The sequence below is a fragment of the uncultured Anaerovibrio sp. genome (assembly GCF_947302755.1).
GTDB lineage: Bacteria > Bacillota > Negativicutes > Selenomonadales > Selenomonadaceae > Anaerovibrio.
In genome coordinates this window covers 1-46,262 of sequence record NZ_CAMYWM010000006.1, presented here as the reverse complement: position 1 = coordinate 46,262, position 46,262 = coordinate 1, and the positions used below count along the sequence as shown (strand labels likewise).

Annotated in this window: 35 protein-coding genes and 6 tRNA genes; 35 read left to right on the top strand and 6 right to left on the bottom strand. The window is 47.0% G+C overall.

The annotated features are described in order from the left end of the window. Nucleotides 1-193 precede the first annotated feature (193 nt). Both Q0Y54_RS01550 and Q0Y54_RS01545 read left to right on the top strand, forming a co-directional pair. On the top strand, nucleotides 194-451 hold the full coding sequence (locus Q0Y54_RS01550; RefSeq protein WP_276840162.1) for a type II toxin-antitoxin system Phd/YefM family antitoxin: 258 nt from the start codon (nucleotides 194-196) through the stop codon (nucleotides 449-451). Then, complete coding sequence (locus tag Q0Y54_RS01545) at nucleotides 441-770, top strand: type II toxin-antitoxin system RelE/ParE family toxin (protein ID WP_297963589.1); 330 nt, start codon at nucleotides 441-443, stop codon at nucleotides 768-770. The genes Q0Y54_RS01550 and Q0Y54_RS01545 overlap by 11 nt, the downstream gene beginning before the upstream one ends. A 193-nt stretch (nucleotides 771-963) precedes the next feature. Here Q0Y54_RS01545 and Q0Y54_RS01540 read toward each other — a convergent pair whose 3' ends face one another. Next, a complete protein-coding gene (locus Q0Y54_RS01540) occupies nucleotides 964-1,527 on the bottom strand; it encodes a hypothetical protein (protein ID WP_297963587.1) in 564 nt (187 codons plus the stop codon). 156 nt (nucleotides 1,528-1,683) lie between these two features. Between Q0Y54_RS01540 and Q0Y54_RS01535 the strand changes: the two genes are divergently transcribed. The 6 genes from Q0Y54_RS01535 to Q0Y54_RS01510 all read left to right on the top strand — a co-directional run bounded on the left by Q0Y54_RS01535 (nucleotide 1,684) and on the right by Q0Y54_RS01510 (nucleotide 7,469). Then, the gene (locus Q0Y54_RS01535; protein WP_297963585.1) at nucleotides 1,684-2,556 is read left to right on the top strand and encodes a hypothetical protein; all 873 of its coding nucleotides are present in this window, start codon (nucleotides 1,684-1,686) and stop codon (nucleotides 2,554-2,556) included. 32 nt (nucleotides 2,557-2,588) lie between these two features. Beyond that, the gene (gene metA, locus Q0Y54_RS01530) at nucleotides 2,589-3,530 is read left to right on the top strand and encodes a homoserine O-succinyltransferase (RefSeq protein ID WP_297963583.1); all 942 of its coding nucleotides are present in this window, start codon (nucleotides 2,589-2,591) and stop codon (nucleotides 3,528-3,530) included. An 80-nt stretch (nucleotides 3,531-3,610) separates the two neighbouring features. Next, nucleotides 3,611-4,318, top strand: coding sequence for a hypothetical protein (locus tag Q0Y54_RS01525; protein ID WP_297963581.1), 708 nt, complete (start codon nucleotides 3,611-3,613; stop codon nucleotides 4,316-4,318). A 39-nt stretch (nucleotides 4,319-4,357) separates the two neighbouring features. After that, nucleotides 4,358-5,077, top strand: a complete 720-nt coding sequence (locus Q0Y54_RS01520) for a DUF2225 domain-containing protein (protein ID WP_297963579.1) — start codon at nucleotides 4,358-4,360, stop codon at nucleotides 5,075-5,077. Nucleotides 5,078-5,092: 15 nt separating this feature from the next. Further along, on the top strand, nucleotides 5,093-5,764 hold the full coding sequence (locus Q0Y54_RS01515; RefSeq protein WP_297963577.1) for a hypothetical protein: 672 nt from the start codon (nucleotides 5,093-5,095) through the stop codon (nucleotides 5,762-5,764). A gap of 28 nt (nucleotides 5,765-5,792) precedes the next feature. Further along, entirely contained in the window at nucleotides 5,793-7,469 is a 1,677-nt protein-coding gene (locus tag Q0Y54_RS01510) for a DUF4127 family protein (RefSeq protein ID WP_297963575.1), read from the top strand. A 77-nt stretch (nucleotides 7,470-7,546) separates the two neighbouring features. Here the strand turns inward: Q0Y54_RS01510 and serC are convergent, their stop codons facing one another. After that, nucleotides 7,547-8,638: a 3-phosphoserine/phosphohydroxythreonine transaminase gene (serC, locus tag Q0Y54_RS01505; protein WP_297963573.1), complete on the bottom strand. Its 1,092-nt coding sequence runs from the start codon at nucleotides 8,636-8,638 to the stop codon at nucleotides 7,547-7,549. Between the two features lie 204 nt (nucleotides 8,639-8,842). On the opposite strand from serC, the gene serA reads away from it, so the two are divergent. The 10 genes from serA to Q0Y54_RS01455 all read left to right on the top strand — a co-directional run bounded on the left by serA (nucleotide 8,843) and on the right by Q0Y54_RS01455 (nucleotide 20,560). Next, on the top strand, nucleotides 8,843-10,423 hold the full coding sequence (gene serA, locus Q0Y54_RS01500; protein WP_297963571.1) for a phosphoglycerate dehydrogenase: 1,581 nt from the start codon (nucleotides 8,843-8,845) through the stop codon (nucleotides 10,421-10,423). A gap of 183 nt (nucleotides 10,424-10,606) precedes the next feature. Beyond that, complete coding sequence (locus tag Q0Y54_RS01495; protein WP_297963591.1) at nucleotides 10,607-11,020, top strand: YaaR family protein; 414 nt, start codon at nucleotides 10,607-10,609, stop codon at nucleotides 11,018-11,020. Beyond that, nucleotides 11,020-12,039, top strand: coding sequence for a DNA polymerase III subunit delta' (gene holB / locus Q0Y54_RS01490; protein ID WP_297963569.1), 1,020 nt, complete (start codon nucleotides 11,020-11,022; stop codon nucleotides 12,037-12,039). The genes Q0Y54_RS01495 and holB overlap by 1 nt, the downstream gene beginning before the upstream one ends. A 1-nt stretch (nucleotide 12,040) precedes the next feature. After that, complete coding sequence (locus Q0Y54_RS01485) at nucleotides 12,041-12,868, top strand: stage 0 sporulation family protein (protein ID WP_297963567.1); 828 nt, start codon at nucleotides 12,041-12,043, stop codon at nucleotides 12,866-12,868. A 20-nt stretch (nucleotides 12,869-12,888) separates the two neighbouring features. Beyond that, complete coding sequence (locus Q0Y54_RS01480) at nucleotides 12,889-13,632, top strand: tRNA1(Val) (adenine(37)-N6)-methyltransferase (protein WP_297963565.1); 744 nt, start codon at nucleotides 12,889-12,891, stop codon at nucleotides 13,630-13,632. An 8-nt stretch (nucleotides 13,633-13,640) separates the two neighbouring features. Beyond that, entirely contained in the window at nucleotides 13,641-14,501 is an 861-nt protein-coding gene (gene rsmI / locus Q0Y54_RS01475) for a 16S rRNA (cytidine(1402)-2'-O)-methyltransferase (RefSeq protein WP_297963563.1), read from the top strand. A 90-nt stretch (nucleotides 14,502-14,591) separates the two neighbouring features. After that, nucleotides 14,592-16,535 (top strand): methionine--tRNA ligase, encoded by a 1,944-nt coding sequence (metG, locus tag Q0Y54_RS01470; protein WP_297963561.1) that lies wholly within the window; start codon nucleotides 14,592-14,594, stop codon nucleotides 16,533-16,535. 327 nt (nucleotides 16,536-16,862) lie between these two features. Next, on the top strand, nucleotides 16,863-17,648 hold the full coding sequence (locus Q0Y54_RS01465) for a TatD family hydrolase (protein WP_297963559.1): 786 nt from the start codon (nucleotides 16,863-16,865) through the stop codon (nucleotides 17,646-17,648). Nucleotides 17,649-17,835: 187 nt separating this feature from the next. Beyond that, on the top strand, nucleotides 17,836-18,603 hold the full coding sequence (locus tag Q0Y54_RS01460) for a G5 and 3D domain-containing protein (RefSeq protein WP_297963557.1): 768 nt from the start codon (nucleotides 17,836-17,838) through the stop codon (nucleotides 18,601-18,603). Between the two features lie 265 nt (nucleotides 18,604-18,868). Next, entirely contained in the window at nucleotides 18,869-20,560 is a 1,692-nt protein-coding gene (locus Q0Y54_RS01455) for a bifunctional diguanylate cyclase/phosphodiesterase (protein ID WP_297963555.1), read from the top strand. 48 nt (nucleotides 20,561-20,608) lie between these two features. Here the strand turns inward: Q0Y54_RS01455 and Q0Y54_RS01450 are convergent, their stop codons facing one another. Then, entirely contained in the window at nucleotides 20,609-20,986 is a 378-nt protein-coding gene (locus Q0Y54_RS01450) for a hypothetical protein (RefSeq protein ID WP_297963553.1), read from the bottom strand. A 266-nt stretch (nucleotides 20,987-21,252) separates the two neighbouring features. Here Q0Y54_RS01450 and Q0Y54_RS01445 point away from each other — a divergent pair, with 266 nt between their 5' ends. The 12 genes from Q0Y54_RS01445 to Q0Y54_RS01390 all read left to right on the top strand — a co-directional run bounded on the left by Q0Y54_RS01445 (nucleotide 21,253) and on the right by Q0Y54_RS01390 (nucleotide 39,060). After that, on the top strand, nucleotides 21,253-22,503 hold the full coding sequence (locus Q0Y54_RS01445) for an amino acid permease (RefSeq protein ID WP_297963551.1): 1,251 nt from the start codon (nucleotides 21,253-21,255) through the stop codon (nucleotides 22,501-22,503). Between the two features lie 28 nt (nucleotides 22,504-22,531). Further along, entirely contained in the window at nucleotides 22,532-24,004 is a 1,473-nt protein-coding gene (locus tag Q0Y54_RS01440) for a hypothetical protein (RefSeq protein WP_297963549.1), read from the top strand. Nucleotides 24,005-24,052: 48 nt separating this feature from the next. After that, nucleotides 24,053-24,128, top strand: a tRNA-Thr gene (locus Q0Y54_RS01435). 508 nt (nucleotides 24,129-24,636) lie between these two features. Beyond that, entirely contained in the window at nucleotides 24,637-26,454 is a 1,818-nt protein-coding gene (locus Q0Y54_RS01430) for a translation initiation factor IF-2 (protein WP_297963547.1), read from the top strand. Nucleotides 26,455-26,533: 79 nt separating this feature from the next. Beyond that, complete coding sequence (locus tag Q0Y54_RS01425) at nucleotides 26,534-27,487, top strand: polysaccharide deacetylase family protein (protein ID WP_297963545.1); 954 nt, start codon at nucleotides 26,534-26,536, stop codon at nucleotides 27,485-27,487. Then, on the top strand, nucleotides 27,488-29,353 hold the full coding sequence (locus Q0Y54_RS01420) for a glycosyltransferase (protein WP_297963543.1): 1,866 nt from the start codon (nucleotides 27,488-27,490) through the stop codon (nucleotides 29,351-29,353). Continuing rightward, a complete protein-coding gene (locus Q0Y54_RS01415) occupies nucleotides 29,340-30,902 on the top strand; it encodes a hypothetical protein (RefSeq protein ID WP_297963541.1) in 1,563 nt (520 codons plus the stop codon). The genes Q0Y54_RS01420 and Q0Y54_RS01415 overlap by 14 nt, the downstream gene beginning before the upstream one ends. Further along, on the top strand, nucleotides 30,809-31,210 hold the full coding sequence (locus Q0Y54_RS01410) for a hypothetical protein (protein ID WP_297963539.1): 402 nt from the start codon (nucleotides 30,809-30,811) through the stop codon (nucleotides 31,208-31,210). The genes Q0Y54_RS01415 and Q0Y54_RS01410 overlap by 94 nt, the downstream gene beginning before the upstream one ends. Before the next feature lie 14 nt (nucleotides 31,211-31,224). Then, nucleotides 31,225-32,265, top strand: a complete 1,041-nt coding sequence (locus Q0Y54_RS01405; protein ID WP_297963537.1) for a hypothetical protein — start codon at nucleotides 31,225-31,227, stop codon at nucleotides 32,263-32,265. 29 nt (nucleotides 32,266-32,294) lie between these two features. Next, nucleotides 32,295-34,037: a polysaccharide deacetylase family protein gene (locus Q0Y54_RS01400; protein WP_297963535.1), complete on the top strand. Its 1,743-nt coding sequence runs from the start codon at nucleotides 32,295-32,297 to the stop codon at nucleotides 34,035-34,037. Nucleotides 34,038-34,204: 167 nt separating this feature from the next. After that, nucleotides 34,205-37,186 (top strand): ATP-binding protein, encoded by a 2,982-nt coding sequence (locus Q0Y54_RS01395; protein ID WP_297963533.1) that lies wholly within the window; start codon nucleotides 34,205-34,207, stop codon nucleotides 37,184-37,186. Nucleotides 37,187-37,332: 146 nt separating this feature from the next. Further along, nucleotides 37,333-39,060: a methyl-accepting chemotaxis protein gene (locus Q0Y54_RS01390; RefSeq protein ID WP_297963531.1), complete on the top strand. Its 1,728-nt coding sequence runs from the start codon at nucleotides 37,333-37,335 to the stop codon at nucleotides 39,058-39,060. A 135-nt stretch (nucleotides 39,061-39,195) separates the two neighbouring features. Here the strand turns inward: Q0Y54_RS01390 and Q0Y54_RS01385 are convergent, their stop codons facing one another. The 3 genes from Q0Y54_RS01385 to Q0Y54_RS01375 are packed head-to-tail and all read right to left on the bottom strand — an operon-like array spanning nucleotide 39,196 to nucleotide 45,182. Continuing rightward, a complete protein-coding gene (locus Q0Y54_RS01385; protein WP_297963529.1) occupies nucleotides 39,196-41,640 on the bottom strand; it encodes an amino acid permease in 2,445 nt (814 codons plus the stop codon). Beyond that, nucleotides 41,637-44,069, bottom strand: coding sequence for an amino acid permease (locus Q0Y54_RS01380; RefSeq protein WP_297963527.1), 2,433 nt, complete (start codon nucleotides 44,067-44,069; stop codon nucleotides 41,637-41,639). The genes Q0Y54_RS01385 and Q0Y54_RS01380 overlap by 4 nt, the downstream gene beginning before the upstream one ends. 12 nt (nucleotides 44,070-44,081) lie before the next feature. Beyond that, nucleotides 44,082-45,182 (bottom strand): chemotaxis protein CheB, encoded by a 1,101-nt coding sequence (locus Q0Y54_RS01375; RefSeq protein WP_297963525.1) that lies wholly within the window; start codon nucleotides 45,180-45,182, stop codon nucleotides 44,082-44,084. A gap of 247 nt (nucleotides 45,183-45,429) precedes the next feature. Here Q0Y54_RS01375 and Q0Y54_RS01370 point away from each other — a divergent pair. The 5 genes from Q0Y54_RS01370 to Q0Y54_RS01350 all read left to right on the top strand — a co-directional run bounded on the left by Q0Y54_RS01370 (nucleotide 45,430) and on the right by Q0Y54_RS01350 (nucleotide 45,926). Next, nucleotides 45,430-45,505 (top strand) — tRNA-Gly (locus tag Q0Y54_RS01370). A 6-nt stretch (nucleotides 45,506-45,511) separates the two neighbouring features. Next, nucleotides 45,512-45,587: transfer RNA gene (locus Q0Y54_RS01365), tRNA-Gly, on the top strand. A gap of 61 nt (nucleotides 45,588-45,648) precedes the next feature. Then, nucleotides 45,649-45,725 (top strand) — tRNA-Ile (locus tag Q0Y54_RS01360). Between the two features lie 30 nt (nucleotides 45,726-45,755). After that, nucleotides 45,756-45,833 (top strand) — tRNA-Arg (locus tag Q0Y54_RS01355). A gap of 8 nt (nucleotides 45,834-45,841) precedes the next feature. Then, nucleotides 45,842-45,926, top strand: a tRNA-Tyr gene (locus Q0Y54_RS01350). Nucleotides 45,927-46,262: the final 336 nt, after the last annotated feature.

Here is a 46,262-nt window from a genome sequence, read left to right as displayed (position 1 = left end):
AGTCGAAGCTGAGTAGCTGACACTGACCGCCTCGTTGCGACGCGAAGCTAGTCCTTTAGGGAAACGCTAATTGGAAGATTTTTCTTCTAAAGAAGAAAAATTTGAACAATGGCGTTATAAATCATTGTGGTGTGGCTAAATTTTGGATATAATTTATATATAAATATGGCTATATTGCGTTGGGGGTGAAATTATGCAGATAGTTCCAATGAGAGATTTAAAAAACACTGTAGAGATAGAGCGAAGATGTGCCGAGTCAAATGAGCCTGTGTTTGTTACTAAGAATGGTTATGGTCGGTTGGTAGTAATGGATATTGAGTATTATGAGCGTTTAGTTGGCAAAATAGATGAGGCACGTATGATAAATGAGGGTATAGCTGATTATGAAGCAGGGCGTGTCGTAGATGGTAAAAAATCTCTTAAAAAGATGAGGGATAAATATGGCATCTGAAAAGTATGATTATGTATTGACTGGCACTGCCGAATCAGACATTGATAACGTACTTTTTTATATTTCAATTAACTTGGGAAATGTTGTTGCGGCTAAAGCTTTAGCAGATGAGTTTATCGATCAGATTGACAAATTTTGTCTGGAACCTAGAGCTGGGAAGGTTGTAGAAAATGAGTTTCTGAAACGTGATGATGTGCGTTATTTTTTGGTAAAAAACTACATTGCTTATTACATCGTTGATGATGTTTATAAGAAAATAGTTGTATTGAGATTTGTTTATGGAAAAAGTAATCAGGATAGTATTTTAGGCGGCATGTAGAATAAATAAGTAGAAGACAACATATAACATAAAAATGGGTCAATAAACAGGACCTTTGGATTAAAACATTACTTCGCTACTAAAATTAAAAGCTGTTGCACCTGGATAGCATATGGCTTCCTTGTGCAGCAGCTTTTTGTGTTTTGTTTAAGCGTTTTGGGCCTAAATTCATATTTTTGCTTAAATCCAATATTTAGTTCAAAACTGGCGGGGCGGGGATATTTAGCTCCACAGTCTGCTTTATAAGCGCCTTGTGGCTCATATCCTTGGAGCTGTATTTTTTCCATACCCGCTGGAGGGCGGCAACAAAGGCACCTGGAGAAATAGAGCTTTCCAGCTGCTCCTGCACCTTTTTCCGGAGTATTTCATGGAAGGGCTGGTCCAGGGTTATGGTACGCTGGGCCAGGAGAATTTGCAGGCTGGTATCCACCAGATAAAGGTGCATAACCGACTCATCCAAATCGGCGATGCACGGCTTCATGCCCGGTGGCAGCAGATGAATGCCCAGAGGGGAATCCCCCCAGCCCTCTTTAAAGATGCCGTCAATTTTGTAGAGGAAGAATACAATGCCCTCATCTTCAAAAAGTCCCAGCTCCATGGCCCCGGTGCGGAAGGCCTCGGTGGCAATCACATCCGTATGGCTTAGCTGCAGGATGAACATGGCACCGTTGGCATCAATTTGAAACAGGCCCCCGTCCCCCTGATTATGGATAGGCAGCGGAAATTTTTCTCCCACCTGAAAATTTGTATAATTCATGGCTATACCCCCTATATTACTGAAAAGAAGTTTATCATATCCGGGAATATCCCACAAGGTCAACAGGCTTTTCTGTAAAAAAAGAGTATTTTATGGTAAAATGTAAATTGCTGGATTGTATGTTTTTCTGTATAAGAGCTTAAAGGAGTGATATATGTGATACGTCGACTGACAGTAACTGTTGTGTTTGTGTGCAGCCTTGTAATAATGCTTGGTGTTTCTTATGCAGCCAATAATAGTGCTGAGTGGTACTGGATTTCCTCCGATGCAAAATATAGTAAATTTTTCGCGCCGGAGAAGGTGCAGGTCCTTCGGTCCTTTGATAATGTTGCTGTACAGATAAGTGCCTGGACCAAGACCACCTATAGTCCGGCCGGAGCCCAGGAGACTCTGGATAATTACGGCATTACTGATATTAAGGCTGGTCAGTTGGCCTACAGCCTGGCTGAGGTGGAGATTAATCCGCAAAATCGTACCCTGGCATATATTCGGGAGTCATTCTACAATAAGGATGACCATAAGCTGTGGGAAAAGGTATCCAGCCCGATACGCCCCAAGGAAATGAATTCCCAGGAATTTGATGAGGATTTTTACGGCTTTATTGTGGACAGCGTTTTCAATCAGGGGGAAACTGCCCGGATACGGGCGGAAGACCGCTGGCTTGCCCTGTGGCAGGAAAATGCCGGTGATGGGGGACTAATTTCCTCCATGGCGGATACCTCCACCATGCGGTTAAAGAGCCAGAACTTGATTTTCTGGGAATGGCAGGAAAAGAAAAATGCCGCTGGTGAGGTAGGAAATATTTTTTTTCAGAAGAAGGCGTTAAATATATCGATGTATACGGAAAAGGTTGTACGGATTATGCAGTGGACGCCGGGTAATGGCTGGAAGGATATTACCAATACCACTGATGGTATGTATCATGCCATTGAAAAGGGCACCAACAGCGAGAAAGCACTGAAGGTCCTTGCAGGGTATGAGGGCAGCCATGAAAGGTGGCTGAAGCGCTACAGTCTGGACAATGAATAACCGGTTCTTATATATGTTTTTGAGGTGATTTTGTGCCAATAAAGATACCTAATAACCTTCCGGCCACCAAAATACTGGAGGGCGAGAATATATTTGTGATGGATTCTGATCGGGCCTATAGCCAGGATATCCGTCCCCTTAAGCTGTTGATTTTAAATCTGATGCCCATAAAGCAGGTGACGGAAACCCAGCTGCTGCGCCTGTTGGGTAACACCCCCCTTCAGGTGGAGGTGGATTTTATATATACAGAATCCTATGTGCCCACCCATACCGCGGCAGATTATTTGACGGAGTTCTACGGTACCTTTGCTGAGGTTCGTCATAAAAAATATGATGGCTTCATTATTACCGGGGCCCCGGTGGAGCAGATGCCCTTTGAGGAGGTAGCCTATTGGGAGGAGGTGGAGGAAATCATGGAGTGGAGCAAATCCCACGCCTATTCCACCTTCCACATATGCTGGGGGGCCCAGGCCGGCTTGTACTATCATTATGGAATTAATAAGCATGATGTGACGCCAAAGATTTTCGGCGTGTATAAGCATCACCTATGCGTGGAGAACGAGCGGCTGTTCCGCGGCTTTGATGATGAGTTTTATGTACCCCATTCCCGTCATACGGAGGTGCGCAAGGCAGATATTGAAAAAATTCCGGAATTGACCATTATGGCCGAATCCGACGGGGAGGCCGGAGTTTATGCCATAGCCAATCTTGATAAGCGTCAGTTTTTTATTACTGGTCATGCGGAATATGACCCCTTATCCCTAAAAGCCGAATATGACCGGGATATGGCGGCCGGTATACCCAATGTTAATGTTCCGATAAATTATTATCCCAATGATGATCCTACCAGGACACCAATCGTAAGATGGCGCTCTGTGGCCAATTTGCTTTTTGCCAACTGGCTGAACTATTATGTATATCAGGAAACGCCCTATGAATTGGATACCCTTACTCCATCTGATGATCGGGTATGACAGGTGATTTTCATAAGTTTTTCATTTTTATAGATTAGAGTAAAGCTTTGAAGATGGATATTATGGAGGCGTTTTGTTATATGAGAAAATATGTTATTTGTTTACTTACCATGCTGTGTACTGTGTGGACAACGATGGCTGGTGCTGCCCCACAGGTTGATGAGACAATATTTAAATGGGTTCAGTCATCATCCCGGTGCGATTATTTCTTTAATGTGCAGCAAATCAGCTATGGCAAAAATGACGAGGACCAATTTGATTATGATATGGTTATTGTACCTGTATTAAAGGTTTATGATGACCTGATGATTCACGATGTATTCACCAAGCGTCGTTGGAATGGCAATTCTGTGGAGGGATTTGACAATTTGGTCGGTGCTGCTGAATACTATGTAATAAACACCAAGGATAAAACAGTTTATTTCCAGGAACAGGATTATCTTGATTCCACCTGGAGCACCTTGGCAGTTAATAAGCCTGATCAAAGCATTGAAATAGCAAATCTATCAGAGAAGTCCTTTGATTACAAATTCTATAGCCGAATCATTGATTACGCACTGCGCAACCGGGTAAAGCTGGCTCTCAGAAGCAATGGGACCATTAGTGATGAGCTTCTGGCCCAAATGCAGCTGGAGCAGGATGAATACCGGCTTCAAAACAAGGAATATGATTCGCGTGACAATGAGGAACTGAGTGAAGCTGATGCAGCCAGGGTTAAGGCTGCCCTGGAGGCCCAGGAAAAGGCAAAGAAGGATAAGAAAAGGGCAAAAGAAGATGATGATGACTGAGTCTTCATTTTACAACTGACCAAATGAGGGATGATGAATATGTCAAATGAATTTACCTTTGTGGTGGAGAAAAAATGTCCAGTTTGCGGCAAAAATACCAGGGTTGTCAAGGTTAAGTCACGGCTGATGATTTCCCGTACCGATGATGATTATTGCACTCATTACCGGGATTTTAATCCGTACTTTTACACCATATGGGCCTGTGAGCATTGTGGCTATGCCGCAGACGAAAAGCATTTTTTAAGTCCGCTGTCTGGCCGGGAGCAGGAAATTATGGCCAAGTTTCTCCATGACAGGCGGGCGCGTTTCCTGTTTACCCCGGAACGGGGGCTGCCTGAGGCAATAGCGTCATTTCAGCTGGCTATATATTGTGCAGAGGCGATTAGTGCCCCGCCTTCGAGATTGGCCAGCCTGTCGCTGCATATGGCCTGGGTCTTCCGGACAGTGGGTCTGGCGGAGCAGGAGAGGGAATGGACCAAAAAGGCAGTGGCTCTTTTCGATCGGTCCCTTATGACAGAGCGATATCCGGTGGATAATTTGTCTGACAACGCGGTTACCTATCTCATTGCTACCCTGTATAACCGCCTTGGGGAACGGGAGCGTTGCACCCAGTATTTGGGCATGCTTATCAATGATAAGAAATTGAAGATGAATAACGAGAAGCTGTACAACGATGCCCGAAGGCTGTGGCAGACTATACGGTCTGATGAGGCTGAAGCCACCAAGGCTGCCGAACAGGCTGTGAAACGGAAAAAGTAAAAGGGATGACCGATAATGGATATGCCGGCAGCTATTATAGAGGCTGTGTCAAATATTGATTGGATGCAGGTATCGGAGGTAATTGAGGATTATGGTCCCGTAATACGGGTTATTCAGCATACCTGGAGCCATCAATCACTGATGGAAATTATGAATGGAAGTATCTCTGTGCCGGATTCGGTCATTAATGATGCATTAGCCCACCGCATAGAGCAGGGGGATTATAACATCAGGAGTGCCCGGATTACTTCCCATGAAACCGGCAAGGTGGATATAGAGGCTGATACCAAAAGTGTAGGCCGTATTGAGCTTTCCGGCACTATTGAGGAAATGATACATAGCAGGGAGGACTCCCATATAACCTTTAAGGTGAAGGAACGGGCCCTCAAGGATCACGGCCTGGCCTCCTGGTTTTTTTCCAGAATGTCCCTGTCCATGGTCCAAAATATTTTTGGACGGATTGAGGTGGAGGATATTCCCACCACCATCCATGGCAATCGGGTGAGGGTGGATTTAAAGCCGGTGCTGGAAACCACCGAGCTTGCCACCACCGAGCTTAAGGGGCACCGCCTGCTGGATTTGTTCGATGTGGAATCCGCCACTCCCCATGAGGGGTATATTACCGTGAATACACGGGTGGAGGTACCTGAGGAAATAAAGGAAATGGCGTTGAATGTGTTACGTTGATTGTAGTTGGGTTGGTTAAAGAGAGAATATGAAAAAGCTATTTGTGTTGATTGCGTGCCTTATGTGCCTGTTCGTGGCAACGGACACTATGGCCGCCAAGAAAAAGATAAATGATAATCCGTCAAAGGGGAAAATCGTCTTTATTCCCCACGACAATCGTCCGGTATCTGATGAGATGTCGGCAGAAACCATCAGGAAGCTGGGCTACGAGGTGATAGTTCCCCCTGATGAGCTGCTGGGAACCAAGGACAATATGGGAAAACCGGAGCAGCTTTGGATGTGGCTGGAAAAAAATACGACCATAAAGAGGGAGCCCAGCAAGCTGGAAAAAAAGCGGTTTAATACTGGCGGCAAGGTCTGGGGCCTGGACCCGGATATAAAGGCCATAGTTATCTCTGCCGACAGTATGATATACGGCAGCCTGGTGAGCTCCCGGAAGCATACCCTCACGGAGCGGCAGCTTCGGGAACGGGTGGCCAATTTCAACGATTATAAATATCGTCATGATGATGCCAAGCTGTATGTGTTTTCCTCTATCATGCGTACCCCGACCTCCGGGGAAAATTCCGGCAGCCAGGAGCCGGACTATTATAAGGCCTATGGCTATGATATTTTCCGCTATACGGCCCTTAATGACAAGAAGGATGCCAAGGGCCTTACCCCACGGGAGGAAAAGGAGCTGGATTTCCTGACGGAGCTGGTTCCTGCCGCCTATATCCGGGACTGGAATACCCGACGGGGAAAAAATTATCGGGTAAATGAGGGCCTGGTTGATTTGGCCGCCAAGGATAAATTTGAGTGCCTGGTTCTGGGCCGGGACGATAATGCGGCCTGGTCCCAGACCCATATGGAGGCCCGTCATCTCAGGGATTATTCCCAAAAGAAGCAGGCTGACCGGGTTCAGAATATTGCCGGCATTGATGAAATGGGGCTGTTGCTGTTGACCAGAGCTGTTAATGAAATCGAGCACCGGCAGCCGGTGGTGACAGCCGATTACAATTGGGGCAGCGGCAGATATTTGATACCGGCCTATTCCGATGAATCGGTGGACGCCACGGTGCGGTCCCATGTGAAGCTTCTGGGAGGGCAGTATGTGGATAAGACCACCAATGTGGATTTGCTGCTGATGATTAATACCAATCCTACAGGAGCCAACCTGGGGGCCAACTGGTACAGTAATGACAAAAAAATCAGACCTGATGTCAAGACCTTTGTGACATATATGGAGCGGGCCATTAATCGGGGCGAGCCGGTGGGGGTAGCGGATATTTCCTTTGTTAACGGCTCGGACAATTCCCTGATGGAGGAGCTCAGAAACCGAGATATGCTGTATAAGCTGCAATCCTATTCCGGCTGGAATACCCCAACCAACAGCATAGGCTTTGCTTTGGCCCAGGGGGTACTGGCCAAGGAGATGAAGAAGCAGGACAGGGAGGAGCTCATTACCATCCGCTACATGGATGATTGGCTGTATCAGGCCAATATCCGCCAGATGGTTACCCGTCAGCTGTCCTGGTTCAAGGAGGCCGGTGTATATTCGGAGCTGGGCAAGGATAAGACTGATGTGGAACGACGGGCCACCTCCCTGATGCATACCTTCGCCAATGACAATCTGCCGGCGGGGAAAAGGGATTTTATCGAGAAAATGAAGGTAACCTGTCCGTGGAACAGATTGTTTGAAGTAAAAATCAGCCCGGCAAAATAAATAATGTATTAAGGCAAAAAATAAGAGCTATACTAAAACGATTATTCGTTTCAGCACAGCTCTTTTAGTTTATATATTTATTTATTTGCCTTGTGGAATTTTTCCATGAAGTCGGCCAGCTTTTCACAGCCCTCATATGGCATGGCGTTGTAGATGGAGGTCCGCATACCGCCTACGCTGCGGTGTCCCTTTACGCCGCTGAGGCCGTTTTCCAATGCCTCGGCCACGAACTTCTTTTCCAGCTCCTCGTTAGGCAGGCGGAAGGTCACATTCATAAAGGAACGGCTGTCCTTGTCTGCATGGCCCTTGTAGAAGCCGTCGCTGTTATCGATTACCCCATATACCAGGTCCGCCTTCTTTTTGTTCACCTTGGCCAGAGCCTCCAGACCGCCCTGGGCCTTGATCCATTTGGCCGTCTTGCCCACCATGTAAATGCAGAAGGCCGGTGGAGTATTGTACAGGGAATTCTTGTTGTAGAAGGTGTCGTATCTCAGCATGGTAGGCAGGGCCTCTGGGCTCTTTTCCAGCATGGATTTCTTTGCTACCACCAGTACAACTCCGGCAGGGCCCAGATTTTTCTGAACACCGGCGTAGATGAAGCTGAATTTCTTAAAATCCAGTGGGCGGGACAGAATATCCGAGGACATGTCGGCAATCAATGGTACATCCCCGGTTTCAGGAATGTAATGGTATTCAGTGCCGTAGATGGTGTTGTTGTAGCACAAATGGAGATATGCAGCGTCGTCGCTCAGCTTGATTTCCTCCTGGGTTGGGATGTGCTTGTAGTCCACGTCCTTGCTGGAGGCTGCCGAATAGCCTACACCTAAAATCTGGGCTTCCTTAAAGGCCTTGGAGGCAAAGCTGCCGGACTGAACATAGTTACCACGCTTTTCCTTGGTGGCGAAGTTCATGGGAATCATGGCGAACTGCAGGCTGGCTCCACCCTGGATGAACAATGCTTCATAGTCATCACCTAAGCCCATCAGCTCCAGGATGTCCGCCTTGGCCTGATTGTGTACCTCGTCATAGGCCTTGGCCCGGTGGCTGATTTCCAATATGGACATGCCGGTATTCTGAAAATTTAAAAATTCTGCCTGGGCTTCCTTTAAAACCTCCAGTGGCAACATTGAAGGGCCAGGATTAAAGTTATATATGCGATTTGCTTCCATGGGACAACCTCCTAAAAAAGTGATATTAATAACTCGATAGGATTAATTTTACATCAGAATTTGGAAAAGGGTCAAGATGGTTTAGCATTTTGTTACAAAAAGTTTTACCCCATAATACACTTGATTTTTTGGAGCAAATAAAATATTATGTAAGCTGTAGTGTATCACAAGTAAAACTATTCCCAAAATAATAGGAGGCTTACCATGAAAGTATTAATTGCCGATGGCGTTTCACAGATGGCGGTGGATATTCTTAAGGATGATTTTGAATGTGTCATTAAGGATAAGCTGCCGGCTGATGAGCTTTTACAAATTATTCCTGAATTTGATGCCCTTATTGTCCGTTCAGCCTCCAAGGTGACGGCGGAGGTTATCAATGCCGCCACTAATCTTAAAATTATTGGACGGGCCGGTGTGGGCGTGGATAATATTGATGTGGCCGCAGCTACAGCCCGTGGTATTATCGTTATCAATTCCCCGGGCGGAAACACCAATGCAGCCACTGAGCATACCTGTGCCATGATGCTGTCCATGGCCCGGAATATTCCGATAGCCAACGAAACACTGCAAAAGGGCGAGTGGAATCGTAAGCAGTACACAGGTGTGGAGCTGAAGGATAAGACCCTGGGGGTTATTGGTATGGGCCGTATCGGCAGCGGTGTGGCCAAACGGGCCCTGGCCTTTGAAATGAAGGTTATCGGCTATGACCCTTATATCAACGAGGAACGGGCCAAGGATATGGGTGTCGAGGTTGGCACCTTTGAAGAGGTTATTGCCAAGTCTGATTTCATTACAGTTCATATGCCTCTTACCGATTCCACCAGGGGGATGATTAATAAGGAAGTAATGTACAAGATGAAGAAGGGGGTCCGCCTCATAAATTGTGCCCGTGGCGGTATAATTGTGGAGGAGGATCTGCGGGAGGCTGTGCTGGATGGTCAGGTGGCCGGTGCGGCAGTGGACGTATTTACCAGTGAGCCTATTCCGGCGGATCACCCTCTTCTTGGGGTGAAGAATATTTTTGTGACCCCTCATTTAGGTGCATCCACAGTGGAGGCCCAGGTAGGGGTGGCTGTGGACGTGGCCCAGGGCATCAAGGCGGCCCTCCATGGTGAGCCGGTTATGACGGCAGTTAATATGGCACCGGTTTCCAAGTCCGTTATGCAGGTTATTGCTCCATATTTCGATTTGGCAGAGCGGCTTGGCTGTGCAGCCCGTGCCCTGGTGGACGGCGGCATCAAGAAGCTGGATGTTACCTACAACGGCGAGATTGCCGATGTAAGCACCCGAATGATAACCACGGCAGTTTTGAAGGGCATACTGAGTGCTGAGCTGGACGATGTGGTAAACTTTGTTAATGCACCGGGTCTGGCCAAGGAACGGAATATTAAGGTCAGTGAGGTCAAGAATAAAAATACGGAGAGGTATGCCAATACGGTTACCGTTACGGTAATGACCAGCAAAAATCAGACTGTAAGCATTCAGGGTACCCTCTTTGGTGAAAAGCCGCGTATTGTTCAGATTAACGAGAACAGACTGGATGTGGCTCCACGCAATTGTCTGCTGCTTTGCCCGCATAATAATCGCCCTGGTGTTATTGGCCAGGTGGGTTCCATTATGGGAGCAGCCGGCGTCAACATTTCCGGTATGCAGGTATCCACCACTGACAAGGAGGATGTAAATCTGATGATTTTGACCCTGGACAGCGAGGTGCCGGCCAATGTTTTGAAGCTGATTACCTCCATGGAGGAAATCTTCGATGCCAAGATGATTATGTTCAAGTAATGGCGTAATTTACCAATACAATATCACTCATGAAAAAGGAAACCAGAGGGATGGTTTCCTTTTTTTATTGCCATAAGGCATTAAACTACGTTATACTTATATCGGGTATGTTTATTTGTAAATATTGTTTTGGGACAACAGGTGATAGATATGAAAATAGACGGCTTAGGTACCAGAGAAGCAATGCCTGCTATGGGGAGCAGCTCCAACCGAAAGACCAATGCCATGGAGTCAGATTTTTCATCGGAATTTGAGGACCAGCGCAGCAGCGCCTCCCATGAGCAATTGCAGCGTCTTTTGGAGCAGATTGATGAGCAGGGATCCAGGCTGACCAAGACCCCTACCTATGATGAGCTAATGGAATATCGCAGTCTCATCAAGAATTTTGTCAGTACGGTGGTTGGTCAGATGTATGATGTAAGCACCCAGTCCGGCTGGGATCGTATGGGACGGCAGAAGGTGTATACCACTGTGCGGAAGATTGATACCGAGCTGGAGAATATGGCAGAAAAAATTCGCTTGGGCCAGTCTGACCAATTGGATGTGGTGGCCAGCCACGATGCTATTCGGGGTATGCTGGTGGATTTGTATATGTAATGAATATTTATTGGAATAGTATTACGGGGCATAAAGTAAATATCGCGCGACTAAAAACCCTTTGCCGGGAGGATATGGTACCCCATTCCATGCTGTTTTCCGGCATTGATGGTATAGGAAAGAGGCTGGCTGCCCAGGCAATGGCGGCCACTCTTTTATGTCATAGTCCGGTGGAGGGCGGGGCCTGTGGTCATTGCCCCTCCTGCAGGGCTCTTCTGTCGGATACTCATCCTGACTTTTTTACGGTGGTGCCCCAGGTGAAAAAGGGCACGGCCTGTATATTCATCGATGATATTCGGGAAATGCAGGGCAAGGTGGCCCGGGTACCTATTTTATCTGCGTCCCGTGTGGTGATTATTGATGATGCCCAGACCATGAATGACGCGGCGGCCAATAGTCTGCTGAAGACCATTGAGGAGCCGGGGGGGCAGATTTATTTTATTTTGATCACCAATTCCATTATGGCCCTGCTGGATACGATTATTTCCCGTTGTATGCGGGAGGATTTCGCCGGCCTGAGCCCTGAGGATATCAGTGCTGTGCTGGTGGACCAGGGGATTTCCCGGCAGCAGGCCAACTATTTGGCAGCCTTTGCCGATGGCAGTGTCCGCCATGCCATGCTCCTGAATGATGAGGAGGGCCTGTCCCTGCAAAAAACGGCGATGGAGTTCTTCAGTGCCTGTGCCGGCCGGAACCTGGATATGGATATGGTGTGGCGGCTGGGAACAGAGCTGGGGGAAATGGGAAAGGCGGACCGGGACAAGCTGAGGCAATGGTTCAGCTTTTTGGCCATGGCTATCCGGGATGAGCTGGTGGTGTATAGCGGCAGCGGGGTTACCCTGTATAATCAGCAGGACAGCTTCAGGATAAATGAGCTGGCGAGCCAGCTTACCGAACATCAATTGATAGCCATGCTAAGGCTGGTCAGGGAATATCAGGGACGCTTGCGCTATAGAGTGTCTACCCGGCTGATGGTGGAAAGCTTTGCTATAAAAATAAAGGATTTATTGGAGGATTAAGGTGCAGACTGTAGTAGGTGTCCGCTTTAAGCGGGCTGGAAAAATATATTATTTTAGTCCAGGTAAGCTGGATATTGCCACAGATGATGATGTGATTGTGGAGACGGCCAGAGGCATCGAGTATGGTACGGCGGTAATTGGCCCCCGGGAGGTTCCGGACAGTGATGTGGTGCTTCCATTGAAGGAAGTGCTGCGCAAGGCCACCGAAGCCGATAAAAACAAGGTTATTGATAACGGCCACAAGGAGCAGGAGGCCTTTGGTATTTGTGAGGAAAAAATTCGTGCCCACAAGCTGCCCATGAAGCTGGTACAGGTGGAATATACCTTTGATGTGAACAAGATTATTTTCTATTTTACCGCTGACGGACGTATTGATTTCAGAGAGCTGGTAAAGGATTTGGCGGCGGTATTCCGTACCCGTATTGAGCTTCGCCAGATTGGGGTCCGGGATGAGGCCAAGCTTATGGGGGGCATTGGCTGCTGTGGCCGTCCATTGTGCTGCCACACCTTCCTGGGCGAATTTGAGCCGGTATCCATTCGCATGGCCAAGGAGCAGAATTTGTCCCTCAATCCCACCAAGATTTCCGGTATTTGCGGACGCCTGATGTGCTGTCTAAAATACGAAAATGAGTGTTATTGCGGCAAATCCCAGAAGCGGGTTAAGGTCAAGCCGCCAACTCAGGGCAGCAAGGTAATCACTGCCGAGGGCGAGGGCAAGGTAATCAATCTGAACCAGCAGCGGCGCACAGCCACTATTCTGCTGGACAACAGCAAGACCATTGTGGCCTCCTGGGAGGATGTTATTGAAAAGGACGAGGATGACATTTGATAGGGGGCGAGCTTGGGGATATGGAAATTGATCTGGGCCCTGATGAACGGCTGGATGATTTGCTCCTGAGCGGGCGGAAAATTATTCAAAATACCAGGGAGTTCTGTTTTTCCATTGATGCAGTGCTGCTGGCCCATTATCCCCATTATCATAAAAATTGGCGGGTATTTGACCTGGGCACGGGGACAGGGGTTATGCCCCTGCTGATTGCCGATGAGGTCAGGGAGGTTCACGGCCTGGAGCTTAATCCCGTAATGGCAGAGCTGGCCCAGCGCAATGTGCGGCTGAATCACCTGGAGGATAAGGTTACCATTACCCATGGTGACTATCGCCAAATCCGGGAGCTGTATCCGCCGGAGGCCTTTGACTGCGTTATCGTCAACCCACCCTATCGCCCCGTAAATCAGGGGAGGCTGAGTGCAATGGATGGGGTGGCCCGGGCAAGGCATGAGGTTACCGCTACCTTGGAGGATGTGGTAAAGGCAGCCCGCTATCTGCTGCGCTTTCGCGGCAGGCTGGCCATGGTCCATTTGCCGGAACGCCTGGGGGAAATTATTGTGGCACTGCATAACCATCAGATAGAGGTAAAACGGCTCCAGCTGGTTCAGCCCAAGCTGGACAAGACCTCGAATTTAATGCTGCTGGAGGGCGTCGTGGGAGCTGTACCCGGGGGAATGAGGGCCGAATTGCCCTTAATTGTCCACAATGCTGATGGCAGCTACACAGATGAAATCCTGCGGATTTACAACATGAAAAAGGAATGACCCATTCTATGTCAGAGGAAAATACAACTAAACCGGGCCTGCTGTACCTGTCGGCCACTCCCATTGGCAATCTGGAGGATATGACCTATCGCAGTGTGCGGATTTTGGGGGAGGCGGATCTTATTGCGGCGGAGGATACCCGCCATTCCCGCAAGCTGTTGTCCCACTTTGATATCCACACGCCCCTTACCAGCTATCATGAGCACAACAAGCTGGACAAGGGACCGGAGCTGGTGGAGCACATGCTGGCGGGCCGCACCGTCGTGTGCATCAGTGATGCCGGACTGCCCGGTATTTCTGATCCGGGTGCCCATTTGGCCATGCTGGCCATTGAGGCCGGTATTCAGGTAAGCCCCTTGCCCGGGGCCAATGCCGCTCTATCAGCCCTGATCTGCTCCGGTCTTGATACCACCGCCTTTACCTTTTATGGCTTTTTGCCCAGGACGGGAAAAAAGCGGCGGGAATTGCTGGAGCGTATCGCCAGGCGTCCCGAGACATTGATTTTTTATGAGGCTCCCCACCACCTGAAGGGAACCCTGGGGGATTTGCTGAAGGCCCTGGGTCCCCATCGACGGGCGGTAACTGCCCGGGAATTAACCAAGGCCTTTGAAGAATTTAATCGCCGCAGCTTGGGGGAGCTGGCGGCCTATTATGATGAGCATGAGCCCCGGGGGGAATTTGTCATCATAGTGGAAGGCTTTGATTTGAATAATGAGGTGGAGGCTGGGCCTAAACAGCAGTTGACACCGGCGGAGCTGGTGGCTAAACTGGAAAGGGAGGGCATGGGCCGCAAGGAGGCCATGCGGGAAGCTGCCAAACAATTGGGTATTAGCCGCCGTGACGTATATCAGGCCCTGCTGAATACCTGATTTACCGCCTATAGAGGACCGGCTCCCACCCCCAGCAATCCCCCCCTTCCCCGGCGGAAGGGCATAATACATTTTAGGAGGAAACTTTTCGTGAGCAACAAGAGCTTTTACATAACAACACCAATTTATTATCCAAGTGCCAAGCTGCATATCGGTCACGCCTACTGCACCACCATTGCAGATGCCGTGGCCCGCTATCATCGTTTGGCCGGGGAGGAGGTATTTTTCCTTACCGGCAGTGATGAGCATGGCCAGAAAATTCAGGAGAAGGCTGAGGCCGAAGGTATAAAGCCTATTGAATATACGGATAAAATCGTGGCCGGCTTCCAAAATCTGTGGAAGCTTCTGCATATTTCCAATGATGATTTTATCCGCACCACCCAGCCCCGCCATGAGAAGGTGGTTCAGGAGATTTTCCGCCGGGTATACGACAAGGGGGATATTTACAAGGGCTCCTACAAGGGCTTGTACTGTACTCCATGTGAGAGCTTCTGGACGGAGCTGCAGCTGGACGAAAACGGATGCTGCCCGGATTGCGGCCGCCCGGTAAAGGAAGTGGCCGAGGAAGCCTATTTCTTCAAGATGTCCAACTATGCCGACAGAATTTTAAAGCATATTGAGGATAATCCTGACTTCATTCAGCCCGTATCCCGTCGCAATGAAATGATTAATTTCATCAAGCAGGGTCTGGATGACCTGTGTATTTCCCGTACCTCCTTTGATTGGGGCATTCCTGTACCAATGGACGAAAAGCATGTTATCTACGTGTGGTTTGATGCCCTGACCAACTACCTGACTCCTATAGGCTTTTTGGATGACCAGGAGAAATTCAACAAATTCTGGCCGGCCGATGTTCATCTGGTGGGCAAGGAAATAGTCCGCTTCCACTCCATTATATGGCCATGCATTCTCATGGCCCTGGATTTGCCGCTGCCGAAGCAGATTTACGGTCACGGCTGGCTGGTGGTGGACGGTACCAAGATGTCCAAATCCCTGGGCAATGTTATTGATCCGATTGAGCTCATTGAAAAGTATGGCCCGGATGCCATTCGCTATTTCCTTTTGCGGGAAATTAACCTGGGTCAGGATGGCAACTTCTCCGAGCTGGCCCTGGTACAGCGGATAAATGCAGATTTGGCCAATGATTTGGGCAATTTGCTCCATCGCACCCTTAACATGGTGGGCAAGTTCCAGAATGGCCAGGTGCTGGCTCCCTCCGGCAGGTCGGCAATTGACGACTCCCTTATCAGCGATGCCATGGAGGCAGTACGGGCCTTTGATGAGGGTATGACCGGCATGAAGATAAGCAATGGGGTAAAGGCGGTATGGGCCTTTATCAGTCGGGCCAACAAGTACATTGATGAAACGGCTCCCTGGGCCTTGGCCAAGGATCCTGACAAGAAGCAGGAGCTGGCCAATGTTATGTATAACCTTATCGAATCCATGCGCATAATCAGCGTTCTCATTGCTCCTTATATGCCTGTTACGGCGGAAAAGGTTTGGCAGCAGCTGAATATTCCCGGGGAATTTAAGGATGTCCGCCTGGAGGATATCAGGACCTGGGGGGGAACACCGGCAGGTATGCATATTGGGGAGGCCCAGCAGCTGTTTCCGCGCATCGAGCTGGACAAGGAGGACAAGGTTCAGCCACCAAAGAAGGAAAAGCAGCCTAAGAAGGAGCAGGGGGAGAAAAAAGCGGCTGCCCCGGCGGAGGATGGTCTCATTACCATTGATGATTTCGGCAAGGTAAAGCTGCAGGTGGTGGAAATTGTGGAGGCTGAGCCGGTGCCAAAGGCCGATAAGCTGCTGAAGCTCATTGTTGATACCGGTGAGGGGAAGCGTCAGGTGGTATCGGGAATAGCCCAGCATTACGCAATTGATGAGCTTATTGGGAAGCGGGTAATTTTGGTAATGAATTTAAAGCCGGCCAAGCTGCGGGGCGTTGAGTCCCAGGGCATGATTTTGGCTGCCACCAAGGGTGACCAGCTGGAGGTTGTGACGGTGGATATGCCGGTGGGCAGTGTCGTACGATAAAATGATAACTTATTCAGGTGGAGTTTTAACTCCATCTGAATTTAGTTGAATTTTACCCAGGGCTTTGCGGACGTATCCAGGAGGCAACGCCTATTGGTTAATACGTCCCATGCATCGGATAAAATGAAGACCTACTCAGGCGGAGCTTTAGGCTTCATCTGAAATTACCGGAAATTTACCCGTTGACGTCGGATAAAGATGAATATTTGGGTTGCTGTATTCATACAGCAGCCCTTATTTATATAGAAAAAATAATTGAAAAAACATTGGAACTAAAGATAATTTAGAATAAACCAATTAATTAAAGGCTGTAGGGAGAATATTATAATGAAGGAAAATGCTCTGATCGATACCCATGCCCATATTAACAGTGAACAATTTGACCAGGACAGAGGAAAAATTATTACCAACGCATTGGAAAACAATATCGGTGCCATCATAAATATGGGGGACACCATCCAATCTTCACAGCAGTGTGTGGAGCTGGCTGAACAATATGCTATATGCTACGCCGGCGTTGGGGTTCACCCGGAGGAAGCCTTTGACATGGGGCAGCAGGACCTTGACCAATTGGCTGCTTTGGCACAAAATAACAAGGTGGTATGTATTGGCGAGATAGGGCTGGATTATTATTGGGAAAAGGACCGGGACAAGCGGGGGTTACAGCGGCGTATCTTTATTCAGCAGCTGGATTTGGCCCGTCAGCTGGCACTGCCTGTATGCATCCACAATCGGGAGGCCCATGGCGATACCATGGAAATCATTAAAAAAGAAGGAAAGGGTATTCGGGGGGTAATGCATTGCTTTTCCGGAAGCCTGGAAACTGCCCTGGAGCTGGTAAAGCTGGGCTGGTATATCGGTGTAGACGGTCCCCTGACCTTCAAGAATGCCGCCAAGCTGCCGGAAATCGTCCGACAAATTCCCCTGGAAAGAATTTTGGTGGAAACGGATTGTCCTTATATGGCCCCGTCACCTATGCGGGGAAAAAGAAACGAACCGGCCTTTGTAAGGTATGTGGCAGAAAAATTAGCTGAGTTCAGAGGGGTGGATTTTGAGGAAATTCAAAGGCAAACTACAATTAACGCCAAAGCACTGTATACAAGGCTTAAGTAGCTGCCAAAGGACAAAAAATACCAATGTGGGAGACGGCTGTCAATTTTCAGCCGTTTTTTCATTTATTTTTCATTTTTTGAGTATAATATAACCCCCAAAGTGGTGATTGTGAATTTCAAAAATTTGACAAGACTATTTTTTGCTGATATACTATCAACCATGTTTCAAAAGCAAAGGGAGGAATTGAATGAGTTTTGCTAAAATCCATGTCCGATGTATCCGGGATATCCGGTTCCTGATTTGCATTGGTTTACTGGCTGTGATGACCATGGTAACAGGCTTTGTGTCCCACAGACATGTAACAATTTCAGTGGATGGCCAGCGTATTGAGCTGAGCACTCCATATCACGTTGTGGACAATATCCTTACCCAGGCCGGAGTTACCAGAAATGAGAAGGATATATACAGGGTAACCGCTGATGAAAATGGCGATGAGGTCATCAACATCAGACGAGCTGTACCGGTTGTTGTTGAACACGAGGGCGAAAGGAAAGAGCTGGTTACAGCAAACGCCACGGTAGATGACATTATGATAGAGCTCGGCTACGTAGGTAACAGATATAAGATTGATAAAGCCGGAGAGACAGACGTTGTAGCTGGTATGCACATCAAGGTTACTGATGTACCAGTTGTTCCGGTAAATTCCGTACAAACCCCACAGGGGGCCATGACTTACAAGAGTCATTATACAATGGAGGCTACAGCCTATATTCCAAGTGATGGTGGTGGCAGCGGCATAACCGCTACCGGCATGGTCGCACAGCATGGAGTAGTTGCTGTTGATCCAGATGTGATACCGCTGGGAAGCCACGTGTTCATTCCAGGCTATGGAGTGGCCGTTGCCGGTGATACCGGTGGTGCTATCCGAGGCAATAGAATAGACTTGTGCATGAATACATATCATGAGGCCATCAGCTTTGGCCGTGGTGTGGTGGATGTGTACATATTAAACTAAAACCGGAGATTGCTTCCAGTCTGGAGGCAATAGAAAGCGGGGATTAGTAAGGATAACAACGGTCTTTACTATTCCCCGCTTTCTATTTTGTTCACCCCGGGTTAGCATTGACCATGATATATAAGGTGAATAAGGTGGAAATTGGTGGCACCCTAAGGCTTACGCTAACAAATGTTAATTTTACAATGAAATATTGCTTAATGGGAGTATTTGTTTTACAATAAAAGTCGACGATATGATTATTCACTGTAAATGAGGCTTGTGTATGGCATTAAAAGTAGATATTGATAATCTTCAACGTGCAACGGAAAAATTAATAAAGCGGTTGTTTGCCGAAGGCGTAGTGGATGCCTTGGCTGATGTGCTGGATGAGAATGTTATCGGCTTTAGTCCCTCCGGACACTATTATTCCCGGGGCAGCTGGGAGGTAAAGCGGTTTCTTCAGGGGGAATATGAACGCTTGGCTCCCTGCAGCATCAGTAAGATCCGCAGCCGCCAATTTGTTCGTGAGGGGCAGCTGTCTATTGAGTCCCACATCATTATGACCAGCCTCCAGCAACGTAAGCTGTTATTGTTAAATATCACTACCATGTATCGGATGGTGCCTGATGGGTTTACTATAAATGGCATAAATATGGCATTGGACTATGATCGGGAAAAGACCTATGAGCTGTTGACGGAGTCCAACGTCAGCGATTTGGAATTCCTGGCCTCCTATGATAGTGCCACCGGCTTATTTAACCGGGAAGCCTTCTGCATTCGGGCAGCGGATATGATGACCGATTATCCTGATAAGTCCTTTGACATTCTTCGTATCAATATTGAGCGTTTCAAGATTATCAATGAGATTTTTGGTGAGCAGCAGGGGGACAAGCTCCTTAATTATCTGGCCGGCTTTATGAAAAGCATTGACATGAAGCTGTGCCTTTCTGCCCGGCTGTATGCCGACAATTTTGTTATGTGCTTTGAGGCCAGGGAGGGGGAAGCAGAAAAGCTGATTTATACCATGCAGATAGTGGCCAACAGCTTTGAAATCTCCCACCATACAGTATTGACCTTTGGCCTATATCATGTGGATGACATGAGCATTCCGGTCAGCACCATGATAGAGCGGGCCAATATGGCCTTAAATCAGGTGAAGGGCAATCATGTAACTCCATATTGCGTATATGACGATAAGATGCGCAATCAGATGCTTCTGGAGCAGATGATTGTCAATGAATTCGATTCAGCCCTGGAGCATGGTGGCTTTAAGCTGTTTCTGCAGCCGAAATATGACCTGCGGACGGAACAGATTATTGGTTCAGAGGCATTGGTGCGCTGGATTAAGGAGGATGGCAGCAGTGTAGTGCCCTCCCTGTTTATTCCCGTTCTGGAACGAAACGGCTCCGTGTATGCAGTGGACCGGTATATATGGGAAGAGACCTGTAAAAGCCTCAGAAGGTGGACGGATTCAGGCAAGCTGGTAAAGCCTGTCTCGGTGAATGTGTCCCGTATCGATCTTTACGATCCGGATTTGATCAGCTTTTTGGTGGGACTTACCCAAAAATATGATATTCCCAAGAATTTGCTGGAGCTGGAAATAACCGAATCCGCCTATACCGATGACCCAAAGATGATTATGGAGGTTACGGAACGCCTTCAAAATGAAGGCTTTGTCATTTTAATGGACGACTTTGGCAGCGGCTATTCCTCCCTAAATATGCTTAAGGATATTCATATTGATATATTGAAGCTGGATATGGGCTTTTTGCGGAGCACGGACCAAACCGGCCGGGGAGGCAATATCCTGAGCGCTGTTGTTCAGATGGCCAAAAGCCTTAATCTGCATACCATTGCCGAGGGGGTTGAAACCAGGGAACAGGTGGATTTCCTAAAATCCATAGGCTGTTACTGGGTTCAGGGCTATTATTACTCCAAGCCCATTCCTGTGGAGGAATTTGAGAAGTTAATTTAAAAATATTTAAGCCTGTAGTAAGCTGCCTTACTACAGGCTTAAAATATTTTATAACATTTCCTTCAATTGATTGATTTTCCGTTGGTGGGCCTTTAGGGCGAAATCCAGCCGGGCATTTTCTTCCTCGGAATAACTGCCGCTCTCGATGGCCTGCTGAATTTTTTCTGCCCGGGCGGTGATATCCTTTATTTCGTCCTCCAGAGGCTTCCTTTCCTCCAGGGCAATGCCGTAAATTGTGTGAATGTTATCGATAATGTGCTGGGCATAGCCCCGCTCGGCTGACACCTCCTCCAGGTAATGGGCTACCTCATATATAATATCAAAGGGGCTGGCCGCCTGCTGGATCATGTCCAGGAGCTTCATTTTTATTTCCTCCTGCATGCCGTGGGCCATATCAATAAGCTGCTGATTGTTATGTTCCTCCATACCGTTCACCTCTGAAGGTAATTAAAGCATAAGCAGAAGTATACTGCAAGAGGTTATTTATTTCTATCATGAAAATATGTTATAATAGTCCTTGTCATTTGTGACGGATTTATCCACAGAAAATGGGATAACAGGAAACAAAACATTGTTGATATACAGGGTTATCCACTGAGTTATTCACAAAATGGGGGATAATGTGGATAACTTATTAACAATATTCACAGTAATAGGCTTTGGAATAATGTTCAATATTAGGAGTTGGAGTTATGGAAGGAAAAAATCTGAAACGGGGGCTGAAGAACCGACACCTGCAAATGATGGCCCTGGGGAGTGCCATCGGAACAGGGCTTTTTTATGGTTCGGCCTCTACGATAGCCCTTACCGGTCCCTCGGTAATGGTGGCCTATCTTATTAGCGGCGTGGTGATATATTTTATCATGCGGATGCTGGGGGAAATGTCGGTACATGAGCCGGTGGCCGGCTCCTTCAGCTATTATGCCACCAAATATTGGGGCGGCTTCCCCGGCTTTTTGGCTGGCTGGAATTATTGGTATTGCTATATTATGGTAAGTATGGCGGAGATTACCGCCGTAGGTATATATGTAAATTACTGGTGGCCGGAGGTGCCCCAGGTAGTGGCCATTCTCAGCATGATACTTTTGGGGGCCTATCTGATTATTACCAATCCAGTGGGGTATCCGGGAAATATCAGCAATCTGTGGAGCTATGGCGGCTTCCTCCCCAATGGCGTGTGGGGCATGGCCATGGCCTGCGTGGTGGTGCTGTTTTCCTATGGCGGAATTGAGCTGTTGGGTATTTCCGCCGGTGAAGCCGAGGATCCGGATCGGTCCATTCCCAAGGCCATAAATCAGGTTATTTGGCGAATTTTGATTTTTTACGTGGGGACCATGTTTATCCTTATGTGCCTGTGGCCATGGAATCAGGTGGGAATGGAGTCCAGTCCCTTTGTTCAGATTTTCGATAATGTAGGTATTCCGGCGGCGGCCCATATTCTTAATTTCGTGGTATTATCGGCAGCGGTGTCTGTATACAATTCTGCCATTTACAGCAATTCCCGTATGCTGTACGGCTTGGCCGACAAGGGAGATGCCCCACAGCTATTCAAAAGGGTATCCTCCCGGGGCGTTCCATATATTGGCACCCTGGTTTCATCGGGGATTACCCTGATAATTGTCCTGATGAATTACTTGTTTCCCAGCCAGATTTTCATGTATCTCTTTGCGGTGGTTATAATTTCCGCAGTTATTAACTGGGTATGCATTACCATGACCCACATGAAGTTCCGTCAGTATTGTCAGGAGAATAATATTCACTCCAAATTCAAGTCTGTTTTCTATCCACTTACAAATTATCTTTGCCTGCTGTTCTTGGGCGGGGTAATATTTATGATGTATCAGATACCGGATATGAAGAATGCGGTCTTTGCCCTGCCGGTTTGGCTGTGCATTCTTTATGCCGGTTACCGCTTTAAGCTTAGCCGGGAAAAGCGAAGTTAAACTGTGAGGGGACTATAGGGGAAGAATTATGTCAGAGAATTTATCAATTTATAATCGAATAAAGGAGGCAATGCTGCCGGATGGCACCTTGCCGGAGGATTTTGTACTGCGCCAATTGCCGGACCAGGGCTTGCGGTTTGCCGATGGGGCTATTGACGGTACTGTCCGTTATCACATGGGGCCGACGAAAAATCCTGATATCAGTGCCTTGACCTTGGTGCTGGAGATGGCCTCCCAGGAACGCTTTAAGGATTCGGCCAACGCCCTTATTACTTATTTTCAAAATGGTGGGGTAATGCTGCCGGTGATGGATGCGGTTCAGGATTGGGTTTTTGAGCATCCGGAGAAGCTATCCCCGGAGGCATTGGGCCGGTTTTGCATGACCCTGCTGGTTCAGAGTGAGGATGTGGAATCAGTCAAGTTTGCCATCACCATTTTGGAGCTGCTGGATCGGGAGGAAAGCCAGGAGCTGAAGGATATTCTGCTGGTGCTGGCGGCCTCGGAGGAGCTGACCCTGTTCTGTCTGTTTTTGTTGGGCTCCTTTGAGGAGGGCAATGCCCTGATATATTCTCTGGCCAAGCGGCTGAAGGGTTGGGGCAGAATACATGCGGTAAGTATGCTGAAGCCGGAAAATGACGAAATTGCCCAATGGCTGTTGGAGGAGGGCTGGCAGAATACCATTATGCCGGAATATTCCGCCATTGTAGCCATTAAACGGGGGGGCCTGCTGGAGAAATTGTCCTCTGAGAAGGTGGGAAGGCAGGATTTCATTTTGGCCGGTAAGCTGATTGGCTCCTCCCTGGAGGACAGCCCTGTTCCCGGTCTCAGTAAATACAAGAAGACCAACCAGCTTTTGGGGCTTTACCTGCAGCTGGCCGACACCTATGCTGCCGGGCTGGAGGATTACAGTAATATTTTTGATATCAGAGACTTTTTGGGTAAGGGTGATCTGGCGGACAAGGACAGTTTATTGAAGAAGGCTGATGATATCCTGGCCTCCCATGCTTGTATTGACTGTGTGGAGACTGCCATGGATGCCGGGGAGGGCTTCTATCTTGGAAAGGCACTGGGCCTTGATTATGGGGATAGGGCCATGGCAGCCCTGCGGCGGGATTGGCGGACCAAATATGATATGATTGATTTGCTGCTGCCGGAAAAGCTGTATGTGGATGAAATCATCGCCCTCTTTGAGGAGGAGCTGCCCCTGGAGGATATGGCCTCCGGCCCGGAAAACGAAATGGGCAATGATGAACGGTTTGCAGAGCATGGCATCCTGTCCTACGTTATTCAGGGGCTCCAGGCAGTACCCGGCAAGGGCGAAGGGCTGATATGTGCCGGTCTCTGTTCCCCGGTAATCGGTACCAGAAATATTGCCCTTAACACGGTGGATAAGTGGCGTAAGGCGGATTTTCAGCTTACCCCGGCTATGGAGGCTGCCATAGAACGCCTGAAAAATACTGAGGTAAACAAGCAGACCAAAAAACGTCTGGAAAATTTCTGATAAACCCATTGAAACATTTAGCACAATAGTTTATAATTATACAGTATCGCTGGTGTAACTCAGTTGGTAGAGTACCTCATTCGTAATGAGGGAGTCGCGGGTTCAAGTCCTGTCTCCAGCACCATGTAAGCTAATCCCTGTCCTTTGGCAGGGATTTTTTTATGGCGAATAATATAAAAATATGTTATTGTCGAAGTTATGGCCATGGCAGAGGCGGTTACAGCTTGGCGAAATACCAGGGGGTAATATTTCCCTATATTTGTTAAATTTGGGCCTCTAATTTGCTCATAAAATATATCAAGTATTTTTATGTAACAAATTTAACATTTTTATATTTGTTACACCAATCAAGTGTTTTTACAAAAGTATTGGTAAAAACATCATACCTTTTCTTGAGACTAAAATACTAACATTTCATTTTTTATCCTGATTATGTTGACACAATCTAATGATATAAATAAAATAGTTGTATCTTTTTTAGACTTTAGTTTTCTGTTTAAAATTTGTTTGATAAATATTTATTGGGATGGTAATTTCAAGTTGCAATAACAGGAAAGGGTTGTATAAATGTGAAAAAAATATTTTGTGCCGGACAACGTTCCTTTATGAGCTCTTATATTAAGAGGGGCTTGTTGGGGTTCGTTGTTTTTGGTTTAGAATTTCCAGTAAATATGGCCTACTCCGCTCCCGAAGCTGTGGAGCCGTGGGTTTATGATTCCATTTTACAATTGGCTGCTGAAGGATATCTGGAGCTGCCGGAAAACTCCCTTGGCACCTATTCCCGAAAGGAATTAAGCAATATGGTGGCCAAGGCACTGAATGAAATGGAAAAAAGACGTTCGGGCAGTATCGTGGATGAGTATGCCCGTATTTCCCGTTTGGTGGTTATGGACGAGGTCCAGCTGAAGATATTTGAGGAACAGGCCAAAAAGGCACATGCTTTATATAATTCTGCCCATGATAAGGCTGCCAGGGAGGCCGAAATATATTTGCGCCGTTCCATGAATGGACAAAATCGCCTGGAGGTAATGGGGCCTACCAAGGAGAAGCATGATATTGCCCAGGACAGATATGAAATTGCGGCCCATGATTATGCTGAAGCAGTAAGCCGGGTTGATCAGCGGAGAAAGCTGTTGGCATATGCCAAACAGAAGCAGCAGGCCCTGTTTTATAACATGAGTGGTGGGGAGACCAATAAAAACAGAGCTATACCGCCAAATCCCTATGTGTCCTCCGGGGCACCTGCTCAGGTATACAGCAATACGGTGCCGGACAATGCTATGCCAGATAATGGGGTGCCATATAATGGAATGCCTAATAATGGTGCGCCTTATAATGGTATGTCAAATAATGGGGTACCATACAGTGGAATGCCTAATAATGGTGTGCCTTATAATTGGATGCCAAATAATGGGGTATATAATGGTGCCAATTACAGTATGAACGACTCTGCCCTGGATAATGCCGGTCGTCTTCGGGCCGAATTCCTTACTGAGCTGGAGGAGGGGGGAGAGACGGATGCATACAATGCCCGTCAGCAGCTGTCCTCCCATATTCCAGTTAGCGATATACCTGACCAAAAGTTTAAGCTGGATACGGAGCTGCGGGTGGATTCCCGTCATTCTGACGGGGAGCATGGCGATGGGAACAGGACGCGGGTTCGGGCCCGTCTGTACCCGGATTATGATATTGACGGTAATTGGCATGCAAAGGGTATGGTCGAGGCCGAGAAATTTATTTCCGGTGAAAACAACGACGACGATGCCCATGTACGCCTGGATCGGTATTATTTAAGTGGAAATATTGGTACGGTGCATACGGATGCAGGTGTATTTGGCAATGTTATGGCTGAGGGCAATATTTACGACAGTAAATATAAGGGGATACGCCTCTCCACAACAGATACTCCGGTGCGTTATACCTTTGAATATGGTAATTTAGGTTATGATACCATGAAGCGGTCCTTTGATTTTCTTGCTTCCTACAAGGGACCGGATTATAGCGTTGATGCCGGGTATTATAACTTTAAATATGACAATAATATTACACAGCACATTTATATGGGCAGTTACAAGCATAATGTGGGTATCTTTGACCTGGGAGGCATGGTCCTATACGGCAAGCAGAATAATTTGAGCGGAAAAACCGGTTATGTTTTGTCACTGTCCTATCAGCCGGCGGACAGCTGGCGGCCTTATACCTTCCAAAGCTGGCTGAAGTATTATTATCAGCCTACTGCCACCTATGTAAGTCACACCATGAATGGTATGGCTGACCGCATGCGTACGCATGGGGGCTTTAAGGGCTTCGGAATCGGGGTTACCTACAATCTGCCTGATGCCTGGGCTGTGGGACTTGAGTTCTATAGCCTCAGTGATCTGGATTATGGTCATAGGAGCAATACAATTTGGGGCTATATTTCCAAGAGCTTTAAAAATTACACTGAATAAGGTTTATTTTACACGGGGAAATGCTGTAGTGTTTCAACCGGTAAAGGGTTTGGCCCGTTAAATTAGGAGGTATTGTACTGTGGATTATAAGAAGCTGGGCTTAATTGTGTTTACTGCCCTTGCTGTGTTAGTTGGTTCCCTTATATTTATTCGGGATAATATTGTTGAAAAGAAGGAATTTGTACAGGATATCACCGATCTGAGCAAAAATTATGAAGCTCTGGAGGAAATCAATGAAGCTGCCACCAAACGGCAGGAGCCTGACCTCAAACCGGTGGAGGTTATCACTACCCTTCAGGATGGATCACCGCGTATCGCCATTGTTTTCGATGGAATGCCGGATTATCCCACCACGGCCGGTCTGCTGGACGTATTGAAAAAGCACAAGGCTGAGGCGGTATTCTTTTTGGAGGGGGAAAATGCGGCTGATGTGCCGTCGGTTATTAATATTATTCGTGGGGCAGGTCAGGAAATAGGAAATTATACCTATGTGGGACTGGCCGCCATGGAAAAATGCTCTGTGGAAAGACAGCTTACGGAAATATGCCGGACCCAAAAGGTTATTGCCATGCATGACCCGATACAGCCCACCCTTTTTCGGGCTCCCCGCACGGTCTACACCGATGATTTATTAAAATCCCTTCGGGCAGCCGGACTGGAATACGCTGTAAAGGAAAATGTTCGGTATCAGCCGGGAACCGTTCATAATCAGGCTGAAGCCAATGCCTATGTGTCAGCCATCGCCAATGGCAGCATCGTGGCCATTGCCGCCAATCGTCCAGTGGAGCAAAAGCTGGCTGATCCTATGGTGCTGAATGAAAAACCGGCCATAGACATGAAGCCTACCATAAAGGACAACAATTCAGCTCCGGTTGTTCCAAAGCTGGATTTACCTGAGGAAGTGGATATGCTGCTGACGGCCTTGGACCAGCGCGGCGTTGCGGTGGTTTTTGTGAACCAATTCAGAAAAATCCATTATATACCAGCTAATATTGGAGTTCCAAAGGATAACAAAAAAGGAGGCTCTGATTAAATGACCCAGAAAAAACAGCCGCCTGCGGATGTGCTCTATGAGGAGAAGGCTGATCGCCGCTTATTGTCATATGTTCCGGATGAAAGCGGTCTCAGAAGTAATCACGACCGTCGCGGTCATCATGAAGTGGACGCTGACGGTAAAATTGACTACAGACTGTACGAAAAGGAGGATAAAAGCGGTCAGCGTTATATGGTGGATTATGACGTTACCGTTTCCTTTTATTATCAGGGACAACGGGAGCAGTTTGTGGCCAAGGCTGTTGATATAAGTACCACGGGAATGCTGTTAAGGCTGCCCCTGGGCAAGGAACAGCTCATTAAGGAATCGGATAAGCTAAAATTAAAATTTAAAATTACGCCAGGCTCCATGCCGGAGGGGTATGAAATGAAGATCAGCTCCCTAAAGGCTACCTGTGTCCGCCTGTTTGACAGGGGAGATGGCTCCGTATTGTGCGGCGTTGAATTTACGGATACCCTGGCCCAGTATGCGGCCCACAAGCGGCAAAACTACCTGTTGGCCGCCTCTGCCTTTTGCCTGGGGATAGTAACCCTGGTAATTATTCTGATGCGGGCCGAGTCCGTGGTGTATTTCCGCTTTAATCGCTGGCTTTACCTTTATAGTATTATTGCGGCCACCTTCCTTTTATCAAGGTATTTTTTTGCCACCTTTTACCGTCCTGTAAAGATAAATCCTGATTTTACGCCGGGGGTTACCATAATTGTGCCCTGCTTCAACGAGGAGAATTGGATAAAAACTACCATCTTAAGCTGTATAAATCAGGATTATCCCCCGGAAAAGCTGGAGGTTATCATCATAGACGATTGCTCCAATGACAGCTCGGTGGAGCAGATAAGGGGAGCTATCCAGGAAATTAAAGCTTCAGATACGGCCCAGGGAGGCTATATGGTGGAGGAACGTATCCGCTATATAGTTCAGCCATACAACCAGGGTAAACGGGAGGCCATGGCCCGGGGGGCCAAGGAGGCCAAGCATGAGCTGCTGGTATTCGTGGATTCGGACAGCTTTTTGGATCCCTTTGCCATTCGCAATATTGTTCAGCCCTTTAAGGATAAGGAAATGGGCGGCGTATCCGGCCGTACCGATGTGGCCAATACCTATACCAATACCCTTACCCGTATGCAGGCAGTACGGTACTATATTGCCTTTCGTATTATGAAGGCGGCAGAAAGCTTCTTTGATTCAGTTACCTGTCTGTCCGGGCCTTTATCCTGCTATCGTCGTGATTTGGTGCTGAAATATTCCGATGCCTGGCTCAATCAGACCTTTTTGGGCCAAAAGGCCACCTTTGGCGATGACCGGAGTATGACAAATTTCATTTTGCGTCACCACCGCACCTCCTATCAGGATTCAGCGGTTTGTAGGACCATTGTACCAAACAGCTATGCCATGTTCCTGAAGCAGCAGATGCGCTGGAAACGCTCCTGGCTCCGTGAGTCCCTGATTGCGGCCCGTTATATATGGAAAAAAGAGCCCTTTATGTCCTTGAGCTTTTACATGGGCCTGGTGGTACCGATTGCGGCACCTATCATCGTGCTTTATAACCTGATTTATGTTCCCATAATGCATCGGGTATTTCCAGTAACCTTTGTGGTGGGCATGCTTCTGATGTCCCTGATGATGAGTATGGCCCAGCTGTTCCTTAGACGGAGCACCACCTGGATTTTTGGAATGTGGTTCTGCCTTTATTATGAAATGGTACTTCTTTGGCAGATGCCCGTTGCCTGGTTTACCTTCTGGAAATCTACCTGGGGAACCCGCTTGACCCCTGCTGATTTGAAAGAGATGGAAAAGAAGGGTAAAAAAATGGAGAGAAAGGAACAAAAGCAGAATGAGCCAGAATGAAAGTAGGGATGGACGAATCCGTTCCCTGGGTGATGAGAAATATTCTGCCCGTAAAAATATGATAAAGCGGATACGGGTGATTATCGAGCTGATTGTGGTTGCCCTGATGTTTTTTGTCCTTTATACCTTGTTTTACAGCCTGGACACCTACAAGCCCTATGATACAGCCGGGGGCACTGCAGGTGACCGGGATACCGGATTTGTGGCACTTTCCTATTTTGGCGTGGATCGTATAGGTGATACCTCCACCCTTATCAGTCAAAAGCAGCTGGATAAGCATTTAAGCGCCTTAAAGGATCAGGGCTACGTTACCATTACTCAGCAGGATATCAGGGAATATTATGAGCAGGGGCGGCCCCTGCCGGAAAAATCCCTTTTTCTGATGTTTGAGGATGGGCGGCGTGATACAGCCATATTTTCCCAGCCTATATTGGAGCATTTAAATTTCAAGGCCAGCATCATGGGCTATGGGGAGAATATTGAATCAAGGGATTTAAAATTTCTAAAGCCCTCTGAATATTTGGAGCTGGAGGAGTCCAGCTTTTGGGAAATCGGTACAAACGGCTACCGGCTGGAGTATATAAATGTCTTTGACCGGTATAATAATTACATTGGGGAAATAGATCCATTGCGTTATGCCATGCTGACTCCTTATTTGGAGCGTCACTACAATCATTATCTCATGGATTATATCCGGGACAAGGATGGAATTCCCAAGGAAAGCCATGACCATATGGTACGGCGCATAAGCTACGATTTTAAACGCATTAGGGATGTGTATACCGAAGGGATTGGCCGGGTTCCGGCAGTGTATGTGCACATGCATGGAAACACGGGAAAATTTGCCAATAACAATGCTGTCAGTGTCGTTAATGAAAAGTGGATTAGGGACCTTTTTTCCATAACCTTCAATCGTGAGGGTTATTGCTTTAATCAGCGCAACAGCAGTATTTATGACCTTACCAGAATGCAGCCCCAGCCCTATTGGCCGATTAATCATCTGCTCATGCGGATTAAGTATGACGTCAATACACCTATTGAATTTGTAACAGGGGATGCCGGGCGGCAGGAGCAGTGGAAATTGTTGGAGGGTGCCGCGGAGCTGGAGGACGAAACCTATACCCTTACTACCCTTCCTGAGGGGGTGGCTGTTTCCCAGATTCGGGAGAGCAGTAACCTTCATAATATTAAGGTTACGGTAAATTTGTTGGGTAATGCCTTTGGGGCACAGCAGATTTTCCTGCGCAGCGATGTTAACCGGCAAAATTATATTTGTGTGGAATTGCTGAATAACAGACTGGTGGTAATTGAAAAGACTGGAGACAAGACCAGGGAGCTTCCGGTGAGGAAAATAAACGGGAAGCCGAGGTTCAGGAAAACATGGCCTTTGCCCGCTATGCTACCTCTACCCAGCAGGCAGAAGAGTATTACGCCAGGGCTAAAAATCGTGAAGCTATGCCTGCAGCCTCTATTCAGGATGGGGCTGAGCCCTATGAGCACGTTCAAAGCTTCCATAGACGGGGTAACCACAGGCTGGAAATTGACTTAAAGGATGAGGTGCTGCGCCTAACGCTGGACGGCAAAGGAGTTGACCAGGAAATAATAGTTCACGACACGAACCATGGCAGCGTATTTTTAGGTGCCTCATGGCAGGGTGAGGGCTGGAGCCAGAGAAATCTAGCCGATGATGTCTACGATGCTGTTTTTGAAAAATTTACCATTCGCACCAATACAGGAAAAGAGCTGAAGGATGAAAAGGTGCTGTTTACCACTGAGCTCACTGGCTGGGATAAGTTTTTATTTGATGCAAAGAGTGTGTGGGAGAGTATTCTTTTCTGGTTCTTACGCAACGGTTAAAGGAGCTGGATGCTATGAAACGGAAACTACATATGTTTGTCCTTGGTGCCGCTGTGCTGCTGATGTCCGGCTGCGCCCAGGGGGCTTCCTCCCTTTCGGTGGGAAGCCATGAGCCTGTCGTGCTTTCCGCCTGGATAGCCTCATGGGATGAGGAAAAGGGGCTGAAGGAATATGGGGACATCAAAAATCGCCTTGTCGGTGTATCCTGCTTTATGGCCTATTATGACCAGGAGGATAAGCTGTTCATTCCGGAGGAAACAAGGAAAATTGCAGCCCTTGTAAAAGAGGAAAAGCAGGAACAGCGCTACATATCCTTTACAAATGATTGGAAAAATGAACAGGGCAAGGTGATTAACAAGGATACGGAGCTGCTGAGACGCCTGTTTGCTGATGATAAACACAAGGAACAGACCATAGCAGAGATGCTCCAGGTGGCAAAGGAGCTGCAGTGTACCGGCATAGAGCTGGATTATGAGTCCTTTTTCAAGGACAGTGATTTGTTGCAGAAATATTTGTCCTTTACCTATAAGCTTTCCTCGGCCTGCATTAAGGAGGGGCTGTCCCTGCGCATCGTTTTGGAGCCCGGAATGCCGATGGATGTCGGCCTTTGCAGGGGACCGGAATACGTGGTTATGTTTTACAATCTTCATGGCAGGCATAATGGACCGGGGCCAAAGGCTGACAGTGAATTTATAGCCAAAACCATCAAAAAAATGGAAGCCATACCCGGCAAAAAGGCTGCTGCCTTTGCCACCGGCGGCTGTCTGTGGGAGGATTATGGCCTGTTGGGCCTGCAGCATGGGAAGATACGCTTCCTTGATGAGGATGAGGCTGTTGAGTTGGCCAAGGCTCACCAGGTTACTCCAGAACGGGATGAGGCCAGCTATGCCATGCACTTTACCTATAAGGAGGCTGGCCATGACTACGAGCTTTGGTATGCTGATAATAAAACCCTTCAGGCTTGGATCAAGGCGGCGGCCGATGGGGGAATTAAACGGGTTAGCCTTTGGCGTCTTGGGGGCAATTATCGGATAAAGGAATTCCATGCAAACTGATTGTTCTGTACTATATTGAAAGGAGCATAATGATACAAGTGAAAGGGTCCGTGGTGCGGGTAGCAGTAATGGCCTTGTTGGGCCTGTCAGTGTTTTTGGCATCTGTGTGTGCGGCTCCCGTAGATGAATTTAGGGAGTTACGGATGCAAAATGGCGGTCAGCTGGCTGAACAGCAGCGGTTTTTGCTTACAACTGACCGGGCAGTAATCTTAACCTTCGGGGGACTTTCCAAGGAGCTTCCCCTAAGGAATATATTGAATTATATGGCGTCAGAAAAACTGCGGGGGAGCTTCTTCGTTACAGAACGGGAGCTGGGTAGAAATCAGGACAATATACAGCTTATCCGTGAATACGGTCAGGATTTGGCCATAGGTCTGGTTCCCACCCGGGAGGGGGATTTTTATTACTATTGCGGACAAATACAGCGCATCAGGTCAGCGTTAAATCAGGCCTATGGCTTTGACAGCAGCTTTGTGCGCATCATGTCTGCCGGCGGGGATGCTGACGCCATGCGTGAGGCTGTATCGGCCATGGGCTGTACCCTGGTGGGCCAGGGTCTCAATGTGGTTCAGTCCAAGCACAGGTCGGCCCAAAGTCCGGAGGAGGTTATGCCACAAATTTTTGGTAAATGGACTACATCCCTTAATCGGGGTGAAATTGTTTATCTGCGTACCGATTTTTATGATAATGATTTTTTGGCGGCGCAAATGCTGCAGGCTATAAAAGAACAGAAAATTGATAATATCGCTTATGCCCCCCAGTCTCAGCAAGGCACCGGGGAAGAAAATGATTATTCCTATCACACGGCTTCACTGGCTGATGTTGGCAGTGAGGGGTATCTGGGCTATAGTTATCCGGTAAATGTACAGGCCCTGCCGGAGGAGATGCAGCCGGACTACGGTACCAACTGGGTGACGGAGGAGAATTTTACGGAGGCATTTCTCAGCCGGTACATTGGTGCCCCGGAGGTTAATGTCAACGACCGTATGTTGAATTTTAGCCGTTCCCAGATGATATATGCGGATAAAACCGGGCTGATAAAAAATGCTCCGCCAAAGACGGTGTTCCTTACCTTTGATGACTGGGGCAATGATGATTCTATCAATAAGCTCCTGTATGTGCTGCATAAGCACAAGGTACATGGCACCTTCTTTATCATTACCAGGAATATGCTGAACAATCCCAATTTGCTGCGGGCCATCGCCCTGGAGGGAAACGAGATAGGCAGTCATACCAACAATCATATGGCTATGGCCACCTATGATGAGCACAATAACATGATTCCCGGCGAGGATGCGGCAGAGTATTGGGAGGATGTTGCCACATCATATCCTAAGCTGTTGTCTGTAGTAGGGGATATCCGGTTGGAAAACAACCGGCCGGCTCTTACCAGACTCCTTCGGCCACCTACCCTGGCCGTAAGCAAAATGGGTGTACAGACTATTTTAAATGCCGGCTTCACCTATATAGTGAATGGTTCAGGCAGTACCGAGGATTACGGGGCTGTATCCTTGCAATCCTTGGTTGGGATCATGAATAACATTGTCCACGATAAAAAGGGCAATGTTCAGCGGGGGGCCATCCTGATTATGCATATGAGCTCCACTGCACCTCTTACACCAATAGCGTTGGATATTCTCCTGACGGCCAATGACAGACTGCCTGAGGGACATCCGGGAAAATTTAAGGTTGGACTGCTGGGGGATTATCTGAATGATGGATATGACCAGCGGATGAAAATGGATAAAACACGTAATCCACGGGATTATTAATATTTATGGAAAATCGGACTGGCCATTACAGTCCGGTTTTTTAGTGTGGGGCTGAAAGGCTAAAAAATAATAATTTATTCATAAAATGCAGGAATTGCAGGGCAAGGTGGAGAATAATTAAAATAGGTTATTTTATGGGTTTTCACATTATGCAGGGGGGCAGTAAAATGCGTTATAAGCATAGAATGTATTTTAAATATATTAATCTTAAAAATTTCTTTTGCCTCATTACCCTATTGGCCTGCTTGCTGGGGGTATTTAAGGGTATGCCTGTTACACCGGCGGTGGCCAATAATGAAAAAATCGTCCGTATAGGTTATTATGAAAATCCGCCATTCCAGATTGGGGCGACGGTTGATATGACCAAGGACGGCTATGCCTATGATTATTTGCAGCGTCTGAAATTATACAACAACTGGAAATATGAGTACGTGTACGGTTCTTATGGCAAGCTATATAGTAAGTTGCTAAACGGGGAAATAGACCTGTTGGCGGGGTTGGCCTACACGCCGGAGCGGGCTTCCGTCATCAGCTATCCCCGGGATGCCATGGGGGAAACCAAGTATTATTTCCTAAAGCTGTCCTCCAACAGCCAGATTACTTCGGAGCTTTCTACCATAAATGGCAAGAGAATTGGTGTCTTAAAAGGGGCACAGGTTGGTGTGGTAAATCAGTATCTGGCGGAGCATAATCTAAGCGCTCAGCTGGTAGAGTTCGGTGACATAAAGGAACGGGACGAGGCCATTATTGACGGACAAATTGATATTATGATGGCTGAAAGTGACGGTACCTCCCCCGATGTGGGGATTGAAGTGTTTGCCGACGTGGGCTCCAGTGCTTATTATCTGGTGGCAAATAAGGCCCGGCCGGATATTTTGGAGGATTTAAACAAATCCCAGGAGCTGATGAAGCGGGAAAATCCCCATTTTATAAATGACCTGTCCAGAAAATGGTTCAAAAAATCAATTCTGACTACCACCCTGCTGCCGAATGAGCGCAAATGGCTGGATGAGCATGATACCTTTAAGGTTGGGTATTTAACGGCATTTCTTCCGTACAGTGCCAAAGATGAAAGCGGTAATGTTGTAGGCGTTATTACGGACATTGTGCCGGAGATATTCAGAGTTCTCGGAGATGCGGATATTAAGATAGACTATGTGGGCTATTCTACAGCCGAGGAATTAATAAATGCCCTGCACAATCAGGAAGTGGATGTTGTTTTTCCTGGTTTGTCCAATGCCTGGATTTCTGAGCAGCATGATATTATCACCAGTGAGCCGGTGGTAAATTCCAATTTTAATATTTTATATGCCGGAGCCTACCCTGATATGAGCCGGGCCCGGATTGCCATATCCCGCCGCAATGGTATCATGGATCCATTCAGAAAATTATTTTATCCTAAGAATGAAGTCCTGTATTTTGATGATATTGATGACTGTATGGATGCCGTTAAACGGGGGGAGGCAGATGTTATTATCGTCAGTGAGCTCAGAACAGAGTATCTGCTGCGGCGGAAGGAAAGCTACAAGGATTTAAATACAGCTCAGCTGACCAATGATGTGGATCTTGGCTTTGCCGGGCTTACTACAAATCCGGAAATTATTCGGCTCATAAACCATGGACTTAGTCTGATAGATGATGATTTTGCCCTGACCCATGCTTACAGCTACATGCCAAAGCATGAGGTATCTTTACTAAATTTCTTCAAAAATAATATATGGGTTCCGTTATTGGGACTGATGTTGTTCTTTTCGGTGATTTTCTACTTTGTTATACGGGAAAATCGGAAAAACAGGGAACATCTTGCAGAGTCTGAGGCTCATCGTATGGAATTGTCTGACAAGGTGGAGGAGATTTCCGTTCTTAATAATGAATTACAGGATCGGCAGGCCCGCCTTGAGGAGTACGCTTCTGAGACAGAGACTCATCTGATGGAAACCAAGGCTTTAAATGCCCTGCTACAGGAGCAGCAGACCAAGCTGGAGGAGTCCATAGAGGCGGCTGAGGCAGCCAATAAAGCCAAGTCTACCTTCCTGTTCAACATGAGCCACGATATCCGTACTCCGTTAAATGCCATAATAGGCTTCACGGAGCTGGGGGAACGGGATCCGGACAATATAGCCAAAAATACTGAATACCGGCAAAAGATAAAAAATGCCAGCCATCAATTATTGGATATTTTGAACAGTATTTTGGAAATGGCCCGGATTGAAAACAAAAATATGTTCATTGAAGAGGAAATAACTGATGCCAATGAGCTGTTTGATTCCTGCCTGATAATGTTTGAGGGCGATATGAGGAAGAAGAATCTCACCCTGACATCATCCTTTGATATACAGCACCGATTTTTGTACATTGATGGTACTCATATGTCAGAGGTGGTAATGAATGTTATCAGCAATGCGGTGAAATATACCCCGGAGGGGGGAAATATCTATGTTACGGTTAAGGAGTTGCCGGGAGATACCGATGGGGAGTGTATTTTGGAAATCCGGGTACAGGATACTGGTATTGGTATGTCCAAGGAATTCGTCACTCATATCTTTGAACAATTCTCCCGGGATCGTAACAGTACCCAGAGCGGTATCCAGGGAACGGGTCTTGGCATGGCCATAGTTAAGTCCCTTGTGGGTAAAATGAGGGGCACTATTAATGTCAATAGTGAGCTGGGAGTGGGTACAGAAATTATTATTTCTACACCACACCGTATAGGTGAGCTGCCGTCGTCGGAAGAAAATGACCAAAACGATGAGGAAAAGGCTGACTTTAGCGGAAAGCGTATTCTCATGGCAGAGGATAACGACCTTAACGCAGAAATTGCCACCTTTGTTTTGGAGGACGCCGGCTTTGAGGTGGAAAGGGCAGTGGATGGTATTGAATGCTTCAATATGCTGATGAAGCACGATATAGGGTATTATGACCTGATTCTTATGGATATTCAGATGCCAAATCTGGATGGCTACGGTGCCACTGAGAAAATACGGCGACTGGCGGATGGTGGCCGTTCGAAGATTCCGATAGTGGCCCTGACGGCCAATGCTTTCAAGGAGGATCAGGAAAAGGCCTTTGCCGTGGGAATGAATGCTCATTTGGCAAAACCTATTGATGTGGAGAAGACCCTTGCCACCCTGCAGGAAATATTAGGATAGAGATGGAAGCTTTTCAGAAAAAATTCATATTTGAAAAGGAATTTTTATATTAATGTAGAAATAAGTCCATATATATCCTGTACCGTTAGATTTTTTAGATGCGGATATAGTTAAAAGGACGAATGAATATATAGGGGGTGTCATGAATGAGTTTTAAGGATATTGGTGTAAAGTACAAGTTGGCTCTAATTGGGGCGCTGGCCTTTGTGGCGACGGTATTTGTAGGCATACTGGGGTATGTGTATTTACGTTCTGCTCAGGAAGATATGGAAGCACTCTATAGAGAGCATACCATGGGTATCTTCTACTGCGCGCGGGTGCGAAATGATACTCGTGTAATGCAGGTTCAGGCGTCGTTGATGCCTTTTACCCTCGACCCTACCAGAAGGCAGGATCGCATTACCAAGTATAATAGCAATATTGAAGAGTCGGAACAGTGCATGCAGGAATATGAGCGCCTGAACTCAAATCACCCGCAGCGTGCCTCCATGGCGGCCAAGGTGCGGAGCGACTATGAGAACTTTAAAGCAAGGTCTGGCGAATTGATGAAAATGCAGGTTACCGATGAGACGAGCCGCCGGGCAGTTATGGACTTTTATGAAAAAGAAGTAATGCCATTGGCAGTCAGCATGAGTAACGATTTGGGGGAAGTTCAGAAGCTGAACATGGAAAAGGCTGAGGAAGCTCTGGTACAAGGAGAAGAGGGAGTCAAGGCAGCCATTCGCAACATGATTATTACCTGCGTGGTTATTATCGTTGTCCTGACGGTTTTCATTGCCTTTATTACTTCCCAGATTACCGGACCATTGAATTTGGTTATCCGGGTTTGTGATAAGTTATCCAATGGTGATTTCCGCAATGATGGCCTTATCGGTGAAGTAGAACGTGGTGATGAGTTCGGCCACATGGAAGTTGCAGTTCGGGATATGCGTAACACGGTTAATAATCTTATACAGAAGGTTATTGGTTCCACGGAGCAGCTGGCAGCTTCCTCCCAGGAGCTTACGGCTACAGCTCACCAGTGTGCATTGGCCTCCGAGCAGGTGGCTCAACGTGTAAGCAGTTCGGCTAGTGCTGTTATTGAGCAGCAGAGCGATGTTGAAATGGCCATGGAATCCATTGATAATACAATGCACTCCATTGATAATCTTAATCATACGGCCAGTGATGTGACAGCAAATGTATTGGATTCCCACAAGCAGGCTCAGGAAGGCAGCGATGCCATTGAGGATGCAGTAAATAAGATTGTCAGCGTGGAAGAAATAGTTAACAGCTCCTCCATGACTGTAGATAAGCTGGGCAAGCGTTCTCAGGAAATTGGCCAGATTGTAGAGGCTATCTCCGGTATTGCCGATCAGACCAACCTGCTGGCTCTTAATGCAGCAATTGAGGCTGCCAGAGCAGGTGAGCATGGCCGTGGCTTTGCCGTTGTAGCTGATGAAGTTCGTAAGCTGGCTGAGGAATCACAAAATTCTGCCAAGCGTATTGCAGACCTTATCAGTGCTATTCAGAGTGATACCATCGATGCCGTTGATTCCATGCAAAAGGGTAACATTGCTGTTAAAGAAGGTACCGCTTCTGTTGGTCAGCTTAAAGAATCCTTTAACAGAATTTTGGAGGCTTCGGACGCTGTAGCTGAAAAGGCTAAGGGCATGAGTGATGACCTGAAGGTTGTTTCCGGCGATACGGAAAATGTTCGTACCCGTTCCAACAAGATTTCTGAAAACAGCCGTCAGGTAGCAACGGATATGGAAAGCGTTTCGGCAGCAGCTCAGGAACAGTCTGCTGCGGCTGAAGAAATTGCTTCCGCAAGTGAGGCTCTGTCCCAGTTGGCACACAGCTTACAGACTGCTGTAGGTAAATTTAAGGCATAGACCATTATCCAGCATTAAACAAAATAACAAGCAAAATAAGAAGCTCCCCTGCAACGCCTTTGATGGTGTTACAGGGGAGCTTTTCGTGTGGAAGGAAAACAACTACATGGGCGAAACTCTCTGGCAAGATTTTCGCTATGCCATACTTTCGTATTTGGTGTAAGAGACGGCGGATTGTTTTGCTAGATTAAGAGTGAGTTGAATGCTCATCTCTGTTTGGGCGGCTGGGGAGCTTTCTATGCTAAATGCTCCCTCCATTAGGTTTACAAGGTGTTTGGTTATGGATATTCGCTGATCCATACTTAGTTTATCCATGCGTTCCTTGTCGGCGGTAAAATTAACCTTTAGCTCATAATCCGAACATAAACGGGAAGAAACACCAAGCTCACCTTTATTTTCCAATCGTCGATGAGCAAAGCCCTTTTGAGTAACCAATACGGATATTTTGCCTCCCATAGGGCTCACATCGTAGGCAAGACTGATTAGATTTAGCAGCATTCGCTGGATTCGATTTTCGTCACAATATACATAGGAATTATCCAGCTGGCTTGAATCAACCTGAAAATCCAGATTCTTATCCTGCATTTGAATAACAAAGATGTTTTTGACCTGCTGGAGACTATAGTGAATGTCTGTGGCTCTTGGATACAATACCAGATGGTTGGAGGTTATTTGCTCTACCAACCCCATTTCTCTCACAAGGTTGAGGAAATAGTGGCTTACGGAATCTGTATGGCGAAGGGACTGCCATAGACTGTCCAACCTGTCCTGGGGACAATTGCCCTTTATGGTCTCATATTCCTTGCCAGTATTTCTGGCCAACCTCACATAGCTCATTATGGATTGCATCATCAGCCCAATATCGTGGGTCATGCCAATAAGGAAGGAATTTCTTACCTGGCTGGTATGCTGTTCTTCCTGTACCTTAATATTTAGCTGATATTCTCGTTGTCGCATGATAGTAAAGATATCACCCATAAAGACAAGGATAAGGATGATAATTACAATCTGAATAATACTGCTGGTATTAAGCACCTCATGGATGGCGGCATAACCACTTTGGCGCAGGAGAGGCAGCTTGGTTACCATCATTTGCCGCAGCCATAAGGAGGAAGTGAAGAAATTTAAGAACAATAACACGGTGCACATGGAAAAGGACTTGCCAAAATGGTCATGCTTATCATGTTTAAAGATGTACCAGTAATAGATAAGCCCTATAATGCTCCACACCGCCAACAGTAAATACGACTCTGTATTCAGGGTGGTGCCAATCAGCAGGTTTGGAATTATCGGGCAGAAGAAGAAAAATATGGAGATAATAAAACCGGTGATACCAAGGAATTTTCCAGCTGAATCCTTACTTACCGTGGCTTCCCGGTAGCGACAAAGGGAAACATAGGCATAAGCGATGGAACCGCTTATGGTAATGGCATCCACCAGCCACACAATGGCTGTACGGCCCAGCAGGGGAATAAGCAGTGATACTATCATAATTGAGATAATAGCATTGCGGGGAGTGCCATCCTTGGTTTCTTCGGCTATTGCCGCTGGCAGGAGATTATCCTGAGCCATGGCTTGCAGCAAATAGGAGGCTCCCCGATACAGACCGATAATCCCGGTAAGAATACCGGCGAGGATGGCTGCTGTCAAAATGCCTAAACCCGTGCTTCCCAAAAGGGATTTCACACTGTAAAACAAAGGTAATGCTTTGAGCCCCTCCAGGTTGCCCAGGTTGTTGATATACTCATTCCATCCGTGATATTCCGGCGGAATGCCCATAACGGCAATTGCGATTGGTAAGCAATAAGCCAATACAGTGGACACAACGGTTGCAATAATAAGAGGAAACATGTATTGGGTTGGGAAGTGGAACTGCTGGCTGCCATGGGTTATGGATTCGTAGCCAAAGAACATCCATGGTGCTACCATCAATATACTCAGCAACTGCAAAAATGGCGTACCGCCTATATCAGGGTCAAAGGCAGGATAAAAGCTGGCGTGCTGTGGACTCATGGCCAGTACCCCACAGAATAGGATGACAATTCCACCAATTAATATAAAGGCAAGTATGGTGTTGGCGGCCTGTTTTATCCCTCCTCCAAAGGCGGAAAATAAACCAAAGAGAATAATGACTCCCCAGGTAGCAATGATTTCACCACCATAAACATCAAAACCGGCCACTTGGTAGTGAAAACCCCATTGAAGCACATCCCCAATGGTAAAGCGAACCAGTACAATTACGGCAGTGGCATTGGCCCACATAATTGACAGATATGTAATGATAAGGGCCCAGCCAGCAAGAAAAGCATGGTCATGACCCATAATTTCCCGGGTATAGGCGAAAAAACCACCGCTATCCTGCATTTTTCCAGCCAACATACAGAAATTGGACCCAATAATCAGCATAATCAGGCCACCAAGAATAATGGCCAATATACTTCCTACTGGGCCTGCGTTGGGCAGAAAAAGATTGCCGGGCAGCATGAAAGCTCCCCAACCGACAGCACAGCCGAAGGACAGGCCCCACACATTAAGGAGTGTGAGCAGGTGTCCCTTGTTGGTTTCCTGTGGCGTATTCATAAGCACATCTCCTTTGCTACGATAGGAAGGGTGAATTTTACAACGATATCCTTGCCAGGCTGTTCCGAGGCAGAGTCAACTTCTATAGTGCCTCCCATGGACTGTACAATGCTGCGGGAAATATATAGGCCGCTCATGTCGCTATAATCCGGGTGATAATCCTCCGTCAAGCTTTTTACTATGATTGGTGGGATGTTAATACCGGTGTCGTGAACATGAAATTCATAATCTCCGTAGAGGGCTCGTTCCCCTTCCGGCATGGATGAAACTTCCACTAAAGTTACCATAACCCCACCATTGGCTGAGCAATACTCATAGGCATTGCTCAGTAAATTGATTAACAGGCGTTTTAGCTGGATTCGGTCGCAGAACACCATCGGGTGCTGTAAATCTACAGGATAAACTTCAAAAAAGAGGTTTTTTTCCTGCATTTGCAGGGAAAACAGGTCTTTCATCTGTTGGAGCAGTTCCCGCAAATCCACCGTGACGGAGTCGATAGGTATCTTATCCATGTGCGTATTGTGCATAATACTGCCTTTTTTAAGCATATTATCGATTAGTCCTACCAGAAGCTGACTGTGGGTATCCAGTTTACCCAAACAATCCGTCAGACGGTCAGGGATTCGCCGTTGACAATTTTCTTCTGGACATCCTGCACAGATAGTGCAATTTTCCAAAGCAAGATGAACCGAGGTTTGAGCTGCTTCCATCGGAATACGAATATCGTGGGAAAGATTACCCAAGAAGGTATTCTTGGCCTGATTGATTTCATGCTGATGCTGAAAGGTCTGAAACAGCTTTTTTTCACGCCTCTTTATGGTGATAAATATATCTGCCATTAGCAGCAAAATAAATAAAATCATCAGCATTTGCATCATGCTGTCCTGTACTAAGCTGTCAGCGGCCAATTCACTGTAGGAAATAGACTCCCATTCGGAAGGAATAATCCTTATCCAGCCCTCCAGCCTTTGACGGAGCCATAAACTGCTGGAGAAAAAGTTAAGGAAAAGAATCATAATAAACATGGAGGTACTGTTACCAAAGCGGTGCTGTTCGTCGTTTTTGAATACATACCAGTAGTAAACAAATCCAAAAAGACTCCAGCCTGATAACATAAGATAGGATTCTGTTTCCAGTGAGCCACCTAGCAGCAGTCCAGGAATAAGAGGGAAGAAGAAAAACATGGCGGAAACAGCCACGCCAATTCCGCCTAGCCATTTACCGCGCTGATCATTCTCCCGCCGGGCGGTGATATAGGAGCACAAGGAAGCATAGCCATAAGCTATTGCACCTGCAACAGTAATAACATCGCATACCCAAACTACCGATACCCGCCCCAGGAAAGGAATCAGCATGGAAATTAACATAACGAAAATAATTCCATTTTGTGGGGTGCCATCTTTGGCCTCTTTGCTGAACCATTCCGGCAATATTTTGTGTGCCCCATAATATTGGATAATTGTACCTGTAATGCGGTATAGACCCAAAAGGCTGGTGGATATGGCTGCAAGAATGGAAAGAAACAGTATAACGAGACCTTCCTGCCCGAAAACATTGTATACGCTGTTAAATACCGGCAGCCCTTTTATACCGTCCAATGAATTTTTCTGGGCAATGTAACTGGTCCAGGAGGAAAATTCCGATGGAATAGCCATAACCGCCATGGCGGCCAGTAAAACATAGATAATACCGCCGGCCACTATTGAGGCTACCATAATAGGAAATAGCCTACGGGTGGAAAATTTAAAAAGGCTCCTTGTATGGGTGACGGCCTCAAAACCAAAGAACATCCATGGCGTCAGCATGACCATGCTAAAGATCTGCATAGCCGGGGAGGTTACATTCTGGAAAGGCGGGTAAAAAACATCAGTAGGTGTGTAGATGTATAGGGCAACAAATAACATTACCACCGTAGCAAAAAACAGCACTGCCAGGAAGGTGTTTATAATTTTGCGGAGGATATCGCCGTAGCAGGAAAAGAGACCAAATACGAAAAATACCATCCATGTGAAAAGAATCTCACCGAAGTTTATGTCAAATCCGGCAATGGTATACATATATCCCCAGGCGAGAACATCCCCAAACAGAAATCGTGATAATAAAATGGTGGCGGTGGCATTTGCCCACATGATAGACAGGTAGGCGATAATTAAAATCCACCCAGCCAAAAAGGCATGATCATATCCCAATATGTTGCGTGTATAGGCCACGATTCCCCCATCGTCATTATATCGGTTGACCAGCTGGGAAAAATTGTAGGCAATAATGAGAAGAAGTACAGTGGAAAGCCCCATGGAAATGACGGTGCCCAATGGACCTGCCGTAGGTATAAAAAGATTGGCCGGTACCATAAAAGCACCCCAGCCTACGGCACAGCCAAGGGACAATCCCCAGATATTCAATGCTGACAAATGTCTTTTGTTATCCATAGTCCTGCTCCTTTATCTGGCAATCTTATGTATAGCTTCTGGTATGCTGGAAAGAGGCAATTGTTGCTGTACTGCCCCCATACTAAAGGCAACCTTTGGCATACCGTAAACTGTGCAGGTGGCCGCATCCTGCCCAATGGTAGGTGAGCCTTTTTTGCGCATTTTTAAAAGGCCTGCTGCGCCATCCTTACCTATACCCGTCAAAATAACTCCCATAGCCTTATTTCCAGCTACGTCAGCTACGCTGTCAAAGAGTATATCCACGGCAGGGCATACACTGTGTACTGGTGGCCCGGCTTTGCACTCGATAACATAATTACTTCCTTGACGAATAATTGACATGTGCTTGCCACCTGGGGCAATATACACATGGTTGGGTTTTACCACATCTCCGTTAGCAGCCTCTTTTATGGTCAGGGCACATACCCCATTAAGACGTTCCGAAAACAGCCGTGAAAACATAGGGGGGATATGCTGCACAATGACGATACCCGGTAGTGGGGGCTTTAGGGCGGGGAGAATGGCGGACAAAGCCTCCGTTCCCCCGGTGGAGGCTCCAATGGCAATAAGATCGATGGTGCCATGCCCAGCTGGTATGCTGATAACAGGCTCACCTGAGGGTGTAGAGGAGCTTTGCGAAGGTGAACTCTGGCGTGCTGGTGCAGGTGGTGCAATTTTTGTTGCCGTGACAACACCAGCCTGCTTTTGAGGTAATCTGACAGAGGCACTGTTGTCCTGCAGGGCTTTTATAATACCATCAAAAAAAGGCTGGGTGGGCTCACCGAAACTAGGCTTTTTAAAATAAGCAGAAGCTCCAAGGAATTTGGCTGTCTGGGAAACATTATTTGATATGCCATAAACTATAATAGGAACATTTGGGTGTTGTTTAACCAGCATAGGCAGAAACTTATCCTGATTTATCATCATAGCGCCCAAAGCCAGATTTAAGATAATAGCTGTTGGCTTAAAGGCTGTCAGCTTTTTCTGTGCCTCCACCGGACTGGTGGCATTATCAATAACGCTGCCAGAAGGCAGACGATGATTTAGCTCCTGGACCAAGGCGTTCTGAAAGGCTATGGAATTGTCGATGACAAAAACTCGCAGAGTGCCCATATTGTCCTCCTTAAAACATAAATTGCTTTAAACAAATACTTCGATATTAATGGGAAAAATCCTTTTTTTTACAGCCATAATTTGTGAATATTTAATGTAAAGAAAAAATTGTGCCGGAGGGCCTCCAAAATTGTTTTTAAGAAAAAATAAAAAAAGTGTTGACAATGGGGTATTAAAACAGTAGAATATGTTTTGTCAGTCAGCGGGAAGCCCTTGGGCGGATCTTCTGAATGAAATTAAATGAAATGCGGAAATAGCTCAGTTGGTAGAGCATCACCTTGCCAAGGTGGGGGTCGCGAGTTCGAGTCTCGTTTTCCGCTCCATATCATGCGGAAATAGCTCAGTTGGTAGAGCATCACCTTGCCAAGGTGGGGGTCGCGAGTTCGAGTCTCGTTTTCCGCTCCATATCAATGATTTGCGATTCTCGCATTGGTTAACAGTGCGAGATTTTCTATCAGTAGATAAAGGGCCTATAGCTCAGTTGGTTAGAGCAACCGGCTCATAACCGGTCGGTCCCAGGTTCAAGTCCTGGTGGGCCCACCATTTTTTCTGATAAGGCGCAGATATTCACATGACTCAGTAGCTCAGCTGGATTAGAGTACTTGACTACGAATCAAGGGGTCGGGGGTTCGAGTCCCTCCTGGGTCACCATGATTTTTGGGTAGGTGCCCGAGTGGTTAAAGGGAACGGACTGTAAATCCGTCGCCGTAGGCTACGATGGTTCGAATCCATCCCTGCCCACCATTTTTTCTTTTATATTCTCCCTTCAAAACTTTTTAAAAAATATTTTTGAAAAGTGCTTGACAAGAAAGAATATAAAAGATATACTGAATAAGCTGACTCACGGAGCAAAAGCTTCTGAGAAAAGCTGGACACGAAGTAATTTTTGGTTGTAGCGAGGCGCGACGCAGTAAAGCGACGAAGGCGTACATGAACGGTACGTCGAGGAACTTTACAAGGAGCAACAAAGCTACGGACAAAAAGGACGAGTGTGGTGTTCTTTGAAAACTAAACAATGCAACAAAGAATCATGCACACATGATTCAAGCCAGATGGATTGGAGCAACATCCATGAGCTAA

Coding starts and splice junctions, on each gene's coding strand:
- rsmI (WP_297963563.1), top strand. CDS start 13,641: ATGTCAGAGGAAAATACAACTAAACCGGGCCTGCTGTACCTGTCGGCC.
- Q0Y54_RS01540 (WP_297963587.1), bottom strand. CDS start 1,527: ATGAATTATACAAATTTTCAGGTGGGAGAAAAATTTCCGCTGCCTATC.
- serC (WP_297963573.1), bottom strand. CDS start 8,638: ATGGAAGCAAATCGCATATATAACTTTAATCCTGGCCCTTCAATGTTG.
- Q0Y54_RS01440 (WP_297963549.1), top strand. CDS start 22,532: ATGTCAGAGAATTTATCAATTTATAATCGAATAAAGGAGGCAATGCTG.
- serA (WP_297963571.1), top strand. CDS start 8,843: ATGAAAGTATTAATTGCCGATGGCGTTTCACAGATGGCGGTGGATATT.
- Q0Y54_RS01465 (WP_297963559.1), top strand. CDS start 16,863: ATGAAGGAAAATGCTCTGATCGATACCCATGCCCATATTAACAGTGAA.
- Q0Y54_RS01380 (WP_297963527.1), bottom strand. CDS start 44,069: ATGGATAACAAAAGACATTTGTCAGCATTGAATATCTGGGGATTGTCC.
- holB (WP_297963569.1), top strand. CDS start 11,020: ATGAATATTTATTGGAATAGTATTACGGGGCATAAAGTAAATATCGCG.
- Q0Y54_RS01515 (WP_297963577.1), top strand. CDS start 5,093: ATGGATATGCCGGCAGCTATTATAGAGGCTGTGTCAAATATTGATTGG.
- Q0Y54_RS01445 (WP_297963551.1), top strand. CDS start 21,253: ATGGAAGGAAAAAATCTGAAACGGGGGCTGAAGAACCGACACCTGCAA.
- Q0Y54_RS01385 (WP_297963529.1), bottom strand. CDS start 41,640: ATGAATACGCCACAGGAAACCAACAAGGGACACCTGCTCACACTCCTT.
- Q0Y54_RS01395 (WP_297963533.1), top strand. CDS start 34,205: ATGCGTTATAAGCATAGAATGTATTTTAAATATATTAATCTTAAAAAT.
- Q0Y54_RS01455 (WP_297963555.1), top strand. CDS start 18,869: ATGGCATTAAAAGTAGATATTGATAATCTTCAACGTGCAACGGAAAAA.
- Q0Y54_RS01405 (WP_297963537.1), top strand. CDS start 31,225: ATGAAACGGAAACTACATATGTTTGTCCTTGGTGCCGCTGTGCTGCTG.
- Q0Y54_RS01460 (WP_297963557.1), top strand. CDS start 17,836: ATGAGTTTTGCTAAAATCCATGTCCGATGTATCCGGGATATCCGGTTC.
- Q0Y54_RS01480 (WP_297963565.1), top strand. CDS start 12,889: ATGGAAATTGATCTGGGCCCTGATGAACGGCTGGATGATTTGCTCCTG.
- Q0Y54_RS01410 (WP_297963539.1), top strand. CDS start 30,809: ATGCCTGCAGCCTCTATTCAGGATGGGGCTGAGCCCTATGAGCACGTT.
- Q0Y54_RS01545 (WP_297963589.1), top strand. CDS start 441: ATGGCATCTGAAAAGTATGATTATGTATTGACTGGCACTGCCGAATCA.
- Q0Y54_RS01550 (WP_276840162.1), top strand. CDS start 194: ATGCAGATAGTTCCAATGAGAGATTTAAAAAACACTGTAGAGATAGAG.
- Q0Y54_RS01375 (WP_297963525.1), bottom strand. CDS start 45,182: ATGGGCACTCTGCGAGTTTTTGTCATCGACAATTCCATAGCCTTTCAG.
- Q0Y54_RS01495 (WP_297963591.1), top strand. CDS start 10,607: ATGCCTGCTATGGGGAGCAGCTCCAACCGAAAGACCAATGCCATGGAG.
- Q0Y54_RS01450 (WP_297963553.1), bottom strand. CDS start 20,986: ATGGAGGAACATAACAATCAGCAGCTTATTGATATGGCCCACGGCATG.
- Q0Y54_RS01510 (WP_297963575.1), top strand. CDS start 5,793: ATGAAAAAGCTATTTGTGTTGATTGCGTGCCTTATGTGCCTGTTCGTG.
- Q0Y54_RS01400 (WP_297963535.1), top strand. CDS start 32,295: ATGATACAAGTGAAAGGGTCCGTGGTGCGGGTAGCAGTAATGGCCTTG.
- Q0Y54_RS01525 (WP_297963581.1), top strand. CDS start 3,611: ATGAGAAAATATGTTATTTGTTTACTTACCATGCTGTGTACTGTGTGG.
- Q0Y54_RS01420 (WP_297963543.1), top strand. CDS start 27,488: ATGACCCAGAAAAAACAGCCGCCTGCGGATGTGCTCTATGAGGAGAAG.
- Q0Y54_RS01520 (WP_297963579.1), top strand. CDS start 4,358: ATGTCAAATGAATTTACCTTTGTGGTGGAGAAAAAATGTCCAGTTTGC.
- Q0Y54_RS01415 (WP_297963541.1), top strand. CDS start 29,340: ATGAGCCAGAATGAAAGTAGGGATGGACGAATCCGTTCCCTGGGTGAT.
- Q0Y54_RS01390 (WP_297963531.1), top strand. CDS start 37,333: ATGAGTTTTAAGGATATTGGTGTAAAGTACAAGTTGGCTCTAATTGGG.